The following is a 56058-nucleotide window of genomic DNA, read 5'->3' as shown; positions in this document are numbered from 1 at the left end:
GTCAAGAACAACGTCCAGGTCACCTGGAGCCTGGTCAACGACGACGGCATCAGCCAGCTGCAGGCCGGCGCCGACTGGCTCACCGATCACAAGGTCCTGAGCGGAAAGATCAATATCGCCGACCATGCGGTGAAGCTATGACCACCGTCCTCGCCGAGAAGATCACCCGCCGTTACGGCGAACGCACCGTCCTGCACGAGCTCGACCTCGCCATCGAGCGCGGCGAGTTCGTCGCCCTGCTCGGCAAGAGCGGCTGCGGCAAGACCACCCTGCTGCGCGCCCTGGCCGGCCTCGACCCGGTCGACGGCGGCCGTCTGTCGGTGCCGCGGCGGCGCACGGTCGTCTTCCAGGAGCACCGGCTGCTGCCCTGGTGGAAGGTCTGGCGCAACGTGGCGATCGGCCTGCCCCGGGCCACCGCCCGGGCCAAGGCGCAGTCCGCGCTCGAGGAGGTCGGGCTGGCCAACCACGCCGACGCGTGGCCGGTCACCCTCTCCGGCGGCGAGGCGCAGCGGGTCGCGCTGGCCCGGGCGCTCGTCCGCGAGCCCGAGCTGCTGCTGCTCGACGAGCCGTTCGCGGCCCTGGACGCGCTCACCCGGATCAAGATGCACGGCCTGGTCCGCGACCTGACCAGCCGGCACCGGCCGGCCGTCCTGCTGGTCACCCACGATGTCGACGAGGCGATCCTGCTCGCCGACCGGGTGCTGACCATGCGCGAGGGGCGGATCGCGGCCGTGCACGAGGTGAGCGCCGGCGCCCGGGAGCGTGGGTCGGCGCCGTTCGCCACCTTGCGCGGCACGCTGCTGGGCGAGTTGGGAGTATCCGAGGCATGAGCGACGCCTTCCACCAGAAGCTGCACCACATCGTCGGGGCCGGGCTGTCCGGTGACACCGCGCAGACCAAGGGGATGACCCGGGTCGAGGCGATCAGCGGCAAGACCGTCGGCAGCGAGAACCTGTGGATGGGGGAGACGCACGTCTCCGCCTCGACGGCCAGCGACAACCACCACCACGGCGAGTCCGAGACGGCCATCTACGTGGTGAGCGGAAATCCGGTCTTCGTGTTCTTCGACGACGAATCGGGACAGGAGAAGCGGCACGAGACCAGGCCGGGTGACTACATCTTCGTGCCGCCCTGGGTCCCGCACCGGGAGGAGAACCCGGATCCTTCCCAGGAGGCCGTCGTCGTCATCGCGCGGACGACCCAGGAGGCCATCGTGGTCAACCTGCCGTCCTTGAAGCCTTCGGAGCAGGAGGACTGACATGCCGGTCGAATTCATCGGGCTCATCTCGACGCAGGACGGGTCGGAGAGCACGCCGGCCACCACCGCGCTGATCGATCCCGGCTACACGGCGCGGCTCGCCCGGGCGCACGAGGACTCCGGCTTCGACCAGGTGCTGATCGGCTACAGCTCGGCGTACCCCGACGGCGCCCAGGTGGCCGCGTTCGCGGCGGCCCGGACGGAGAAGCTGAAGTTCCTGGTCGCGCACCGGCCCGGCTTCGTGGCGCCGACCCTGGCCGCCCGGACCTTCGCCACGCTCGACCAGTTCACCGGCGGCCGGGTGGCCCTCAACATCATCACCGGCGGGCACGACGCCGAGCAGCGGCGCGACGGCGATTATCTGGACAAGGATGCCCGTTACGCCCGCACCGGCGAGTACCTGAGCATCCTCCGCCGGGCCTGGACCGCGGAGAAGCCGTTCTCCCACCGGGGCGACATCTACGAGTTCGAGGACTTCGTCTCCCAAGTCAAGCCAGTAAATCCGACAATCCCGATTTACTTCGGCGGGAGCTCTCCGGCGGCCTACCGCATCGGGGCCGAGCACGCTGACGTCTACATGTTCTGGGGCGAGCCGCTGGCCCAGATCGCGGAGCAGGTAGCGAGCGTCCGGGCCATCGCTCGACAAATCGGGCGTGAGGTTCCGCGCTTCTCGGTGTCCTTCCGGCCCATCCTCGGCCCGACCGAGGAGCTGGCCTGGGCGCGCGCCGAGGCGATCCTGGGCCGGATCGGCACCACGACCGCCCAGCGCTTCTTCCGCAACCGCGACCGCGACAACCCGGCCAACGTCGGTTCCCAGCGCCTGCTGGCCGCGGCCGCGTCGGGCGACCGGCACGACCGGGCCCTCTGGACGGCCACCGCCAAGGCCAGCGGCGCGGCCGGCAACTCCACCGCGCTGGTGGGCACGCCGGAGACCGTCGCGCAGGCCCTGCTCGACTACTACGACCTGGGTGTGACCACGTTCCTGATCCGCGGTTACGACCCGCTGGACGACGCCATCGACTACGGCCGCGAGTTGATCCCCGCGGTCCGCGCCGAAATCGCAAACCGGGATTCCGCCCGGCTCGTCGCCGCCTGATTCCGGCCCGCGTCATTTAACCTATCGAACATATGGGAAATGTATTGTCAGCCGTCGCCGGAACCCGGCGCCGGCCGGCCGACACCCTGGGAGGACCCATGTCCGCGCTAGCCGTCGCCCACCCCCGCCGCGTGCACCTGCGACCCGTACCGGCCCTGGCGCCGGAACCACCGGTGACCGTGACCATCAGCATCGCCGGTGGCGCGGCCGAAGGTCGCAGCCGTGTCCTCGCCGCGCTGCGTGACCTGGTCGACGCGGCCGGGGCGGGCGTCGAGGTGGCGGTCGAACCGGACAGCACGAACCCCATCCACCTCGACCCGCGGGCCCGCACCGCGCTGCGCGAGGGCATCCAGCTCGACCTGAGCCGCCTCGAGTACGACCTGCTGCTGTTCCTGGCCCGCCACCCCCGGCAGGTGTTCAGCCGCACCCAGCTGCTCGCCCAGGTGTGGGGCCACACGCACACCACCAACCGCACCGTGGACGTGCACGTCAGCCGGTTGCGCACCAAGCTCGACGACCCCGAGGTCGTCACCACCGTTTACGGACTCGGATACCGGCTGGCCGACGACGCGGCCATCACCGTCGAAGCTTAGGGAGATGTGATGGCGGGACGCACCGTGGCGGTGGTCGGCGGCGGCTGTTCGGGCGTGCTGGCCACCCGGGAACTGCTGCGCGGCGGTGACCGGGTCGCACTGATCGAGCCGGGCGAGCCCGGCGGCGGGCTCGCCTACGGCACGGCCCGCCCGTGGCACCTGCTGAACTCGCGAGCCGGCGCGATGAGCGCCGACCCCGACGACCCCGGCCACTTCGCCCGCTGGGCCGGCTGCTCGCCCGACGAGTTCCGGCCGCGCGCCGAGTACGGGCGCTACCTGCGCGACGTCTTCGGCGGCCTGTCCGGCGTCGACGTGATCCAGGCGCGCGCCACCGGCCTGACCGCGAGCGGCGTGGCCCTCGAGGGCGGCCGCGAGGTGCGCGCCGACGAGGTCGTGGTGGCGACCGGCAACCCGGCGGCGGCCGAGCCCGCCGCCCGCCGCGACCACCCCGACTACATCCCCGACCCCTGGCGGCCGGGGGTGCTCGACGCGATCGGCTCCGACGTGCCGGTGCTGCTCGTCGGGGCCGGGCTGACCGCGATCGACGTGGTGCTCACGCTCACCGCCGACGGCCGCCGGGACGCCCCGATCACCGCGGTCTCGCGGCGTGGCCAGTTGCCGCTGGCGCACACGCCGGTGGCGGCCCCACCGCTGCCGCTGCGCGAGACCCCGGGCAACCTGCGGGACCTCGTCCGGATCGTTCGCGCGGAGGCCGATCGGGCCGGCGACTGGCGCGCCGTCGTCGACGGACTCCGGCCGATCATCGACCAGCTCTGGGGCAGCTTCACCCACGAGGAGCAGGAGCAGTTCCTGCGTCACCTGGCCCGCCCCTGGGAGTGTCACCGGCACCGGATGGCCCCGCCGGTCGGCGCCACCATCGACGGGCTGCGCGAGGAGGGCCGCTTCGAGGTGCGCTCCGGCGGCATCCGCTCGATGACCGCCCCGCCGGCCGGCGGCCTGCTGGTCGAGCTGGAGGCCGGAGTGCAGTGGTTCGGCGCGGTCGTCAACTGCGCCGGCCCCGGGCGACTGCCGGCCGCGGCCGGATCATTCGCCGGCAGTCTGCTCGACGCCGGGCACGCCCGGGTCGGCCCGCACGGCCTCGGTCTGGACATCGACGCGGACGGCCGGCTGATCGGCGCCGACGGCAAGGTGCGCGACGGCCGGTGGGTGATCGGCCCGCTGCGCCGCGGCGCCCAGTGGGAGACCACCGCGGTGCCGGAGATCCGTTCCCAGGCACGCGCATTGATTGACCAGCGTAAATAACTCCATCCCGGTTCGGTCATAGTCTGACGGTATGTAGGGCGTGTTTCCGCAGGTCAGTACTGAATTGATGGCCATCGTGGCAACAATTGCCATGGGTTGTACGCACATTGAAAACTCTCAATACTCGGGTGGACGGTACGCCCCACGGCGTACCCCCACCCCCCTGGGAGGAACCAAGTGCTCAACCGGAAGCTGCGCCGACCGATCGTCGGCCTCGCTGCTTGCGTGCTGGCCGGCTCCGCATTCGCCGCCGCGTCACCCGCGTCGGCAGCCGTCGGCGGTATCGACCCGTCGTTCGCCCCGTCCGCCCTCGCCTCCAAGATCGACACTCAGTTCGGCACGAAGACCGCCGGATCGTATGTCGACGTGGCCGGCAAGGTCGTCGTCAACGTCACCGACGCCGCCACGGCCGCTCAGGTCACGGCGTCCGGGGCAACCGCCCGCTACGTGGCGAACAGCGGGGCCGCTCTGGCCGCCGCCAACGACACGCTGACGGCCACCCTGAAGCAGCCCGGCACGGCGTTCGCCGTCGACCCGATCAGCAACAAGGTCTCGGTCACCTACGACAGCACCGTCACCGGCGCCAAGCTCGACGCGGTCAAGGCCATCGTCGCCAAGCTCGGCGACAAGGCCAGCCTCGAGGCCACCGCGGGCACGCTCGGCACCAGGATCTCCGGCGGCGATGCCATCTACACCGGCAGCGCCCGCTGCTCGCTCGGCTTCAACGTGAAGACCAGCGCGAACGTCTACTACTTCCTGACCGCCGGGCACTGCACCAACGCCGGCTCGACCTGGACCAACGGCTCCGCCACGCTGGGCACGCGGGCCGGCACGAGTTTCCCGGGCAACGACTACGGCATCGTGAAGTACTCGACCAGCAGCACCGTGACCAAGAGCGGCGCCGTCGGCTCCCAGGACATCACCTCGGCCGGCACCCCGGCCGTCAACGCCACGGTCTACCGCCGCGGCTCCACCACCGGCATCCACTCGGGGCGCGTCACCGCGCTCAATGCGACGGTGAACTATTCCGAAGGCTCGGTCTCCGGCCTCATCCGCACCACGGTCTGCGCCGAGCCCGGCGACAGCGGCGGCTCGCTCTACTCCGGCACGACGGCCCTGGGCCTGACCTCCGGCGGCAGCGGCAACTGCTCCTCCGGCGGCGTTACCTACTTCCAGCCTGTCGTTGAGCCGCTCAGCGTTTACGGCGTGAGCGTCTTCTAAGTCCTTCCGCTAGGCGGAAAACGGCCTCGTCGCTTGCGGCGGGGTCGTTTTCTTGCGCTTCTTTTTTGATACGGCGTTGATTGGTTCCGTGGGGTGCGGTTTCGCCAGGACTTTGGTTGCGCTCCGTGCGCCCGCTGCGGGTGGGCCCTCTTTGGCGAGTGGCTGTTTCTGCCTTTTCTTGCGGTTGACGGTTCGGGGCGGGGTGACCCAAGACGAACGGTGGGGCATCTATTGTTTGTCTTGGGTCACCCCGCCCCGAACCTTGCCTGGCTGGGCTCTGGTACCTGCGCTTTTCTCGGGGCTTTCTTCTTTGTGGCCCAGCGGGTATTTCCGGTCTTCCTGGTTTCGCTGGTCGGCCCAGCGGGCGTTGCTCTCGGTGGCCCAGGGAGTGTCGCTTCGCCTTTTTCCTGCGCCTTCTGCGACTCGGTACTTGTCATGATCTTTGGCGCCGTCTGGAGGCTCGCCCCTCGGCGCGGGGCGTGGGGCCGTAACGCGAGCATGCTGGCCGGGTGCGCGCGGTTTCGCGCTTCTGCTGATCATGGGGCAGGCGCGTGTCGGCTGGCCTTCGGCTCGCCTGCCGGGTCGGCGCCGGGTCGGGTCGGCTGCCGGGTTGGGGGTAGGCCGGCTTTTTTGGCTCACGTGCTCCGACTTGGCCGAAGAGCGCTGCCTTAGGTCTTTTGGTGTTTTTGGCGTTGTCAGGCACCGCTATTTAGGGAGGCCAGTAGCGTTTCTACCCGGGTTTTGATTTCGTTTCGGATTGGGCGGATGGTCTCGAGGGTTTTGCCAGCTGGGTCTTCTAGCTTCCAGTCTTCGTGGCGTTTTCCGGGGAAGACCGGGCAGGCGTCGCCGCAACCCATGGTGATGATTACGTCGGAGTGTTCGGCTGTTTCGTAGTTGAGGAGTTTTGGGGTCTGGGTGGTTAGGTCTATGCCTACCTCGGCCATTGCTTCTACTACGGCGGGATTAATTGCGGTGGCTGGGGCGGAGCCGGCTGAGCGGACCTCGATGGCGTCGCCGGCCAGGTGGCGTAGCCAGGCGGAGGCCATCTGGGAGCGGCCGGCGTTGTGGACGCAGACGAACAGGACGCTGGGCTTTTCGCTCATCGGGTGGGCCTTTCGGCAGTTTGTCGGGGGTTCGGATAGAGGGCGAGGATCAGGCCGGCTCCCACTAGCAGGCCTGCGATCTGCGCTCCGACGAAGCCCGGCACTGACGCGGGTGCGATGCCGGCGAATGTGTTGGTGAATGCGCGCCCGATCGTGACTGCGGGGTTGGCGAAGCTGGTGCTGCTCGTGAACCAGTAGGCGGCGCCGATGTAGGCGCCTATCGCGGCGGGGGCGGCCGTCGACCGGTTGGAGCGGGTTAGCGCGGAGATCAGGAGAAGTAGGCCGGTGGTGGCCACTACCTCGCCCAGCCACAGGTGTGGGGCGGATCGCTGTCTGGTGGAGAAAGTCACCGGAGGTAGGGCGAACATCAGGTTGGCCAGGACCGAGCCGGTGATTGCTCCGGTGGTCTGTGCGGCGGTGTAGCCGGCGAGTTGTGTTGCGGTCAGGCCCGAACCGGTGCGCCGGGACAGGAGCCAGTCTGCGGCGGAGACCATCGGGTTGAAGTGGGCGCCGGAGATTGGGCCGAAGGTCAGGATCAGGGTGCCGAGGGCCAGCGCGGTGGCGATCGAGTTCTCCAGCAGCTGCAGGCCGACGTCGTGTGGGGACAGCGTGGCCGCCATGATGCCGGAGCCGACGACTGCGGTGACCAGGAGCGCGGTGCCCAGGAACTCGGCCAGCAGGCGTCGCCAGGTGGGTGTGGGTGGGCTCATTCGGCGCGTGGGGCGATGCGGGCGATGCGCGCTTCGAGGTCGGCGTAGGTGGCCTCGAAGGCGGCGTCGGTGTCGATCGGGGCCGGGTCGGGGACGGACCAGTGCAGCCGGGGGCGTACTGGAGAGGTGCGGTCTTCGTGGGCGTTGTCGCAGACTGCGATCACCAGGTCGTCGTCGTGCACGACGTCGGCGACGGTTGCGGTGGCGGTGGGGTCGAGGTCGAGGCCGTGCCGGTGGGCGACCTTGATCGCGCGTGGGTGGACGCGAGCGGCCGGCTTCGTGCCGGCTGACGCCACCGTGCCGCCGGTCCGGTCGCGCCACAGCGCGGCGGCCAGCTGCGAGCGGGCGGAGTTGTGGGTGCAGACGAACACCACGCGCTCCGCGTCCGGCAGTGGTGGCGGCGCCAGTGCGGCCAAGGCGTCCGGCTGCAGGCGCAGGTAGGTGCGGCGCCGGTCGCCCTCGGAACGGGTGCGGACGAGGAGGCCGGCCTCCTGCAGGACCTTGAGGTGGTGCGCGACCAGGTTGGTCGGCATCCCGAGCGCCTGGCCGATCTCCCCGGGCGAGGCGTCGCCCAGGGTGAGCGCGTCGACGATCGCCAGCCGTGCCGGGTCACCCAGCGCGGCGTGAGTGCGCGCTCGCGCCAGCAGGGAAGAAGCTTCGACGTTCATTGACTCAGTTTCTACTGAGCCTTATTGGGACGTCAAATCGCGCCGGGATCGAGCAGCGCGGAGAGCCGGCGCATCAGGTCCGGCCGGGCGCGGTAATAGACCCAGCTGGCCCGTCGCTCGGCGGTGACCAGGCCGGACTCCTTCAGCACCTTCAGGTGGTGCGAGATCGTCGTGCCGGAGATCTCGAACGCCGGCGTCAGGTCGCAGACGCAGATCTCGCCGCCGTCGGCGGAGGCGATCATCGACATCAGCTGCAGGCGGATCGGGTCGCCGAGCGCCTTGAAGGCCTGCGAAAGGTTGCCCGCCGCCTCGCGGGGCAGCCGGCTCTGCGCCAGCGGCGCGCAGCATTCCGGCGCGAGCGGCTCCGCTGATTTCGACATGCGTCGAGGTTGACAGATGTCGAAACCGCGTGCAAGTGTCGGCTTCGACAAACATCGAGTTCGACACTTTTCGAAATCAGTCGCTTCGAGGGGGACCTATGAACGATCAGCTGCCCGTTGCGGTCATCGGCGCCGGCCCGGTCGGGCTGGCCGCCGCCGCGCATCTCGCCGAGCGTGGGATCGCCTTCGTCGTGCTGGAGGCCGGGGACGAACCCGCCGCGGCCATCCGGCAGTGGGGTCACGTTCGGCTGTTCTCGCCGTGGCGTTACGACCTCGATGCCGCGGCTGCCCGGCTGCTCGCCGAGGCCGGATGGGTGCGCCCCGACGACGCCAAGCTGCCCACCGGCGCCCAGCTGGCCGCCGACTACCTGCAGCCGCTCGCCGACCTGCCGGCGATCAAGCCGCACGTCCGCTACCTCGCCCCGGTTGCCGCCGTGACCCGGCTCGGCCTCGACCGCATGCGCAGCGCCGGTCGGGCCGACGCCCCGTTCCTCCTCCGGCTCGCCGACGGCACGGACCTGCTCGCCCGCGCGGTGATCGACGCCTCCGGCACCTGGGGCACCCCCAACGTGCTCGGCGCCGCCGGCATCCCGGCGCATGGCGAGAGCGCTGCCACGGCGTACGTCGACCATGCTCTTCCTGATGTTCTTGGCCGTGACCGGGACCGGTTCGCCGGGCGCCGGGTCCTCGTGGTCGGCGCCGGGCACTCCGCCGCCAACACGCTGCTGTCCCTCACCGAGCTGCCCGGAATCGCCGTGACCTGGGCGATCCGAGCCGCCTCGCCGGCCCGGACCTACGGCGGAGAGTCCGCCGACGCGCTGCCCGCCCGCGGGGCGCTGGGCACCCGGCTGCGCGAGCGGGCCGAGTCCGGCGCGATCACCCTGCTCACCGGCTTCGACGTGCGGGCGATCACGCCCGGTCCGGAGGGAGTCGAGGTCTCCGACGGCGAACGCGCCGTCACCGTCGACCGGATCGTCGCGGCCACCGGCTTCCGACCCGACCACACCATCGTCGCCGAGCTGCGCCTCGACCTCGACCCGATCATGGGCTCGACCCGGGCCCTCGCCCCGCTGATCGACCCGAACGAGCACTCCTGCGGCACCGTCCCACCGCACGGCGTCGACGAGCTCACCCACCCTGAGGCCGGCTATTACGCGATCGGCGTCAAGTCCTACGGCCGGGCGCCGACGTTCCTGCTCGCCACCGGCTACGAACAGGCCCGCTCGGTCGTCGCCGCCCTGGCCGGCGACTGGGCGGCAGCCCGCGACGTGCAGCTCGACCTGCCCGAGACCGGCGTCTGCAGCAGCAGCCAGGACCTCGGCAACGACACCATCGACGCGGGCGGCGGCGGCTGCTGCGGCGCACCGGCCGCCGAAACCGTGCCGGCCCGCGGCCTGCTGACCATGGTCGAGGTCCCGGCCGGACCGAGCGGCTGCTGCAGCTGAGCACGCCCGAGCGCCGGGCGCGGGCGATCGTCGCGGCGCTCGCGATCACCCAGACCGTCGGCTACGGCACGCTCTACTACGCGTTCGCCGTCTTCCTGACCCCGCTGGCCGCCGACCTGCACGCTTCGACCACCGCGGTCACCGGCAGCTTCACCGCATCGGTGCTCGCCTCCGCCGCCCTCGCCGTGCCGGTCGGGCGATGGCTCGACCGGCACGGCGGCCGCCTGCTGATGACCGCGGGCTCCGCCGCCGGCGCGTTGTTGCTGGTCGCCTGGTCGGAGGTGGGCAGTCTGGGGCAGCTCTACGCCGTGCAGGTCGGCATCGGCGTCGCCTCCGCCGCCTGCCTGTACGAGGCCGCGTTCGCCGTCATCATCGCCTGGCACAGTGCGAAGCAACGGTCGTCGGCGCTGCTCGCCCTCACCGTGGTCGCCGGCTTCGCCAGCTCTGTCTTCCTGCCGCTCACCGGCTGGCTCGTCGACCGGCACGGCTGGCGCACGGCCCTGCTCGTGCTCGCCGCGATCCAGGCCGTACTCACGATTCCGTTGCACGCCCTGGTGCTGCGGGCACCGCCTGGCAATCCCACTTCGTCCGATCAAGAGCGAGGCCAGCCCGTACGGCTGCGGGCCGTGCTCGCCGACCGGGGCTTCTGGCTGTTCGCCCTCGCCTTCACCGCCAACACGGCAGCGGTCGCGACCGTTGGCGTACACCTGATTGCCGCGCTCATCGCCTGAGGGCACTCGCCCCCGTTCGCCGCCGCCATCGCGGGGTTGTTCGGGGTCCTGTCGGTGACCGGCCGCCTGGTCACCACCGGTCTGCGGCGTCGTTTCCGCACCGCCACCGTCGTCACCGTGATCTTCGCCGGCCAAGGGCTCGCGGCGGCCGCCCTGCCATGGGCCGGTCGCAGCGCCGTGCCGGCCATGGCCGCCGTCGTCGGCTTCGGGCTCGGCTTCGGCGTCGGCAGCATCGCCAAGCCGCTGCTGCTGGCCGACCGCTTCGACACCCGCCGCTATGCCACCATCGCGGGCGTCCTCGTCGTCCCGATGACCGTCGCCAAGGCCGTCGCGCCACTGGCCGCCGCCGGCTTGCACACGGCCACCCACGGGTACGGCAGCGTGTTCCTGGCCGTCGCCGCGATCTGTCTCGTCTCCGCGGTCGCCCTGGCCGCCGTGCCCGGCTGAGCCGCCGTCATTGCATCGGGGCCGGCTCCGCGGACGCCCAAACCACCTCGAAGTGACTCGTGAAATGCGTGCCCAGCTTGCCATCGGCCGGCAGCTGGATGAACACGCGCTCGTCGAAGCGCACCGGCATCGGCCCGGACTGCAGATCCACGAAGCCGGCCGAGATCACCCGGTCGGCCCGGATCAGGTGCGGCCCCGGGGGCGTGCGGTAGCGGCGGTAGCCGAGTCGGCGCTGGGCCGCCGCCGGCCACGTCTTGACGTGGATGGCGATGCGCCGCTCGGCTTCGAGCAGCTGTGGGCGCAACTGCTCCGGCTGGTAGACGGCCGCCGCCGGCATGACGGTGGCGCCGTGACTCAGCACCTCGTCCGTGGCCTCGACCGAGAGCGCCAGCATCCGGATCTCGACGCCGCGTTCCGCCGCGTCCCGCAACGCCGCGAGGACCGGCGCCGTGGCGATGGTGATCGGCCGGTACATCAGAACGTCGATGGCCTGCCGCGCGCCGGCCACTACCTCGGCCAGAAACTCGGAGGTGAAGTAACCCTCCTCCTTGAGCTCTACGGCGCCGGTGGCGGACGCTGCCCGGCCATCGGAGTCGAGGGCCCGGCTGACTCCCTCGATCTGGCCGCTGAAGAGGATGAGGTCCTGCGCCAGCTCCCGCGCCTTGGCGTCGCGGCTGCGGGCGAGATGGCTGGCGGCCGCGCGGATCCGGGTGGCCGCCGCGTCGGTGCCGTACAGGGTGCGGATCAGCGTGCGCTCGTCGCGCTGGGCCCGGCGCACGGCTCGGACGCGAGTCAGGGTGAGCGCCGTCAACGCCAGGCCGAGCAGTCCCGCCACGGTGTTCACCAGATCGACGACCATAGGTCCCACGTTCGCACATCGGCGCACCGCCGGGGCGGATCGTAGGGTCGGTCGCATGAGCGACCTCTTCCCGGAACTCCGGTCGGACGAGCGGACCACCCTCGAGCAATTCGTCGAGCAGCACCGCGGCGGGGTGCGGCGGGCGCTCGACGGGCTGGCCGACGCCGATTCGGCTGCACGGCTGCTGCCGCACACCCAGATGACCATCGGAGGGATCGTGAAGCATCTCGCGCAGATGGAGGACCTCTGGTTCACCGTCAAGTTCGCCGGGGACGGCTGGCCGGCGGCCTGGCCGGACGGTGCGCGGGAGGAGTGGGCCTGGGCGTCGGCGGCGGATGACCCGGTCGCCGAGCTGGCGGCGCTCTACGACGCGGCCTGTGCGCGGAGCCGAGCCGTCGCCGCGAAACAGGTTGACCTCGACGCCCTGGCTGCCCGGCCCTCGTTCGGGAAAGGGCCGGTCAACCTGCGCTGGGTGTTCGTGCACCTGATCGGGGAGACGGCCCAGCACCGCGGCCACCTCGACCTCATGCTCGACGTGGTGCGCGGGCGCGGTTAGTCGCCCTGGTCGACCTTCTCCTCGCCCCGGCGGCGGAGCATGCGCAGGCCGGGGATGCCGGCGATGGCCAGGTGCAGGTCTTCGGTCACGGCCAGGAGCTTGTGCAGATCGGGGCCGACCTGGTCGAGTTTCGACAGCAGCGGCATCACGTCCTCGACCAGGTGGGCCTGCAGGCGGGGGAGCTGGTCGACCATGCGGATCGCCGCGGTCACCTCGTCGGTGGACAGCTCGTCGACGAAGCGCCGGGCCAGGGGAGCGCCCTTGCGCAGCGTCTCGGCGTACGCCTCGAGCAGCTCGGTCGCGTCGGTCGCGGCCGACTGCGCCTGCCGGACCACCGCCGAAGCGTCGGCGCTGATCGTCGTCGCCTGGGTGACCACCCCGGCCGCGGCATCCGTGATGCCCGCCGCCTCGCCGACGATGGCCGAGGCCGCGTGCGTGATGCCGCCTGCCTGGCCGACCACCGCCGAGGCCGCGTCGGTGATCTGGGTGGCGCTCGCGGTGATCACCCGGGCCTCCACCACCGTCGTCTCGGCCTCGCCGACGATCACCGAGACCCGCTGGATCAGCTCCTCGGCCTGGTCGGCCAGCACGGTTATCCGGCTGATCAGCAGCTCGGTCTGGCCCAGCGCGCCCAGCACGCGCACCGGGAGCGTCGCGGCCGCGGCCGCCGTCTCCAGCACCTGGCCGATCGCGGTTCGGGTCAGGTCGGCGAGCGCGGCGGGTGACACCAACGGGAAGCGCATGCACCCATGATGCGCCCGGCAGTCCCGCCTCGCCGTTTGGTAACCGAAGGTGAGCGTGGCAGTTCCGTGGGTGGAAAGTCTCTGTCAATCTCGTAGGTAGCGGTGGTTGGGTGGCCCAAAATCGGCGCGAACACGGCACTATGGCTCAGTGCGTACGCGAATCTGGGTTCTGGCGGTGGCGGCTGTAGGGATCCTCGGGGGTGCCGGTTTGGTCGGCATGGGCATGAACAACGACGCCAACGGCGGCACCTCGCTGGCCGGCGCGTTCCTCGACTCGCCGGCCAAGGCATCACCCACGCCCACCGGGCCCACCCCGGAGGAACTCGCCGCTCAGGAGCGCGCGAAACAGGCAAAGGCGCTGGACGCGGCCCTGAAGAAGTACGCCGCGACGGTGCCCGAGTTTTCGGTGGCGGTGCTCGACCGGAAAACCGGGCAGACGTATTCGTACCGCGGCACCGAGAAGTACGAGACGGCCAGCGTGGTGAAGGTCCAGGTCCTCGCGTGCCTGCTGCTCACCGCCCAGGACAAGCAGCGCGACCTCTCCTCGACCGAGCTGGCCCTGGCCAAGCGCATGATCCGGCTGAGCGACAACGACGCCACGACGTCGCTGTTCACCCGGCTCGGCAAGCAGACCGCCATCGCGAAGTGCAACAACCGGCTCGGCCTCACCCAGACCACCGTCAACAGCGCGTGGGGCCTGACCAGGACGACCGTCGACGACCAGGTGAAACTCCTCGGCGAGCTGGTCGACACGAAGGGCCCGCTGGACGCCGACTCCCGCAAGCTGGCCGAAACGCTGATGAGCACGGTCGACGCCGCCCAGGACTGGGGCGTGCCGGCCGCGGCCACGACCGGCGAGAAGTTCACGGTCAAGAACGGCTGGCTGCCCCGCTCGACCGAGGGCAACCGCTGGATCATCAACACCGTCGGCCGCATCACCGGCGACGACACGGACGTCTCGATCGCGGTGCTCTCGCACAACCACGCATCGATGTCCGGTGGCATCGCCGTGGTGGAAAAAGTCGCAAAGATGACCAGGCAGTACTTGAAGTACTAGATATCGCCCGTTTGGTGGTCGTCGGCACGCTGCGCTTCAGTGCAGTGTGGGTGCCGTGCCCCGGATCTTCGTCTCCCATGCCGGCCGCGACCGGGCGTGGGCGGAGTGGGCGCGCTGGCACTTGGAGGCGGCCGGCTTCGAAACGGAGCTGGACAGCGTCGACTGGTCCCCGGGCGACAACTTCATGGAGGCCATGCACCGGGCTCTGAACCGCGACAACCCGATGCTGATCCTGCTGTCGTCTGCCTACCTCGAGCTGGATCGCTATACGGCCGACGAGTGGACGGCCCGGCTGGCCCAGCGCCGGAAGGACTCGAACGCGAAGCTGATTCCGTTCCGGATCGATGATGTTGATCTTCATGAGGGGCTGTGGGCGCCGATCTTCGTGCCCGACCTGTTCGGCCTGTCGTCGGAGCGGGCGGTCGAGATCATGTTGGACGGCGTCCAGAAGGTGGCAAGATCGCCGGCTGCCGCCCCGGTTGCCGCCGGAGCGCCGCCATATCCGGTCGCGGCGGGGTCGCTGCCCTATCCGGGCGCCCCGGCGCCGGCGGTGGCTACTGATCCGCGGCCGCCCGGCTCATTGCCGGCCGTGTGGAACCTGGCTCGGCGGAATCCGGCCTTCACCGGCCGGGTGAGCATGCTGAACCGGCTCCACGACACGTTGGGCGATGATCGGCGGGCGGCGATCCAGGCGCTCTACGGACTGGGCGGGGTCGGCAAGACGCAGTTGGCGCTGGAATATGCTCACCGGTTCGCCGGTGAATACGACCTGGTCTGGTGGGTTCCGTCCGAGCAGCCGGAGCTGATCGGTGATCATCTCGCCACCCTCGCCGCCGATATGGGGCTGGTCCCGGTGGGATCCGCGACACCGAATGCCGTGAAGCAGCTGCACAGCCGTCTGCGTGGAAGCGCGCGGTGGTTGTTGATCTTCGACAATGCGGAGAAGCGCGAGGACCTCGCTCCGTGGCTGCCGGACGGCCGCGGTCATTTGATCATCACCAGCCGCAGCCCGGCCTGGGCCGGTGTGGCGGAGCCGCTCGATGTGGATGTGTTCAGCCGTGCCGAGTCGGTCGCGCTTCTGCGCATCCGGCTGCCTCACCTGGCGGATGCGGATGCGGTACGGCTGGCCGAGGCCCTCGGGGACCTGCCGCTGGCGATCGGGCAGGCGGCGGATCTGCTCGCCGAGACCCGGATCAGTGTCGACCATTACCTCGCCGAACTCGGGGAGCACGCGGCCGAACTGCTGCGGGATGGGCAGCCTCCGGCCGGGTACCCGACGTCGTTGGGCGCCGCGGTCACGTTTGCCGCCGGCCGCCTCGCCGGCGACGATCCGGTAGCCGCACAATTGCTGGCCTTGTGCGCGCGCCTGGGCGCGGGACCGATTCCGGCGGATCTGTTCACCGCGCATCCGGAGCTGTTACCGCAGCCCCTGGCCGGGGTCGCCGGGCGTCCAGTGGCGCTGGCCCGGACGGTCGCTCAGCTCGGTCGTTACGGGCTGGCCCGGGTCACCGAAGGCGGGCCGTCACTGCATCGCTTGACCCAGGCAATCCTCCGGGACGCCGATCCCGATGCGGCCGGCCATCAGCGCACGGTCGAACAGCTTCTGGTTGCCGCGGAGCCCGACGACGGCACGTCACCGATCTGGTGGTCACGATGGGGAAAGCTGCTGCCTCACATATTGGCGTGCGACCCGACCACCACCGAGAACTCCCACCTGCGCTCGACCACTATTTACGCGGTATGGCATCTGATCGCGCGTGGCGACGCCCGGGCCGCGCTGCCCCTGGCCGAGCAACTGCACGCCGCCTGGACCCGCAGGCTGGGCTCCGACGACCCGATCATTTACGACATCTCCAATGCCCTCGCCTACGCATACAGCCAGCTCGGCCACTACCAGCAGGCCCGCCGCATCGACGAGGACACCCTGACCCGGCGCCGGCGGGTGCGTGGTGACGACGACCCGATGACCCTTATATCGGCCAATGATCTGGCTAACGATCTGCGCATGCTGGGGGAGGTCGAGCGGGCGCGGGAGCTGCACGAGGACACCTTGGCGCGCCGGCGGCGGGTGCTGGGTGATGAACATCCCGCCACCCTCAGTTCGGCCAACCAGCTTGCTATCGATCTGCGCATGCTGGGGGAGTACGAGCGGGCGCGAGAGCTGGGCGAGGACACCTTGTCCCGTAGGCGGCGGGTGCTGGGTGACGATGATCCCCACACCCTCGTCTCGGTCAACAACCTGGCCATCGACCTGCGCCTGCTGGGCGAGGTCGAGCGGGCGCGGGAGCTGCACGAGGACACCTTGGCGCGCAGGCGGCGGGTGCTGGGTGACGAGCACCCGCACACCCTCAGCTCGGCTTGGAGCCTCGCCGTCGACCTGCGCCTGTTAGGGGAGGTCGAGCGGGCGCGGGAGTTGCATGAGGACACTCTGGTCCGCCGGCGGCGGGTACTGGGCGATGACCACCCCGACACCCTCAACTCGGTCGACCACCTCGCCGAGATCTTTGATGAGGTCGGCGAACACGCTGAGGCTGAGCGGCTCCGGCGGGAGTTCGGCTAGGCCTCTGATGGCGCGGCGCGGGCCTCTCGGCGTTTTTGCCACCACGAGATGGACTGGTTGACGACCAGGATCAGGATCACCGCCGCGACCACGCCCTCCCATGGCTTCGGGAAGATGGAGCCGCCGGCCACGCCGACGGCCGCGTAGACCGTCGCCCACAGGCCGCAGGCCGGCAGGTTGGCCATCACGAAGGTGCGCCAGGACAGGCCCAGGAAGGCGGCCGCCAGCAGCACCGGCACCCGGCCGCCCGGGATCAGGCGGGAGACCAGCAGGACCGGGACCGGGTTTTTCTCCAGGCGGGTCTTCACCGAGGCCAAATGTTCCTCGTCGCGCAGCCAGCGGAGGCGGCGGGCGAGTTTTTCGCCGCCGAGGCGGCACATCGCGTACATGACCAGGTCGCCCAGGTAGGCGCCGGCGGCGCCGAAGGCGATCACCAGCAGGATGGTCAGCGGGTGGTGCTCGTGGAAGGCCAGGGTTGCGGCGCCGCTCACGGCGGCGCCGGTCGGCACGATCGGGATGATGGCGCCGAAGCAGACCACCGCGAACAACCAGGCCAGTGCGCCGAGGTAGCCGATCACTCGCCGCGCCCCACGGTCAGGGTCTCGCCCTGGGCCAGCACTCGCACATGCACGTCAGGGGTCTGCTCGGCCGCCAGCGAAGCGAAGCGGGGGCCGGGCTCGTGGAACATGTGCGCGCGGACCCGGCCCAGGCCGATCGGCCACAGCGTGCCGTAGTGCACCGGCACCGCCCAGCCGGCTTTCACCCGGCGGATCGCCTCGACCGCGTCGGCGGCGTCGAGGTGGCCGTGCGAGCCGAGGGTCGGGCCCCACCCGCCGACCGGGATCAGGGCCACGTCGATCGGGCCGATCGAGGTCATCTCGTCGAACAGGCCGGTGTCGCCGGCGTGCCAGGTGCGCATCGAGCCCTCGACGACGAAGCCGATCGCGAGGGCGCGTTCGCGTGACCACGGGCCGCGGCCGCCGTCGTGGGCGGCCGGCACCGCGCGCACCCGCACCGCGCCGACCGTGGTGTCCTCGCCGGGGGCCAGCTCGATGCAGCGGCGGGCGAACGCCGGGCCCATCGTCTTGGCGACGAAGGCGGCGGCGCCGCGCGGGACGATCAGGGGTGGCGAGCCGGGAAGGGCGCGCAACGAGGCCAGGTGGAAGTGGTCGGCGTGCAGGTGGGAGAGGAGCACGGCGTCGGGCGGGGCGGGCAGGCGCGGGATCGGGCCGGCCATCCGGCGCAGGTGGGCGACGCGGCCGCTGAGGACCGGGTCGGTGAGCAGGGTGGTGCCGGAGTCGGCGAGCCACACGGTGCTGTGCCCCCACCAGGTGACCGACGTCGTGCTCACGCGTTCACCGTACAGAGGCGTTTCAGCGCGCGGCCGCACAGCCGGGCGTAGATGTGCTGGAAACCGACCGCGACCGGGCCGGCGAGCTTCATCGGCAGACGGGCCGGCCGGCTGTACGCGACCACCGAGAACCAGACGCGACCGGCATCATCCAGCTCCACGAAGAACGCTTCCTCACCCGAGGCTTGGTGGCCGGGCAATGTCCCGTACCCCCAGCCGGTCCTTTTGGATGATTTTTCGGTCCAAATCACCTCGCAGGGTACGCGGAGCGGGCCGGCGCCGACCGTCAGCCGCACGCCGGGAGCGGCCGACGGCGCGGAAGCGACGATGCGCGCGCCCGTCGCCCGGTGCATCCGGAAGGACAGAACATGCGCACCGGCCCGCTCATATAGATCGGCGCCGGTGCCGAGGGGCATGCGGAAGAGCAGGTGCCGGAAGCCGGGCGGGAAGACGCCGGTCTCGGTGCCACCAACGGGGGAGTACGTCACATCACTCACCCCTGCATGATTCCCGAGTCGCCGCCGACTCAAGCTTCCGGCACACTGTCGGCGTGACTGGTCCTCGCAGCGCGGTCGTGGTCAATCCGACGAAGGTTCCCGATCTCGACCAACTTCGCCGCCTCATCGAGCAGGGCCTGTCGGAAAAAGGCTGGCCGACCCCCAAGTGGTACGAGACGACCGCCGAAGATCCTGGCCGCGGCCAGACGAAGAAGGCGATCGGTGAGGGCGCCGAGCTGATCTTCGCCTGTGGTGGCGACGGCACGGTGATGGCCGTGGTGACCGCGCTGGCCGGCTCCGATGTAGCGATGGCGGTGCTGCCGGCCGGCACCGGCAACCTGCTCGCCGCCAACCTCGGCCTGGCCGGCGACATGGCCACCGGGGTGCAGGTGGCGCTGGACGGTGGCCGCCGCCGCATCGACGTCGGGGTGGTCGGCGAGCACTGTTTCGCGGTCATGGCCGGCATGGGCTTCGACGCGCAGATGCTGGCCGGCACGTCGGAGAAGGCGAAGAAGCGGATCGGCTGGCTGGCGTACGTCATCGGCGGTTTCCGGCATCTGCGCGACCGGCCGATGCGGGCCCGGATCGTGCTGGACGGCGAGCGTTCGCTGCCGCGCCGGCCGCGCTCGGTCATCGTCGGCAACGTCGGCCGGCTGCAGGGCGGGGTGCGGCTGCTGCAACGCGCCGACCCGGCCGACGGCAAGCTCGACGTGGCCATCCTCAGCCCGAACAATCTCGGTCACTGGGCCAGCCTGGCCTGGGCGGTGCTGCGCCGCCGCGACCGGGTGCCGCTGATGGAGACGTTCACCGCCGAGCGGATCGAGATCTACACCAAGCGCACCGAACCCCGGCAGCTCGACGGCGATCTCATCGAGCCCGGGCGCAGCTTGAAGATCAACATCAAGCCCCGGGCGCTCCTGCTCTGCGTGCCCCTTCCGGACAGCGATCCCGATTTGGCGTACGACGTGACGGCCGCGGCCCGGCAAGCCGAAAGCCTCCGCGAGAAGACCAAGTGAGCTCGACGGAGCCGGTTCCGGAAACCCGGGACATGAGCGGTGACGAGCTCTCCGCCGACGACGCGTGGCTGGCTCTGCGCCGCTACGGCCGCTGGCCGCTCGTCCGTGACGCGTTCATCCGGTTCCGCTACGGCGACGGCTTCAGCCACGCTCGCGCGTTCGGGTTCCAGCTCTGCCTCGCCGCCGTCCCGTTCATGATCGCCGTGGTCGGGCTGGCGGCCGACCTCGGCGCGGAGACGCCGGGTCAGGTCGTGGCCGACACGATCGCCTCGATCACCCCCGGCCAGAGCGAGTCGATCGTGCGCGAGCTGCTCTCCGACACCGAGCGCAGCCGCGACGCCGGCGAGGTCGCCCTGTTCCTCGGTCTGCTCACCGGCCTGGTCGCGCTGACCACCGCGATGGCCCAGATCGAACGGGGCGCCAACCGGATCTACGGGGTCGAGCGCGACCGCCCGGCCCTCGCCAAATACCTGCGCGCCGCGATCCTCGCCCTGCTGGCCGGCCTGCCGGCGCTGCTCGGCTTCGTGCTGCTGGTGGCCGGCCGCCCGTTCGGTGAGTCGGCCGAACGGCATTGGGGCTGGGGCGGCCACATACGGGTGGCGTGGGACGTGGTGCGCTGGCCGGTCAGCCTCGTCCTGATCGTGATCGCGGTCGGCCTGCTCTTCCGGCACGCCCCGCGCCGCCACCAGCCGGGTCTGTCCTGGCTGCTGTTCGGTGCGGTGGTGTCGACCGTCCTGTGGTGGGTGGTCAGCCTGCTCCTGGCCGGTTACGTGCGGCTCAGCGGTGGCTTCGGCGCGACCTACGGCCCGCTCACCGGCGTGATGGCCCTGCTGCTGTGGGCCAACCTGACCGGCATCGCGCTCTTCCTCGGCGTGGCGTTCGCCGCCCAGCTCGAGGCCCAGCGGGTGGGCGTGCGCCGGCCGGCCAAACAGGACAGCTGGAAGCCCGGTCTGACCGGCGAGATCCCTCGCGCGCGCGGCCGTGGGTCCAGGGCGAAGAACCGCTCCGTGTAGCGGCCCGCAGTGGCGGGTACCCCCTGCCCCATGACCGACGACGACAACCGGGTGGTGGAACGGGCCGGCTGGGCGCCGATCCGGCACTTCGCCGAGCGCAGCGTCCTCGGCCTGCTCGCCGTGGTGGCGGCCGGCCTCGGCTTCGGCCTGCTGCTGTTGCTGGTGCGCTCGCAGTGGACGCCGATGCTGCGGCTCGACCAATCGATCGCCGACCGGCTGAACGGTCTGGTCGCGCCGCGTCCGTGGGCGGTCGCGGCGCTCAAGGGCGTATCGACGGCGGGCGGCCCGAGCTGGCTGACCCCGCTGGTCGTCGTGGTGTCCGTGCTGCTGCTGATCCGCCGCCTGCCCCGTCTCGCGATCTATCTCGCGGTCACCGGGCTTGGTGCGGCGCTGCTCGACTCGTCGCTCAAGGCCCTGGTCGGGCGGGTGCGGCCGGTGGTGGCCGACCCGATCGCCTACGGCCACGGCAACAGCTTCCCGAGCGGGCACACGCTCGGCTCGACCGTCGTCTACGGCAGCCTCACCCTGGTGCTCCTGTCACTCGCGGCCGGCCGCTGGAAGAAGGCGCTGATCGGGATCGCGGCGGTGCTCATCGTGGCGATCGGGCTCAGTCGCATCGCGCTCGGCGTGCACTTCCTCTCCGACGTACTCGGTGGGTGGTTGCTCGGTCTGGCCTGGATCAGCATCACCGCGTACGCCTTCCGGGTCTGGCGCCGCGAAGCGGGTCATGAAACGCCGCCGCTGGCGGAGGGTCTCGAACCGGAAGCCGCCGGTGACCTCGCCCCCGCCCCGGCCGAAGGGCCGCTGCTGCCGCACCCGTGGGCCAAGGGCGCCGAGATCCTGGTCGGCTGGGTGCTCACGTTCGGCCTGCTCTGGGCGTTCGGCACGCTCGTCACCAACTGGAACCCGCCGTTCGACGACGGGGTGCCCCGCTGGCTGCAGACCTTCCGGACGGCCGATCTCGATCACTGGAGCTGGGTCTGGAGCAAGGCCGGGGACACCCACGCGATCCTGCTGATCTCGCTCGTCTTCTGCCCGATCGCGCTGGCGCTCTGGCGGCAGTGGCGGCCGGTGCTGTTCCTGGTGCTCGCCATGTTCGGTGAGCTCACCCTGTTCCTGACCGCCGCGGCGGCGGTCGGCCGGCCGCGGCCGGGCGTCGAGCACCTGGACGGCACGCTGCCCACCTCGTCGTTCCCGTCCGGGCACATCGCGGCGACCATGTGCCTGTGGGCCACGATTGCGATCGTGGTGCTGGCCCGGGTCCACCAGTGGTGGCGCTGGGTGTTCGTCGGCCTCGCGGTGATCATGCCGATCGGGGTGGCGGTGTCGCGGATGTACCGCGGCATGCACCACCCGACCGACGTGCTCGGCGCGGCCCTGCTGACCGCCTGCTGGCTGACCGTGCTGTGGTTCACGGTCCGCCCGAACGCGCACGCCGAGACCTCCGCCGAGGCCCGCGACGAGGCCCGCGCCCTGGTCGTCACGGCATGACCGTGCGCCTGCTCACTTGGAACATTCGCACCGGTGGCGGGAAGCGGCTGCCCGCCATCGAGGCGGTGCTGCGGCGCGAGCAGCCCGACCTGGTCTGCCTGCAGGAACTGCGCGGCTTCGACCAGGGCCGGATCGATCGGCTCGCCCGCGAGCTCGGCCTCCAAGGTCACCTCGCGCGGTCGGTGTTCGGGCAGCCGGTCGCGGTCCTGGCCCGCGGCATCTCCCGGCGGCGGTCGGTGACCTCGCGGCTGCACCACGCCGCCGCGGCCGTCACCACCGGCGACCTCACGCTGGTCAGCACGCATCTCAACCCGTTCTCGCCGGAGCGGCGGCGGCGCGAGGCGACCTGGCTGGCGGCCCGGTTCCACGCGGCGAGCCGGCTGGTGCTGCTGGCCGGTGACCTCAACGGTCTCCACCCGGGCGAGGAGCACACGCTGGCGGGCCTCGACCCGCGTTATCACCGGCGGCACCTGGCCGCGGACGGCACGGTGGACACCCGGGGGCTGGCCGCGTTCGAGCGGGGCGGGCTGAGCGACCTGTGGCCCGGGACCGGCGACGGGCACACGGTGCCGACCACCCAGGGTGGGGGCGCCGAGTTCGGCGCGATGCGCCTCGACTACGTCCTCGGCAACCCCGCGGCGGCCGGTCTGGTGCGGGAGATGCGGGTCCTGCGCGGCGGCGAGACGGAGTACGCGTCGGACCACTACCCGCTGCTGGCCGAGCTCGACCTATAGCGCGACCACGCGGTCCCGGCCGGAGCGCTTCGCCGCGTACAGATTGCGGTCGGCCTGCGAGAGCAGGGCCGCCACGGTGGTCCGGCCGTCCACGCTGGTCGCCACGCCGATGCTGGTGGTCACCGGCATCGCCCCGGTGATCGGCTGCCAGCCGTGCGTGCGGATGCGCAGGCGCAGCAGCTCACACCGCTTCTGCGCCTCGGCGCCGTCGACGCCCGGGAAGATCAGCAGGAACTCCTCGCCGCCCATCCGGGCCGCGATCGCCGGCCCGGCGGCGGCCTCCTTCAGCAGCGTGCCGATGTGCTGCAGGACGGCGTCGCCGGTGGCGTGCGACAACGTGTCGTTGATCCGCTTGAAGTGGTCGAGGTCGGCGATCGCCACCGAGACCGGCTCGCGCCGGGCCGCCGCCTCGGTCAGCACGGCGGGCAGCCGCTCGTTGACGTACCGGCGGTTGTGCAGGCCGGTCAGCGCGTCCCGGTGGGCCATCTCGCGGAAGTGCTCGCTGGCCCGGCGGGCCTCGTTCGCCTCGAAGACCGCCTGCAACGCGCGGGCGCGGGCCTCCCGCTGGGTGGAGTGCAGCGCGGTGGAATCGGTGTGGAAGAGCAGATGCTCCTCGTACGCCTGCCGGTAGTCGCCGCGCGCCGCATGCAGCGCCGACTGCTCCTGCCGCACCCGGGCGCGCAGACCGCCCAGCCCGTTCGCGTCGCACTCGGCGATCGCCCCGTTCAGCGCGTCCTGCGCCTCGGCGAAACGACCGGCCAGCCGGCGGGCCTCGGCCAGGGTCAGCATGCACTCGCCGACCGCGTCACCCTCGTTGACCGGGATGCTGCCGTCGAGCACACCGGCCAGCTTGTCCTCGACCGACTCGTAGCGACCACTCATCAACTCGACCCGGGCCACCGTGTCCAGCTCGTTGCCGGCGAGCGGCCGGCCGCAGCGGACCGACGCCACCTCCATCGCGCGGGCCAGGGCGCGGGCGGCCGGCTCGTCGCCGTTCTCGTACGCCGTGTAGGTCATGTTGTTGAGCACCACCACGGCGAGCTGATGGTCGCCGATCTCCTCGGCGATCCGCAGCGCCTCCGTGGCCCGGCGGTGGCCCTCCTCGAGGGAGCGGTTGTCGTCGAGCGCCACCGCGAGGGTCATCAGATGCCGGGCCCGGATGCCCGGCGGCACGTCGTCGGTCAGGTTCGCCAGGCACTGCACGCCGTGGGTGAGCGCGTCCGAGAAGTCACCCACCAGCCGATAGAAGATCGACAGCTCGCGGTGCGCGCGGGCCAGCACGTACGGGCTGTCGTGCAACTCGGCCCAGGCCTGTGCCTGATGGGCGACCCGGCCGCCCTCGCCGACCCGGCCCTCGCGCAGCAGCACGTCGGCGCGCAGCACCGCGGCTCGCTGCGCGGTCTCCTCGTCGCCGGCCTCGCGGGCCGCGTTCTCCACCTCGGCGGCCGGCACCCGCACACTGCGGAACTCGGTGACGCCGCGCAGCTCCAGCTCGGTCAGGGTGGTCGCAAACGCCGCACGGACGTCGTCACGCGTCGCCGCCTTCGTCGTCACGTTGTCTGCTTCCTGCCGGGGGATGCCGTGACTACCCATGGTGCTGGGCCACAGGAGCAGACCCGGAGTCATCCGGTTGCCGGCCGGTTGCAGTCAGCCTGCCCTCGGCACGACCGTGTCGCTGGCCCAGATCGGGTTGCCGTGGCCGTCGTATCGGACCAGGTTGCCGGCGCGTTCCGGTCCACGGTGCCGTAGTGGCACTCCGAGTCGACCGGGTCGGCGCACCCGTCCTGATGCTGGTAGAGGAAGAGCGGCCCGAGATAGGGACGCTCCCGCCAGAGGTGCACGCCCTCGACGTCGAAGTCGCGGATGCTGTCCAGCGACGGATGCGCGGCTCCCAGGTACGAGGCGGTGGGGTAACCCCACTCCGTTCCCCAGATCTTCTTGTCCGCGTCGCCGTTGTCGACCAGCACCGCCCGTAGCGCCCCCAGTTGCCCGCACTGCTGCTGGTACGGCCGGCCGGCCAGATAATCCGCGCCGAAGAGCACCAGACTGGGCCGGCCGCAGTAGTTATCGGCCGGGACCGGGCATTCCTTGCGGGTCCCGATCGGGTAGGGGTGAGTGGCGACCGCGTCGAAGTCGTCGCCACAGCCGTGCCGGTAGGCCCAGTCCAGCCAGGCCGCGGGGGAGTTCGGGTTGGGTTGCCCGCTCGCCACCGGCGGATTGCCGCCCTCCGGCCCGCCCGCCACCACCAGGCACGATCCGCATGCCGACGTGATCGTGGTGTGGCTGAGCCGCACCAGATCCCAGTAGCGCTGCCTGCGCTCCTCGTCGGTGTTGCTGCCGTAGTTGCCGAAGTGGAGGTCGTTCGGCTCGTTCCAGATCTCGTACACCTGCACCCGGCCGGCGTACCGCCGGGTCATCGCGTCGACGAACGCGGCCCATCCGGAGTCGTACTCCGGCAGCGGGAGCCACTTGTCGTCATGGGTCGCGTCGTGTCCGTTGGACCACGGTGGCGCGTACGCGATCAGCACCAGGATCTGCTGGCCGGCGGCGGTCGCCCGGTCGATGGCCGCGTCCGGTTTCGACCAGTCGTACGCCCAGTCGGGCCGGTCCTGCACGGCCCACCAGGCGATCTCGATCCGCGTGACTGTATCGATGGTCAGCGGCTGGTGCAGACCGGCGCCGACGCGGCGATGCGGTCGGTCGCGTAGGCCACCGCGACGGTGAAGCAGTAGTTTTGCGTCGGGTTCAGGCCGTAGACCATGTAATCCGACGTGCCCGCCGGGAGTTGCTGGAAGGCGCGCACCGGCTGCCCGGCCCGGCCGCCGGAGACCAGCACCGGGCCCTCGGCGTTCTTCGGGTAACTCCAGGTCAGGGCGACGCTGTCGCGGTTGTCGGTCAGCTTCACGCCGGTCGGCGCGCCGGGGTCGCCGACCGGGGCCGCGGTCGCCGGGCCGCCCGAGGCGGTGGTCGTGGTCACGGCCGACGGCAGGGTGGCGGCCGGGGCCGCGGTGGTCGGTTGCGGGCTGACCGCGCTGTTCGCGTCGGGCAGGGTCAGTGCGACGATCGCGATCGCCACCGCGATGCCCGCGATCAGCACGGCCACCAGCAGGAACGGCTGCCGGCGGCGCTCGGTCACCGGCCGCTCGGTGCGCACCGGGAGAAGCCGCTCCGAGTTCGGCGGGGTCTCCAGGGTGCTGGCCGGCGCGCTGCCGATCGGCTGCCGGCGCCCGTCGGGGCCGTAGTCGGGGGCGCGATGGCCGGGCAACGGCGGCGGGGTGTCGGCGCGCTCGTGCCGGCCGGCCAGGTCTTCCGGCGCCTGGTGCACGTCGGCGAGGTAGAGCGGTTGCTGGTAGACGGTGCCGTTCGGGTCGGTGGGCCGGTTGTCGGGCGGCGGCCGCAGCGGGTCGTGATCGGGCGGGAAGCCCTCGCCGCCCGGGTCGGGCACGCTCGGCCGGCGCGGGAACGGCACCTGGCGGATCGTCGGCGGATCCTGTGGGCCGCTGGACTGCTCGACCCGCCCACACACGTGCCGGCCGGTCGACGACCCCGCGGCCAGCGACGCCACCTGCCGGACCAGCGGATGATCGGCCGGAAGGTAACGTGCGCACAGCTCCTGGGCCAGCGCCAGGTGCTCACGGGACTCGGCGTCGCGGGCACACTCGCGCTCCATCGCGCCCAGCCGGGCCAGCATCTTGATGCCCGCCGGGGCGGCGTCGCCGTGCAGCTCACGGTGCCGGGACCAGGCGTCGGTCAGTCGCCGGCGGGCCTGCTGGCACTGGCCGGCCGCGTGCTCGGCGGTGGCCAGGTCGGCCTCGGCGGCCAGCACCCGCGGCGAGTCGGCGCCCTCCCGCGCGGTCAGCTCCTCGACCAGCTCCTGGTAGACCTGCGCGGCCTTGCCGTAGTGACCGACCCGTTGCAGCACCGCCGCGTGGGTCGCGGCCGCGCTCATCGTGCGGTCGTCGTGCGGCCCGTGCAGGCGCTCCTCGGCCTCGTGCGCGTAGGCCGCCCACTGCCGGGCGCCGTGCGGGTCGCCGAGCGCGATCAGGATGCGGGCGTGCAGCGCGGCGGCCACCGCCAGCTCGGCGTCGGCCTGCTGCGGGTCGGCCGCGTCGGCCGGATCGAGCGCGGAGGCCAGCACCCGTTGGGCACCGACGAGGTCGCCCGCGGACGTCAATGTCTGCGCGCGCTGCGTGAGGTCGGCAATCGGGGCCGATGGCATGTGTCCCATAGTGCTCGTCTGAACACCCTAGGTACAACCCTGACCGTCGCGCAGCCCATTCTGGACGATTAACCGACAATGTAGAGCGTGACTGCGACGGTGAAGCGAGAACTGCTGGTCCGGCATCTGGAAGCGTGGGCGCCGGCTGCCCTGCACCGCGGCCGGCGGGTGGTCTACACGCACGGCTTCGCCGATGCGGACGGCGGGGAGTCGGCCGAGGCGGCGGCGCGGGTGCTGGTCGACCAGACCGATTTTGTACGCGGTCGCGAGCTGTCCATGCTGCTGGTGGGGGAGCAGGTCGAACCGGTTCGGGAACGGGTGGCCGCCGTGGTCGGCGACGCCGCCCTGGTCGTGCACGCGGTGTCCGGCGGAACCGACGCGCGGCTCGCGGTTGCTCTGAAGGCGGGCGGTGCTCATCGCGTACCGCTGCTGGGATTTTTGGATGCGAGCGCGAGTGAGCCGCCGGCCGTGCCCACCGTGGCCGCGCTGACCGCGGGGAAGCCCGCGGAGGTCCTGCTGGTGCTGCCGCCCGGAGTGTCGCCGGCGCCCTATCGCGAGGGATGGCCGCTCTCCACGTCGGTCGAGCTGGCGACGGGGGAGGATCCCGGCGAGTTGCTGGTTTTCGGCACTACCTCCGGCAAAAGCCTCGAAAGCTTCAAGGAGGCACTGTGGGCGGTCGACGAGTTCGCCGGTGTGCGCTACCGCGACCCCGGTGATCCGGACCGGCACCTGATCGACATCTCGCTCTCGCCGCATCCCGGGCCGTTGCGGCGCGAGCTGCTCGCCCACCTGTCCCGGGTGGGCTCGGCGACGGTGACGGAGCTGCGGACCTTCGCTCTGACGTCCACCATCTACCGGGCGGCCGACGTCACCCGGGTGCTGCATACGTTGATCGACTCGGACGCCGTCACCCGCCAGCCACCGGCGGGGCGGCTGGGCGGGGACGTGGTGATCGCGCTCGGCTAGTTCTTGTCCTGCTTCCAGGACAGCGGCCCGGGCAGGTCAACGCGGTGTGCGCGGGTCTTGGAGTTCCAGGACCAGCGGCCGATCTTGAAGCTCCAGGACGAGAAGCCGTTCTGGGTGAAGTTCAGGATCAGCGGCCCGAACTTCTTGCGGCTACGGAAGAGGACGGCCATCGCTAGTCACTCCCTGCGTTACGGGGTTAGGTGACCTGCCGATGCCCGATTTTCCGATTTTGCAAACTAGCGGGGCTGCCACGCGTCCGGGCGGGTCGTGAGTTTCCGGACGTGGGCCGGCATCCGGCCGCTGATCAGCTCGGCCAGGCTCACCTCGTCGACCACCTCGCGGACCGCGGCACGCACCGCGACCCACAGGTTCGGAAGGTTTTCCGCGGAGCCGGTGTAGCGAGTCTCTTCTGGACGGAGGCCCCGGACGCCGGCCAGCGGTCCATCGACGGCTCGCAATATCAGGCCGATTGTTACGTCGCGCGGAGGCTGTGACAGCGTGTAGCCACCCTCGGCGCCTCGCTGGGCCCGGACCACACCCGCGCGGCGTAGATCGGCAAGCACCGCCTCGAGGAACTTCCGGGGCATGTCCTGGTCCTGAGCGATCGCCTGGGCCGACATCAGGGACGGGTAGGCCTGCGCCAAACTGAGAGCGGCGCGGACCGCGTAATCACCACGCGCGGAGATCTGCACCCACCCATCATGCCCCCTCATTGTCAACGAGCCGCACATACCCCATGGATAAATGGGAATTACGCTCAGTCAGGGGGACGTCGCTGCTCCGGGATTCCGGTGTGGTGGTTCGCGCCGGCCTCGCCGCGGAACTGGCCCGGGCTCATCCCGACCTCGCGGTGGAAGAACCGGCCGAAGTTCGTCGGCTCCGGGAACCCGAGGTCGCGGCCCACCTCGGCCACCGACATCGGGGTGCAGGCGAGCAGCCGGCGCGCCTCCAGCGCGACCCGGTCGTCGACCACCTGCTTCGCGGTGCGGCCGGTCACCGCGAGGCTCGCCCGGGTGAGGGTGCGCACCGAGCAGCCCATCTCCTCGGCGTAGTCCTCGACCCGGCGGCTGCGCGGATGACCCGATTCGAGCCGGCGTCGAAACCGGGCGAACGTTCGTGCCTCGGCGCCGTGCACGGCGACCGGGCGGGTCAGCAGGGCGATGCGCAACAGCAGCACGGTCAGCTGATGGCGCAGCAGGTCGGCGGCGAGCGGGCCGGCCCGGTGCCGCTCGCAGTCCACCGCCAGCTGAGCGAACTCGCTGATCACCGCGTCCTCGTCCTCGCCGGCCAGCTGCCAGAGGCTCGGGGATTCCGGTTGGTCGGGCCAGTGGTCGCCGGCCAGCCGGCTGTCGAACGTGACGACCGAGGCGGCCAGGCCGTTCGAGCCGAGGCGCAGCGCCTGCCCCGGGCGGACCCAGAGCAGGGTGCCCGGCCGGCAGATCTGGGCCGAAAAATCGATCTCCATGGTGCCGTGCCCGGCCGTCGCCAGCAGCAATGCGTGGAACGGCGGGCGCCATGGCGGTATCGGCTGGATCTCGCGGAGAACGCAGGTGCCCACGCCTGCCCACCCCGGCGGGGAGAGTGGCGCCGCGTGCGTTCTAGTTGAGGTCATCGCGCCGACGGTAACTGTCGATGACCAACGATGCACGTGCTAAAAGGCTGGTTGACGGGAATCTGCTCGATAACCCGGACGATTGTCCCTTTCTCGGGCTTTTTGTCCGGGTTGCTATTCAAGGCCGGGCAGAAAAGAACGACCCGCGCGGATCGGCAGAGTCCGCGCGGGTCGTTTATCTACTTGCGCTCTATCTACCCGCGTTACCTTCCGGCGAGCAGGCGGTTGACCGCGGCGTCCACATCCAGATGCTCGGATTCCCGGCCGCGCGGCACCACGACATAGGTGCGACGGAGGAATCGGACGAGGACACTACGGGGCACTTCGAACAGCGCGTTGCCGTCCGGAGACGACAGCGCCAGGGCGACGAAATCCCCCCGCGGCGTGGCCCAGGGCCACACCCTTACATCGCCGATACCCGCGGGCTCATCAAGCCCGGTCACGAGCAGTTCACGCGCGAAGGACCAGCTCACGGCTTCCCCACCGGCTGATTCCGCGTGGAACAACACATGGACCGCATACGGGTCCGCTGGGTCGTAACGGAGACTGGCGCGCACGGGCAGAGCCGTGGCGTCAGGCGCTACGAGCCGCAGCGAGGTCTCGACCTCGACGGTCGTTGGACGAATGGTACTCATGGACGAACTCCCCCCGGCACCGCTGCGAGGCTGGTGAACCCCGCGTTTCCCATACTCAGGTGATCCCTGTCATTACGCTCCGCCATACGCTGATCTCACCCAGTAGTGGGAAGACGGTTCCGAAAACCCTTTCGCACAAGACGTAAAGCGATATCTTGTACTGTTCTGCCCCAAGTACTCGGTTCCGCCCGGCGTCGGGTGGTCCAGCAGTTGACTTACTCCGGTAACGTCCATTCCTCCCGGGTAGTGACGGGGACCCGGGACACTGGGGGATGAAATGAGCACGAAAGCGGACGAAGATCGGGCGCGGATGGGCGTTTTGGACAGGATCCGGGCGAACCCGACCGGCCGTCTCGCCCTCAAGATCGGAATTGGCGTTCTGGGCGCCCTCGTGGTTGCCCTCGGCATAGTGTTGATCCCGTTCCCCGGCCCTGGCTGGGCGATCGTGATTCTCGGCCTGGCCATCTGGGCCCTCGAGTTCGCCTGGGCCAAACGTCTGCTCGAGTTCACCAAGCGCCATGTAAAGGCGTGGACGAGCTGGATCGGCCGGCAGAGCCTGCCCATGCGCGCGGTGATCGGCGTGGTCGGCATGATCTTCGTGGCCGCCATCGTCTGGGTCTCGGTGAAGGTCAGCTTCGGCGTCGACCTGATCCAAGAAGCACGCGACTGGCTGAGCTGACCCCGGATTCGCCTCGCGGTAGCGCCGTCTAGTACAGTCTGTCTGCAGTTGAGGGCGATTAGCTCAGCGGGAGAGCGCTCCGTTCACACCGGAGAGGTCACTGGTTCGATCCCAGTATCGCCCACCCTATTTATTCCGGGGCCGAGCCCCGGAGGCCCCACGTTGCGATGGCCGCTCCCTCGGGGGCGGTCATTGTCTTTGGTGGGTTGCGGTGGTTATGCGTGGCCCCGTTTGGTGGGTTTGTTCATGGCCGTGCCTGGAGATCTTTGGTAGCCGGATAGCCGGCACCGCGCCTCGCGCTGTTTGGCTGGGCGGTCGGCCGGGGGAGTGACCAGGGCCCGGGCCATTTACGACGTGGTGGACGGCCCGGTTGAGGTGTCAGCTCTTGGCGCCGTAGTTCATGGTGTCGGGGTTGGCGCCGGTGCGTCCCTTGTCGCCGCGGTCGAGGGCGGTGATGCTGCCCATCGCAGCGCCGTCGAGTTCGAAGTCGAAGATCTCGAAGTTCTCGCGGACCCGCTCGGGCGTCTTCGACTTCGGGAAGATGATGTCGCCGCGCTGGATGTGCCGGCGTAGGACGACCTGCGCCGGGCTCTTGCCCAGATCGGTCGCCAGGATCCGGGAACGATTCTTGTGTTTCGGCATTGTTTCTGCCATCGTTCAGCATCAATGGGAGCGCTCCCAGGCCGGTCCTCCACGAGGCATCTCATGGGCTCCGCCCGGACGCCCCTCCGGTGGTCCGCCCTGCTCGAAAGGGAGAATCGGAATGCCTATCCCTCGCAAGCTCGGCGGCACCCTCCTCGCCGCCGTCGCCACTCTCGCCGTCGCCGCGGGCGCCATGCTCGCGAATGCCCCCGCCGCGCAGGCCGCCGCCGGCTGCCGGGTCACCTACGCCGTGCAGAGCCAGTGGAGTGGCGGCTTCGTCGCGAACGTTGACGTCGCCAACCTCGGCGCTCCCCTCACCGGCTGGCAGCTGACCTGGTCGTTCAGCGCCGGGCAGCAGGTCACCCAGCTGTGGAACGGCGCCGTGAGCCAATCGGGTGCGCTCGTCACCGTGACCAACGCGAGCTGGAACGGCGGCATCGCCACCGGAGCCACCACGTCGTTCGGCTTCGGCGCCTCCATGAACGGCACGTCGAACCCGGTGCCCACCGCCTTCACGCTCAACGGCGTCGCCTGCACCGGCAGCGTGGATCCCACCCCGTCCGGCTCGAGCGCCGGCCCGACGGCATCGACCACCCCGACCCCGGTGGCAAGCGTCCTGGACCAGGTCCACACGGTGGGCCGGCTCAAGACGACCGATGTGGGCGTGCAGTACACCTGGCCGGGCACGTACTTCGAGGGCCGGTTCCGCGGCACCGGCGTCGGCCTGGTCCTCAACGACTCCAACAACGACTACGTCGTCGAGGTCGACGGCGTCACGGTCGCCACCCTGGTGACGCCGGGGCAAGTCACCCACTGGGTCAAGGATCTGGCGAACGGCGACCACACCGTACGGCTGGCGAAGCGCACTGAAAGCCCCTGGGCCGCCGGGGAGTTCGGCGGCCTCGTCCCGGCCGCCGGGGGCACGATCCTGGCCAAGCCGGCCGCGCGCAGCCGGCAGATCGAGTTCATCGGCGACTCCTGGACCGCGGGGTACGGCGACATGTCCACGTCGCGGGATTGCGCCGGCACCGGCGGGGTCACCCGGAACAGCAACGCCGATGTCGCGTTCGGCGCGCTCACCGCGCGGGGTCTGAACGCCGACTACCAGATCAATGCCTGGTCCGGCATGGGCATGGTGCGCAACTACAACGGCCAGACTCCCGAGACCACGTTCCGCACCTACTACGACACGGACCTGCAGGCGCTGTGGAACAGTACGGTGTGGCCGGTGCCGAGCACCTGGAGGCCGCAGGTCGTGGTGATCGGCCTCGGCATCAACGACTTCTCCACCGCGCCCAACGCCGGCGAGAAATGGTCGAACTTCGACGAGTTGGCCGTCGACTACCAGGCCGCCTACCTGGCGTTCATCGACAAACTGCGGACCCGGTACGGCGCCGCTACCGAGATCGTGCTCACCTACCCCGACCTGTCGTACCTCACCACCGCCTTCGCTGACTCGGTCAAGCAGATCGTCAAGACGCGCAACGACGGTGGTGACGCGCGGGTGTCGTCGCTGTACTACGACAACAACGCCCTCGGCATGGACCTCCTTGGCTGTGACTGGCACCCGTCGCAGCATGACCACCAGATTCTCGCGACCACGTTGACCCGGCACATCTCGACCCTGCCGATCGCCTGGTAGGTAACTCCACGTTGGACTCCGATCGAGGGGAGGGTGCCCGGTTACACTCGCCGGAATCCATCGATCGGAGGTGTCATGCCGCGTGGGGGCGACGGCGCCGCGCCTACCCGCCGGGCCACGATCCGTGACGTCGCGTCGGCGGCCGGTGTTTCGATCGCGACGGTCTCGCGCATCCTGGGCGGCACCTATCCGAGCGCTCCCGCCACCCGCAGCCGGGTGCTACGAGCCGTTCGTGAGCTGGACTACGTGGCCAACGCGCACGCCCGTGCCCTGTCCGGATCCGCCAGCAAGACGATCGCCATCATTCTCAACTCGGTGATCTCGCCGTACTACGCCCACGTCGCGCAGGGCGTGCAGGCGCAGGCGGCTGAACACGGCCGGCTCTGCCTGATCGGCACCACGGGTGGCGACCCGGACCGCGAGTCGGCCACCATGCGGCTGATGCGCGAGGAGCACGCCGACGCGGTGATCCTGGTCGGTAACGTGGTCGCCGACCAGAGCTACCGTGACCGCCTCGCCGAGTACGCGCGCGCCCTGCACGCCGCCGGCTCCCAGCTCGTCCTCTGCGCCCGGCCCCCGCTCGACGCCGGCGTGCCGACGACCGCGGTCGAGTTCGACAACGCCGGCGGCGCGCACGCGATCACCAGCCATCTGCTGTCGCATGGCCATGAGCGGATCCTCTACCTGGGACACAAGCCGGGCTTCACCACCTCCGAGGGGCGCATCGCCGGCTACCGGGCGGCGCTGGCCGCGTTCGGCGTCCGGCCGGATCCCGGGCTGGAGGTGCACGGGACCCTGGTGCGGTCCGAGGGTTACCGCATGATGCTCGAGCGGCTGGACGCCGGACCGGCTGACTTCACCGCGGTCTTCGCCGCGAACGACCAGGTCGCGGCGGGCGCGTGGCAGGCCCTGCGGGAGCGCGGCCGGCGGGTGCCGGACGACATCTCCCTGGTGGGGTACGACGATCTGCCGCCCGCCGAGGATATCGGGCTGACCACCGTGCACGTGCCCCACGAGGAGTTGGGTCGCGCCGCCGTGCGGCTGGCGCTCGAACGGGAGAACGGCGCCGCGGGGCCAGGTCACCTCATGCTCGGCACCCACATCGTGGTTCGCGATTCGGTGCGCCCGGCCAAGCGCCGGCATTGATCCTCGCTACGGTCGGCGTTGACATAGAAGTCCCTCGATGCTTTGGTGTAAACGTTTTAACTCACCATCGATGAGGAGGCCGCTGTGGCAACGGAGCAGTCAGGCGTTCGGCGGCGGACGCTGCTCCTCGGGGCGGTCGCCGGAGCGGGTGCGGTGGCGGCCGGAGCGGCACCCCTGCTTACCGCCGACGCGGCGGCGGCCACCGCGAGCAGTCGGCAGGTCTACGACCTCAACCTGGACTGGAAGTTCATCCGGCAGGACGTCGCGGGTGCCCATGCGGTCGACTTCGACGACTCCGGCTGGGTCACGGTGAGTGTGCCGCACACCTACAACGACGTTGACTCCTTCGACAACTGGATCACCAGCTCCGGTGAGTCGGCCGTGGCCATGCAGATCACCTGGTACCGGAAAAGGTTTTCTATGCCGGCCGCCCAGCAGGGTCAGAAGGTACTGCTTGCGTTCGAGGGGGTGCGGCAGGCCGCCACCGTCTACGTCAACGGCACCAAGGTGGGCGTATGCGAGAACGGCGTGGCACCGTTCGGCTTCGACATCAGCGGCCAGATCAAGTTCGGCGCGGAGAACGTCATCGCGGTCAAGGCGGACAACACCAAATGGCGCCCGGAGGAGTCGACCGGGACGCCGTTCCAATGGGACACCCGCGACTTCAATCCGGAATACGGCGGCCTCACCCACAACATCCGGATGTACGCGCTGCCCCGCACCTACTTCACGCTGCCGCTTTACACCAACCTCAAGACCACCGGCACGTACGTCTACCCGAGCGCCGTCAATGTGGCCGGAGCCACCGCCACGATCAACGCGCAGGCGCAGGTCCGCAACGAGCAGAGCACCGCCCGTACGGTCACCGTGTCGGCCACCGTCCTCAACGCGGACGGGTCGGTGCGGGCCACCATCGCCGGCGCCACGGTCACCATCGCCGCCGGCGCGACCCAGGACGTCACGGTCTCGCAGCGGGTCAGCTCGCTGCGTTTCTGGTCGCCCGAGTCGCCGTACCTCTACACCGTCGAGGTGGTGCTGACCGAGAACGGCGCCGTTCTCGACGCGTACCCGATCACCACCGGCTTCCGGAAGACATCCTTCAACGGCGGGACCAGCACCGGCGGGGTCTACGTCAACGACAAGTACTACTTCCTCACCGGGTACGCGATCCGGGCCACCAACGAGTGGGCGGTGATCGGCGGCGCCGTTCCGGAGTGGATGACCGACCTCGACGGGCAGATGATCCGCGACAGCAACGCCAACCTGATCCGCTGGATGCACGTGGCTGCCTCACCGCAGAACATCCGGATGACCGACAGGCACGGGATCATCTGCATCCAGCCCGCCGGGGACAAGGAGGCCGACGCCGTCGACCGGCAATGGGACCAACGGGTCGAGCTGATGCGCGACGTGCTCATCTTCTTCCGCAACAACCCGAGCATCCTGTTCTGGGAGGCCGGCAACAACTGGGTCACCGCGGCCCACCTGACCCAGATGGTCAACCTGCGCAAGCAGTACGACCCCAGCGGCGGCCGGGCGATGGGCTGCCGGGCCATCTCGGACGACCCGGCTTACGGCGGCACCGCCGCGGTTGACGCGGCCGAGTACGTCGGCACGATGCTCAACCGGCACTACTCCGTCTACGCCCGCGACCGCAAACCGATCATCGAGTGCGAGTACACCCGGGACGAGGCGCCGCGCCGCGTCTGGGACGACTACTCCCCGCCGGATTTCCGCTACGTCGTCGGTCCGGACGTCACCTACACCTGGAACAGCGAACAGTTCGCCGGCGTCCTGGCGGCGAGCACCCGGTACGAGTTCTGGAGCCAGCGCATCCAGGGCCCGGGCGACCGCCGCTACTCCGGTGCGGCCGCGCTGGTGTGGGCCGACTCCAACCAGCACGGTCGGCAGTACAACTGGGAATGCGCCCGGCTCTCCGGCCGGGTCGACGCGGTGCGCATCCCCAAGGAGTCCCTGCACACCTACCGGGTCATCCAGAACACCCTGGCCGACCTGCACCTCATCGGCCACTGGACCTATCCGGCCGGCACCCGCAAGGCCATCTACGTGATGGCGTCGGGTGTAGTCAAGCGCGTGCAGTTGCTCGTCAACGGCACCCAGGTCGGCAACAGCACCACGCCGGTCAACGACTTCCTGCACACCTTCCCGGACGTGCCGTGGACGGCCGGCACCATCACCGCGGTCGGGTACGACGCCGGCGGCGTCGAGGTGGTCCGCCAGAACAAGGTCACCGCCGGCGCCGCCACCGCGTTGCGCCTGACATCGCGTACCGGCCCGGGCGGACTTCGCGCCGACGGCAGTGACATCGCCTTCTTCGACGTCGAAGCCGTCGACAACCAGGGCCGCCGGATGCCGACCCACCAGGCGACCGTGAACTTCACGCTCACCGGCCCCGGCAAGCTGCTCGGCGGGTTCAATTCGCACATCCCCGGAAGCGTCCATAAGGCGTCCGTGCAAACCGAGGCCGGCGTCAACCGCGTCTTCGTCCGCGCCACCCGCGCCGCCGGCATCCTCACCCTGACCGCCACCGCGACGGGACTGACCGCGGCCACGACCACCGTCACGTCAGTCCCGATCAGCGCTGCCGGCGGCCTTCTCGTCCGATAGGAGAACGACCTCCGGCGGGCGAACGGCAGGATTGCGCGAACGCGCACGCCGTCCGAGTCGCCGACAGAACCGTGGTCGCGGCCGGGTAGCCACTACTACCTGAGTAGCCTGCTCACGGTGCGGTCCAGCCACTGGCGATGCGACCGATCCGGACACGCTGGGGGTGGTGGCCGACCCCGACCGAGGCGACCTTCCGGCCGGTGGCGAAGTCGATCGCCGTCACCTGGTCAGCACCGGACTCGGAGATCACGCACTCCTTGCCGTCGCCACTGACCGTGGCCCAGTACGGCTTGCTCGCCGCAACCGGCGTGCGAGGCGTGAGGGTGGCCCGGTCCACGACCATCGCCAGGTTGTCCATCGTCCCGGCCACACAGAGCTTCGTTCCGTCCGGGTTCATCGACAGGCCGTGGTGCCGGGAGTCGTTGACCCAGGTGGTCCGGTCGGGGTCGGTGTCCGGGCTGGTCGGCATGTCGGCCACCCGGGTGACCTTGTCAGTGGCCACGTCGTACTCGACCACCCCGGCGAAGAACGAGACCTGGAAGTAGAGCTTGGACTCGTCCGGCGAGAAGACCGCCGGCCGGACGGCGTTGGAGAGGTCGGAGCGGCCGAACGCGTCCAGTCGCGACCGCATGTCGATGGTCTTCACGACCTGCCACGTGCGGGTGTCGATGATCGTGATGTGCCGGTCACCCTTGGTCCAGTCCCACGCCGGGTCGTCGAGCGACGTGTTCACCTCGCCGATCGACATGTTCCACAGGTACCGGCCGTCCTTGGTGAAGATGTTCTCGTGTGGTTTGTCCCCGGCGTCGAGGGCGGCGATCTGCGCACCGGTACGAATGTTCAGCACGTGCACCTTGTTCGACGTGGAGGCGGAGACCGCCACCATGGTGCCGTCCGGCGAGACCGCCATGTGGTCGGCGCGGTAGCCGGACACCGGGAACCGCCACTTCAGCGCGCCGGTCGCCAGATCGATCGAGACCACGTCGGCGAAGCTCGGCCGAGAGACGACGAGCGCGTCCCCCTCAGGCGTGGTGTACATGTCGTCGACCAGTTGGTCGTGCCCTTCGCCCGGTCCCTGCTGGATACCGAGATAGAAGCCGAGCGCGACCGGATTCAAGTAGATCTCCCAGAGCCGCTGTTGCTTGTCCGGCACCACGTCGATCCGTCCGATGCGGGCGAGGTCGCCGGTTGAGTGGATCACGTCGACGGTGCCGTCCCAGTTGTTTCCCACGAACATGACCTGCTGCAGCGAGGCAGCCGCAGCGGCCGGCGACGCCGCACCGAGCGGCAGAAGCAGCAGCATGACGCCGAGAAAACCGACGGCTGCCTTACGTACGCGGGCACGCGAACTCGACGCTGATCGTGCGGTCATCGGCCACCTCCGGGGATGAAAAATGATCCGCTGCGGGCCCGCGCCTGCCGCGCAGCAACACCATCTGACCAGCACCAGGTCTCGTGCCGATAGAGAGCGGCCGCCAATGCCTCGGCAGCCCGTTGTCCCTCGCCGACAAGCCAACCGGGACGGCACCGGACCGGTTACCCGGCGGCGGCGCGGTGGAGGTCGCAGACGCCGAGTTGAAGCGGCGAATCGGCGGCAAACGGTCGACGCGTCCAGTCGCCGAAGCGCTCGACGAGATGCAGCAGAAAATTGGCCATGATGAACACGAAGTCGACGGTGCGGCCCAGATCGAAGGCCCGCATGTCGCCCGGTATCCATTCCACCGCAAGGCCGCGCGCTTCCGCCTTACGCTGAGCCTCAGCCAGCATGTCCGACGAAAAATTCGGACCGACGCACGACCGCCCGTCGGCCGCGATGGGATCAGCTTGTGCCCCGTGCCGCACCCGAGCTCCAACACGCTTCCGCCTTGCCGATCGAGCGCCCCTCCTTTCCGTTGCTGCCCCGACCATGCGCGATGAGGTTGGCCCATCCTGGCTGGCACCAACGACTTCGCACCATCGGTTATCACTCGGGTGGCGGGGCGAGGTGCGGACAGGTCCGGGGTCGCCGGAGACGTGTGGACCGGCCGTCCGATCCGGCGGCCGGTCCACAGCGAGGCGCGAGGTCAGTAGTGGTCGTGCGAACCGCGAGTAGCTACTGCGTAAGCGTGCCGGTGCTTAATAACGGCCCACGTAGTGGTAGTTCGCGTTCAGGCTGGCGGGTGCGGCGTGCACCGGGGCCAGCGCGTCGAACGGCGCCACGTCCAGGTCGCGGATCAGCTGGTAGCCGGGGTCGAATGTGGGGACGTTCAATACCCCGGGTGCCACGCCCTGCTCGACCCAGTCGATCAGGGGCTGGAGCAGTTCCGGTACGCCGATCTCGGACGGGTTTTCGGATGCCTCCGGGCCGAAGAGGCAGTGGTAGCCGGCCGGGATCATGTACAGCCGCGAGTACGACTGGCTGCCGCCCCGCCTCTGCACCGCCGCGTAGTAGTCGACGGTGGAGAACGGCGGGATCGAGGGGTCGGCCCAGCCGTGGTAGAGGATGATCTTGCCGCCGTGGGACCGGAACGCGGACAGGTCGGGGTTGTTGGCGTTGTAGATCGCGTCGCCGAGCACGTTGAGCCGGTCGAACGTGGCCTTGGTGAACTGCACGTCGGTCAGGCTGAAGGTGGCCGGGTTACGCGGGTAGGCGAGGTAGCGGAACCAGTTCAGAGCGATCTGGCCGGCAAACCCGTTGAGCGGTGAGCCGGAGGAGACCACGAACTGGTCCTGCCAGCCCAGCTCCGAGCCGTACGGCATTCCGCCGTTGTAGAGGCCGTGCGGGCCGCGGTAGAAGTCGGTCACCGCCCGGACCTGCGCCGGGGTGAGGCACGACGGGGTGTCCACGCCGGCCGGGCAGGCCAGCGACGACGGCTGGAAGCCGCACCGCCGCGGGTCCTGGATCACCTCGCCACATGCCTTCTGGACGGCCGCGTGCAGCGCCGGCAGCTTGGCCGGGCCGAGGATCTGCCCGCCCGCGGCGTCCGTGTTGCGGGTCGCCACCCAAGTGTTGAGCAGCGCGAGCGGCGCCAGGTTGTTCGCCGGGGCGCCGGCCAGGATGCCGTCGAAGTCGGCCGGGAACCGCTGGGCCAGGTTCAGCCCCTGCCGGCCGCCGGTCGAGCAGCCGTCGAAGTAACGGTGGGATGGCCCGTGCCCGTAATAGGCGGTCATCACCGCGTCGGCGACGTGCCGCAGCCGATGCTCGGACAGCAGCCCGAACTCGATCCGGGCCCGCGGATCGGCGCCCCAGGTGGCCGGGTCGGAGCGCTCCGGGTCGCCGGTGTGCCCGGTGTCGTCGGCGGCCAGCACCAGCTTGCCGGTGAGCGCGGCCGCGCAGCTGAAGCCGAACAGCGGCAGGTCGAGCCCGGGCACCTCCCCGCACAGGCCGCCGCAACCCTGTTGAACGTATTGACCGGTCCAGCCGCTGACCGGCAGCCGGACGGTGAAGTGCGTCGCCGGCTGGATCACGCCCTTCACCTCGCAGAACGGCAGTTGCTGCTCGGCGATGGTCACGGTGATCAGCGTCGCCGACGTCACCGTCGCCTCCGGCGGCCGGGCCGAGACCAGCTTGCTGCAACTCGCCGCGGGCGGGTCACTCCGGGCCGTCGTCGAAAGACCGAGCATCATCGGTACGGCGGTCAGGATCGCCATCATTGATCGGATCATCAGTTGTCCCTCCGTTGTGGAGGAACGCTAGGGGCTCGGCGGGTGGCGGCGGATCGGTCCAGGGACCGGGATCCGGGTCATCCCTGGGGCGGAGCCGTGCCGGGCCGCACCAGCCCGCACTCGTACGCGAGGACGGCGGCCTGGACCCGGTCGCGCAGGCCGAGCTTGGACAGGATCGCCGACAGGTGCGTCTTGACGGTGGCCCGGCTCAGCGTCAGCCGCTCGGCGATCTCGTCGTTGGACAGTGCCCGCGCGACCAGCGTCAGCACCTCGACCTCGCGGTCGCTGAGCGGGTCGAGCGCGGGTGGGGCGGCGCCGCCGGGCAGCTCGCCGGCGAACCGGTCGAGCAGCCGCCGGGTGACCGTCGGCGCGAGCAGCGCCTCCCCGCGCGCCACCACCCGGATCGCGGCGGCCAGGTCGTCGGGCCGGGTGTCCTTGAGCAGGAAACCGCTGGCCCCGGCCCGGAGCGCGGCGAACACCGGCTCGTCCAGGTCGAAGGTGGTCAGGATGACGACCCGGGCCGGGTTGCCGAGGGCGGCGAGCTGCCGGGTCGCCTCGATGCCGTCCATCCGGGGCATCCGCACGTCCATCAGCACCACGTCGGGTCGCAGGCTCTTGGCCAGCGCGACCGCCTCGACACCGTCGCCGGCCTCGCCGACCACCTCCAGATCGGGCCGGCTGTCGATGATCATGCTGAAGCCGGCCCGGACAAGTTCCTGGTCGTCGGCGATGAGAACCCGAATGCTCACCCGACGGACCTTAGTGGCAGATCGGCCCGCACCCGGAACCCACCGTCCGGCGACGGCCCGGCCTCCAGCGTGCCGCCGAGCAGGCGGGCGCGTTCGCGCATCCCGACGATGCCGCGCCGCGCGGACCCGTCGACCCGGCCGGTCGGTCGCGGCGGCCCGTCGTCGCTGATCTCCAGCCGCACCGAGCCCGGCTCGTGGCGCAGGATCACCCGCGCCCGGGTGGCCTGGCTGTGCCGCAGCGTGTTGGTCAGCGACTCCTGCACGATCCGGTACGCCGACAGGTCGACCGCCGCGGGCAGGGCCGGCGCCGCGCCGGGCGGCTGGTCGAGCTCCACCCGCAACCCGGTCGCCCGCAGGCTCTCGGCGAGGGCGCCGAGCTGACCGAGGCCGGGCTGCGGCGCATCCGGCTCGGGCTCCGGGCCGGCGCTCATCGTCTGCAGCAGCACCCGCAGCTCGGCCAGTGTGGACCGGGCCGCCACGTCGATCGCGCCGAGCGCCTTGCGGGCCAGATCGGGCCGGGTCTCGAAGACGTCGGCGGCCGCGCCGGCCTGCACCACGATCACCGACACCGTGTGGGTGAGCACGTCGTGCAGCTCGCGGGCGATCCGCGCGCGTTCCTGGGTGAGGATGCGGCGCTCGGTGTCGGCCCGGCGCAGCCCGCGGGTGCGGCCCAGCTCACCCAGCGCCCAGCCCAGCGCCGGCCCGGCGACGGCCAGCAGCAGGTTGCGCCAGTCGCCCCCGGCCAGCTTCCACGGGGTGCCGGCCACCAGCAGCGCGAGCACCCACAGCGACTGCCGGGGCGGCCGGAGCCGCGCGTAGCAGGCCAGGACCGCCGCCACCTGGCCGAGCCAGCCCACCTCCGGCGCGAGCGCCTCGATGCCGACGCCGGCCACGACCGCGGCCGCCATCGCCGCCTCCGGCCACCGGCGGATCCACACCACGCTGCCCGCCTGCACGGCCGCCAGCGCCAAGGCAGCCGCGAGGCCGGTGGGGGAGCCGGGACCGCCCGGGGTGACCACGATCAGCGACCCGACGACCACGAACAACCCGGCGGCGACGGCGCTGGCGGTGCGGCGCTCGCCGCTGATCCGGGACCGATTGTGCACGCCGCGATCGTAGGCAGCCCGGCCCACGGCGGTCATCGGTCCCAGGACCGATCGGCCACTCATCCCCGGGGCGGACCGGAGGCCCGGTCAGGATTGTTGGGGTCTCGGCTTCAGAGGGCCGGGGCCGGCTGAGCCGATCAGGGTGGGTTCCAGCAAGGTGACCAGCGTCTGCTGCTGTTCCGGGGTCAGGGCCTGAGTGGCGGGCGCCAAGGCGTTGCGGGTCTCGGCGTAGATGCGCTGGGTCAGATCCAGGCCGGTCGGAGTCAGGAAGACGTCCATCGCGCGGCGGTCCGCAGGATTCTGGTCGCGCCCGATCAGGCCGCGGCGCTCGGCGCGGTCGATCAGGCCGGACATCGACGACTTGTCCACGCCCAGGAAGAGCGCCAGGTCGGTCACCCGGGCGCGGCGATCGCGCAGGATGCCGAGCACCCGCAGCTGCGTCAGCGACAGGTCGTTCTCAGCGCCGATCCTGGTCAGCACTCCCATCACCTGAAAACTGCTGCGACGGCACGCACTACAGCAGCACCGGCACCTTCCCGATCGTCCCCGGCGCCGACGCGGTGGTCCGTGACCCGCAGGGCAACCTGCGTTACGCCGCGCTCGACGACACGAGCTTCGGTACCTTCGCCGACCGTACGGGCCGCCGACGCCGACGTCGTGCTCGACTACGCGTGGGGTGACCCGTCGGCGCAGGCCATGCTTCCCCTTCTCACTGCCCGTGCGGACCGTGACGTCCCGTTGACCTGGATCCGGATCGGGTCGATCGCCGGTGAGCTCGCGGCCATCCCGTCCGTCGCCCTGCGCGCGGCCCGGCTGCAGATCGTCGGCAGCGGCATCGGCTCCGTCACCCCGCGTGATTTCATGGCCGAGCTGCCGGAACCCGCCGCGACGCCGGCGGCCGGCACTCTGCAGGTGCGGGCCGGTGCCGTACCTCTCGCCGCCATCGGCCAGGAGTGGAGCAGCGAGACCGGCGACCGCCTGGTTTTCGTCCCCTGAGCCGAGGTGCTGACGGCCCCCGGGAACCGGGGGCCGTCGTCGACGATCAGTTCATGGTGGCGCCGATGGTGCTGCTTCCCGTCGTCAGGAACGTCGTGGCGGGCAGGGTGCCGCTGGACGAGCGGGCGTTGTAGCAGGTGGTGGCGTCCGTCGAGAGGAACGACGGGGTGCTGATCCCGCTGTCCCAGTTGTTGCCGGACGAGGTGACCGAGGAGCCCTTGGTCACCGAGCCGCTGCCGTTGCTCACGGCGAGGTTCTTACCGAGCTTCGCCGAGCTGGTGGCGAAGTAGTAGCCGTAGTTGCCGTTGGCGTAGGCGGTGGTGCGGTTGATGACGATCGCGCCCTTGTTGGAGTTCTCGGTGAAGCCGTTGCCCGCGTCGTCCCACGCCGCCGAGTTGTTCACGACGTGCGCCACGGTCTCGCCGTCGCCGCCGAGCTTGTAGCCGTTGCCGTCGCCGGCGAAGGCGGAGTCGCTCCAGCGGTTCTTGCCGTTGCCGAAGGACCAGGTGTGCTCGATGGTGACCGGCGAGGAGAACGACCACAGGTCGATGCCGTCGTCGGAGTTGTTGTAGAGCCGGGCACCGGTGACCAGGTTGCCGGTGCCGGAGCCGAACTTGATAGCGACACCGTCGGCGTTCTCACCGTGCTCGGCGGCGTCGTAATTGCCGTACGAGTCGATGTTCTTGACCGTGTTGTTCGAGGTGCCGTCGCCGGTGAGGGTGAAGCCGGAGTCGCCGCCGTTGATGGTCTTGATGTTGTTCCAGTTGGTGCCGATGCAGGACGTGCAGACGACCGCGCTGTCCGGCGAGTTCTGGAAGGTGATGTTGGAGACGTTCCAGTAGTCGGCGGTGAGCTTGAAGATCCAGGAGCCACTGGGGAGGCTGGTACCGCTGATCTTGACAACCTCCGAGCCGTACGCGGTGAGCGTGACCGGCGAGGAGGAGGTGCCGTTGGCCGTCGACTGCAGCGTGGCCGTCGGGTAGTACGTGCCGGCGCGGACCTGGATGACGGTGCCGGCGGTGGCGTTCTTGATGGCGTTGGACAGGTCGGTCACATTGCTGACGACGACCGTGGCCGCGTACGCCGGGGCGGAGAGCAGGACGAGGCCGATGGCGGCGGCGGCCGATGCGGCGAGGACGGTCCGCATGGTTCTCATGGTGCGGGTTCCTTTCGGGGGGCTGGACTGACCCCTCCCCGCTGCGGCAGGACAAACCGGCTGGCACGCATCGGGGCGTGGCCATCCGGCAGCTTCGGTGGGGAGCCGATCCTGCCCGCCGTCGAGAACGAACATCGGCTTGGGAGCGACGATGTGCGCCACGTCGGGGAGGTCGTTACATTGACTTACGTCAATGACGAAGCGTACCGCACGGCGCCGCCCTCTCGGCTGATTGTGGACAGGGGCTCAGCGGGCGGCGCCGGACCGGATGGTGGTGTTTCGGACGACCTGGGCCCGGCCTCGCCGGGTGAACCCGGGCGTGGGCGGCCTGGTGGTGGGTTCCCGGTCCGGGGCGGAGTCCGGCCTGGTGCGGTTCACCGTGCGGCGCAGGCTCGGGTGCTGAGTCTCCCAGGCCTCGCGGACGCGGGAGGGCAGGTGCAGGTCGCGCCACACGCGCCGCAGCGTGGCCGGGTTGATCAGATCCTCGACCTCGCGGCAGCCGGCCGCCTCGCACAGGACCTGTTCGTAGGCGTGCCGTAGTTGCGCTGGGTCCTCCAGGTCGTAGCGGCGGCGGCTGGCGTGGCCGCAGCTCATGTGGTGTGGCACCTCGAGGACGCCGAGGCCGTTGCCATGCAGTTTGTCGATCCGGTCGGGGACGGCGGGAGTTCGGCGTGCGGCGCTGCGATTCCGGCGGCCGTCACGGCTGGCGACGTACGACATGTCCCCAGGTTAGGGCGCTTGGGGGCGGCTGTTTCCCAACTCCCGGCCACGGGTGACGGCGTACTGCCGGAGTGTTTGATGCTGTCATCTGGCTACTCTGCGAGCGGGTGGTGGTCACTGGGAGCGGAGGCTGTAGGGCTGCTGCACGCCGGTGAAGCCGTTCGCCGTCCAGCCGACGGCCCACAGGCGGCCGCCGCCCGGTTCGGCCGCGATGCCGCTGAGCGCCGAGCCGATGTGTTCGTTGCCCGACGTGCCGGGGTTGATCGAGTCGGGGGCCAGGGCGCCGCCGTGCCACTCCTCGATGTTCGTGCTCTCCGCGCCCGAGACGAGCCGGTAGCTGGCGAAGACCACCTCCCGCGGCGCGGTCACGACGACGCCGGTGAACTCGGTGGCCGTCGGCTGCGAGGAGCGCAGCACCCGCCACGCTCCGCCGGCGCGGTAGAGGGCCACGGCGTGCAGCAACTCGTCCGGGTCCGGGTCGTCGGTCACGGTGTCGAGGGTGTAGCCGACCGCCCACAGCTCGCCCGGGCCGGCGGCGTCCACCGCGAGCAAGGTGGTGCGGACGGCGCCGGGGTCGGGACTGTCCACCTGGCTCCACATCGAACCGTCCCAGTGCAGCAGGAGCGATCTCGCGACCACCGCGTCGCCGGTGTTCCGGACCTCGCCGACCGCCCACGCGTCGTCGTCGGCGACCGCGGTCACGGCGGTCAGCCGGCTGCTCAGCGTGCCGGGGCTCGGGCTCGGCACCTGCTGCCAGCCGGTGCCGTCCCAGTGCGCGATCAGTGTCCGGGCCGGTTCGCCTTCGACCAGCGAACCGGACACGCCCACGGCCCAGCCGTCGGTGGCGGATCGCAGGTCGATGCCCTGCCACGCGCCGCCCTCGGCCGGAATCGGGCCGGGGAGCACCCGGGCCACGCCGCCGCCGGCGGCGTACTCCTGGATCAGCGGGGTGGTCCGGAGGCCGGACGTTTCGCTGCCCACCGCAATGGCCTCCCCGGACGGCAGGGTGGCGACCCCGGTGAGCCGTACCAGAACTTCCGAGGCGACCTCGGGCGCCGTCTGCCAGACCGTGCCGTTCCAGTGGTGGACGACCGCATGCGACTCGTCGTCGCCCAGGTGTCCCGCGCCCACCGCCCACACGTCGGTGGCCGACCGGGCGGTGACGGCCGTCAGCTCACCGGACGTCTTCGTCGCCGGGGACGCGGCGTCCCACCAGATCCGGGGGAGCGATGCGCCGTAGGCGGGCGCCACGGCGAGCAGCGATCCGAGAGCGAGCAGCCCGGTCAGAGCGGCGGCACGGCGGCGGAACCGGGTTCGGGCCGAATTCACGGGTGACCTCCAAAGGCCGATTGGTCGGCATGCCGGGCCAGGGCTACCCGGTCGGGCAGGCCGGTCTTGGCGAGCAGCCGGGCGACGTGTGTCTCGACGGTGCGGGGCGACACGAACAATTTCTGGCTGATCTCCTGATTGGTCAGCCGTTCGGCGACCAGCTCGAACACCTGATATTCGCGGGCGGTGACACCGACCCGGCGCAGCGCGGCCGGGATCTCGCCCACGCCGTCCCGCCGCTGCGGCACGGTCTCGCCGGTGCGGCGAAGCAACGCGCGGCAGGCGTCCGCCACCCGAGGGCTGCCGGCCGCGTGGAAATGCTGCTCAGCGGTCCTCAGCCACGGCGCCGGGCGGCCCCAGCCGTCGATCACGGCGGCCTCCGCCGCCAGACGCAAACCAAGATGACGACCGAGTGGGTACGGCGTGGACACCTGCTCGAACTCGGTCATCATCCGCTCGGCCAGCGCGCCGTCGCCGTCCCGCCCGGCCAGGACCGCGCCGGCGACGAGCATGAAGAGCCGGTTCCAGCCGGCCTGGCCACGGGCGGACAGGGCCATCGCGTCGTACTCGGCCCAGCCTGCGGCGCCGGCGATGGCGGTGAGCGCGAGGTGGAGCCCGTGGACGAGCGAGAGGTATTCGGGTGGCCGGTGCAACTCCTCGGCCGCGGCCGAGGTGATCTCCGCGTACGCCCGGGGGTGGTCCTCCTCCAACAGCGAGCAGAGCGCCAGGCCGAAGCCGGTCAGCGCCGGGGTGAATCCGCAGTGCCGGCCGCCCAGCCGTTCATACTCGGCGTGGAGGTCGGTGACCTCGGACCGGCGGCCCTGATGGGCGGCCGCGCAGATGCGCAGGCCGAGGGCGATCAGCCGGAGGTCGGCCAGGCCCAGCCGGTGCGCGGTCAGTTCGCACCGGCGCGCGTACCGGCTCGCGGTCTCGTAGTCGCCGCGGCTGACGTAGAGCACGGACAGCTCGGCGTCGCCGTTCAGCGCGGTGATCAGCGCGCCGGCCCGCAGCGCCGTGTCCCGGGCCGCGATCAGGCCGCCCGGGTCCGCGTGCCGGATCGCCGCGTTGGCGCCCAGCTGGAACAGGAACCGGATCCGCCACAGGGTCAGTCCGTGCTGTTCGGACAGGGTGAGCGCGCGGTCGAACAGCTCGTCGGAGAGGCCGAGGTCGTGCACCCGGGCGCAGGAGCCGAGCACCGCCAGGGCCTCGCAGGCGATCTCCGGCAGCGGGAGCCGCTCGGCGGTCCGCAGTGCACGCTCCGCCAGCCGCTGTGCGCGCGACAACCGGTCGGCGTCGCTGTCGGTGACCGCGATCCGGGCCGCGACCACGTCGACCGCCGCCTCCTGAGCGTCGCCCTGCCGGTGCTCGATCAGCGACCGCACCCGGGCGAGATCCCGGCGGCTCTCCTCCCGGTGGCCGCCGGTGAGGGCGGCCCGGGCCAGCCGCAGCCGCACGGCGGCCTGTTCCTCGGGCGTGGCGTGCCGGTCCAGGCGGGCGGCGAACTCGCGGGCCCGGGACACCTCGCCGGCCACCACGAGCATCTCCAGCAGGGCCTCGACGATGCGGGACGTCGGACCGGCGGCGGCCGGATCGCCGTCGGCCAGCTCCAGCCCGCGTTCGAGCAGGGCGATCGCGGTGCGGACGCCGCCCTGCTCGGCCGCGCGCCGGGCGGCCCGATGGAACAACTCGGCGGCCCGGCCGTTGTCGCCGGCCCGCTGCCACAGCCGCCCGGCCAGGACACACCACTCGTCGGCCCGATCGGGAAAGGTCGCCTCGATCGCGGCCGCGGCCAGCCGGGACAGCGCGGCGAGGTCCTCCGGCAGCGTCGCCGCGCGCAGCGCCTCGCCGACCAGGGCGTGCTGGACCGTGTAGTGGCCCGAGGCGCCGTCGACCGCCAGCAGCTGGGCCTCGACGGCGGTTCGCAGGCCGTCCATCAGGGTGGTCTCGTCGAGGCCGGCCGCCGCGCCGAGCAACGCGCCGGGGCAGGGCTGCTCGTAGACCGATGCGATCAGCAGGAGCCGGCGCGTGTGTGCCGGCAGCCGCCGCGTGCGCTCGATCACGCCGGCCCGGACGGCCGCCGGCACCGGCGTGGCCGCGGTGGTCGCGGCGGACCACCCGTCGCCATTGCGGACCAGCGTGCCGTCGTCGACCATGGCGGTGAGCAGCTCCTCGACGAAGTACGGGACGCCGCCCGCGGAGTTGACGATCCGGTCCAGCGCCGCGACCGGGATCATCGCGGGTGGCACGCCCAGGCACGCCGCGCCCATCTCGTGGACGACGCTGTCGTCGAGGGGCGCCATCCGCCGTACGACCGCGGCGTGTCGCTGTTCCGCGGCGTACGCCATGGTCATGATTTCCGTCTCCGGCCGCATCGTGGCCAGCACCATCACCGGCTCGCTGCCGACGTTGTCGGCGAGGTAGTCGACGATCATCAGGGTGTCGGCGTCGGCGTCGTGCAGGTCCTCGAGGATCAGCAGGCAGCCCCGGCCCGCGGCGAGGCCGCTCAGCAGCCGCAGGACCGCCTCGGCGAGCAGAATCGGATGATCGTCGGCCACCTCCGGCCGATCCGCACCCCAGCCCGGCACCAGCCGGGACAGCGCCGCCCGGTACGGGGCGAGCTCCGCCGGCTCGGCCGCACCGACCTGCCGCTGGAGGCCGAGCAGTGCTTCGGTCAGCGGCCGGTACTGCACCGAGGGCGCCGCGCGGCCGCGGATGACGATCATGCCGAGGCCGGTCGCGTGCGACTGGGCCTCGCGGGTGAGCCGGGATTTGCCGACGCCGGCCGGGGCCGTCAGGAACACGGTGCTCCCGCTGCCCGCCACGGTCGCGGCGAGCAGACCGGTGAGCAGGTCCTGCTCCGGGCCGCGCCCGACCACGGTGGGACACAGCAGTCGCATCGTCGTCCCCCCAACGTCGCCTCGACTGTCGAAAAGGGACGCTACCGGCGCGATTTCGCACGTCCGGTCGGCAAAGTGACTGCCGCCGAACCGGAATCGGATAGGCGCGGGCCGATGTCCCTGGTGTCCGGGTGTGCTACGGACCCGCCCCCGAGAACGTCCGTACCGGGCACGGATGTGGGCCCGGCACCCCCGGCGGCACGGTGTCCGGAGTCCACCGGGGGGAGAACGCCATGGCCGATGTCGCGGGGCCGGGCCGGGAATGGCCGTTGGCCGGCCGGGCGGGTGAGATCGCCGCGATCGAGGCCGGCTATCGGCGCCCGCGGCAGTACGGCGTGCTGCTCACCGGCGCGTGGGGAGTGGGGAAGAGCCGGGTGGCGTACGAGGCGGCTGCTCGGCTCGAGCGCAGCGGATGCCGGGTTGCGCAGGTCAGCGCTCGCCGGGCGTGGCGGGGGGTCCCGTTCGGGGCGCTCACCCACCTGGCGCCCGGGGCCGGTGACGGCCCCGCCCTGTGGTCGCGGTTGATCGCGGAGCTGCGCGGACCGGGACGCACCGTGCTCGTCGTGGACGATGTGCAGTTCCTCGACGACGCGTCGGACGCGATGCTCGCTCAGCTGGTGACCTCGTGCCCGGTGTTCGTGATCGGCACCGTGGGCTCGCGGGGTGGCGGCGTGCCCGAGGCGCTGGCCGCCCTCTGGAACGACGGCCGGATCGCCGGCCTGCCTGTCCGACCGCTGCCCGCCGATGAGATGGCCGGGCTGGTCGATCGGTTGTCCGGCGCCGACGCGATCGGCCGGCACCGGCTCGCGCGCCTGGCCGGCGGCAATCCGCTGGCGCTTCGCGCGCTCTTGGACGTCGACGCGACGGGGGAGGAGGCAGGAGCGGCACGGGAGGACGGCGACGCGGCACGGGAGGACGCCGACGCGGCACGGGAGGACGGCGACGCGGCGCGGGACGGCGGACCGTACGAGCGGTGGCTCGACGAGGCCGGGCCCGCTGCGCGATCGGCGGTGGAGTTCGTTGCCTGCGCCGAGCCGGTTCCGATGTCGCTGCTGGAGACGCTGGTCGGGCCGGCCGCGGTGGAAGCCGCCGAACGAGCCGGACTCGTGCGGGTCGACGACGGCCCGGCGGCTCGGCTCGCGCCGCCGCTGTCCGGGCCGGTGGTGCGGCGCCTGCTGCCGGCCAGCACTATCCGGCGCGTCTACGGCATGCTGGCGCCGGCGCTCCTAGCCGGCCCGGTCATCGGCGGCGATCAGGTGCTGCGCGCCGGGGAATGGCAGGTCCGGGCCGGCACCGTCACCGCGCCCGAACATCTCCTGCCGGCGGCTCGGCTGGCGCTGGCCGGCCACGACCTGGGCCTCGCGGTGATCCTCGCCGAGGCAGCGCGCGAGCATCAACCCGGACCGGCCCCGGACCTGGTCCTCGCCGAGGCCCTGTTCCGGCAAGGGCATGGCCGCCGCGCCGCGGCCGTCCTTCCGCCTCGGCCGCCGAACGACCCCGAGCAGGCCGCGGCCTGGGCCGTGACGTCAGCACAGATCCGGCATTTCGGACCAAGCGCACCCACCGAGCGGGCCGGCGACCACGCCGAGCCGGCGGCCGCGCTGATCGGTCGCGGCTCGCCGGGTGAGCACGGCTACGGCGCCTGTCTGGCGCGCCTGCTGCGCGGTGACCTTCGCGGCGCACAGGAACTGGCCGACCGGGGCTATCGCGATGCGGTCGCAGCCGAAGTTCGCTCGATAGCCGGCATCTGGGCCGGGCTGCGTGGCCTGACCGCTGTGACGCAGGGCCGCGTGCAGACGGCCGCCGCCGCCCTGCGCGAGGCCGTGACCCTGTCCACAGGCGCGTACTGCCTGCGCTGCGAGTGGATGACCGAGCTGGCAACCGCCACCGCGATCGCCGGCGACAGCACGGCGGCTCGCCGATGGCTGGCCCGCGCGGACGACCCCGAGCACCGCCACACCGCCATTCTGGAGGCACGGATCGAGCTGAGCCGGGCGTGGTCACAGGCCGCGAACGGCGAGCCGGCGGTCGAGTCCTGCCTGCGCGCGGCCGAGACGGCGGCCCGGTCAGGCATCCACGCGGTAGAGGCGACGGCCCTCTACGACGCCGCCCGGCTGGGCGCCCCCGGCCCGGTGCACACCAGGCTGGCGGATCTGGCCCGCAAAGTCGACAGCGAGGTGGTGGCCGTGATGGCGATGGCCGCCCGGGCCCTGGCCCGGCACGACGCGGGCGCCCTGGGCCGGGCCACCGACGCCTTCGAACGCAGCGGCCACGTGTTGCTGGCAGCGGAGACCGCCACCGCCGCGTCCCACGCCCGCCGCCGTGCCGGCCAGCACAAACCCGCCGCCCTCTTCCAGGAACGGGCCGAGGCGCTGGCCCAGCGGTGCGAGGGCGCGCGCACCCCGCTGCTCGACCAGGGCCGGCTGCCGCCCCAGCTCACCTCACGCGAGCGCGAGGTGGTGCTGCTGGCCCGGTCGCTGACGAGCCCGCAGATCGCCGCGCGCCTGGGACTGTCGCCGCGAACCGTCTCCAACTACCTACAGAACGCCTACGACAAGCTCGGCCTGGCCGGACGAGCCGAGCTCCGCGTCCTGCTCGGCACCTGAGAGTGTGCCGAGCTGGTGGTAGCGGCGCCCGTGGTAGACCAGCGGCCCGCCGATCCCGCGCGGCCCCTGCCGCACGTCGTCGACCTGGCCGATCACGATGGTGTGGTCGCCGGCCTCGACCAGGCGGGACCGGCCGCACAGCAGCCAGCAGGCCGCGCCGCTGACAGCCGGGATGCCCCCGATCGGCACGATGCCGGTCGCGAATCGGCCGGTCGCGGCCCCGGCGAACTGCTCGGCCGCCGCGCGCTGCCCCGCGCCGAGGATGCTGATGCAGAACCGTTCGCTGCCGCACAACGGCCGGTGCACGCGAGTGCCGCGGCCGACGGCGAACATCACCAGCGGCGGGTCGAGGGACAGCGAGACGACCGACCCGAGCGTGGCGCCGTGCCACCCGCCGTCCGCGTCCACCATGCTGACCACCGCGACCGGCATGGCCAGGCAGGCCATGGCGTCGCGGAACTCCCGCGCACCGACCGTCATGTCAGACCCCCGCCAGCAGTTCGTCGATCTCCGGGATCCGGGCGCCCAGCCGCCGGCATTCGCGCAGGTCCGGCTCGGCCCTATCCCGGTCACCGGCGTCGATCAGGCAGAGCGCGCGGCGGTAGAGCAGCTCCGGGCGATCGGCGTCCGGGAGCGCGAGCGCGGCTTCGAAGTCGGCCAGCGCCGCCGCGGTGTCCGCGCGGGCGGTGTGCGCGATGCCGCGGTTGAGCAGCAGGTCCGCGTTGGCCCCGGTGAGTTCCAGGGCCCGGGTCAGGTCGGCGGCCGACCGGCCGGGCTCGGCCAGCTCGAACAGGGCGACCGCCCGGTTGATCAGCGCGGCCGGGTAGTCGGGATCCTGCTCCAGCGCGGCGTCCAGGCTCGACCGGGCCGCGGCGGCGTCGCCGGCCGCGAGTTGGATCATGCCGCGCAGGCAGTGCAGCCTCGGGTCGTGCGGGAACACGGTCAGCGCGCGTTCGGTGTCCGCCGCCGCGGCGTCCAGCTCGCCCTCGCCGAGCAGCAGCTCGGCCCGGCTCAACAGGGTGTCCGCCTCGTCCGGTTCCATGTCGAGGACGAAGTCGAAGTCGGCGCGGGCCTGATCGACGAGGCCGAGCTCGGCGTAGGCCGACCCCCGGTTGTGGAACAGCTCGACGAACGGCGGCCCGAGCTCGTCGGCGCGGTCGTAGTCACGGATGGCGGACGCAAGGTCTCCCCGCTTCCGGGAGATCTTGGCGCGCTCGGAGAGGTAGTCGGTGTAGTGCGGGTCGAGCTCGGCCAACGTGGTGAAGGTCGCGTACGCCTCGTCGTCGTGCCCGGTCGCGCCGAGCAGGCGGCCGCGGTTGTAGAGCAACTGGGACCGGTGCAGCACCCACTCGTCCGCGCCGAGCTTGGCGTCCACCCGGGCCATCGCGTCGTCGACCAGCGTCAGCGCGCGGGCCAGATTGCCCCGGTGCATCTCGATCAGGGCCAGCCCGTTGTCGTGGAAGCCGCTGTAGACCAGCCGTTGCCGCTCGTCGGCCAGGCCGTTCGCGATGACGACGGCGTTGTTCTGGAAGTCGATGGCCTTCTCGTGGTCGCGGGGCACGGCGAACCGGGTGTAGATCATCGCCAGGAAGTAGCTGGTGGTCATGTGGGCGAACGGCTGGGCGTAGCGCTGCCGCACCTCGCTGCAGAGCGCCTCGGCCTCGTCCAGTCGGCCCAGCCCGAGCACCTGGGCGATCAGGATGTTGGTGAACTTGCGGTAGGTCTCCGGTTCCCGGTCGGGGTCGGTGAGCGCCCGCCCCCGCTCGCTCATCGCCGCGGCCGCCTCCTGGAACCCCATGAACGTGAGGTACTCCGCCGCGGCCTGCAGGGCTTCGACGCCCTTACCGTGCGGGTCGGTGCCGCGCTCCAGGTGGTGGACGAGCGCGGCGACCCGCACGCCCCAGGACGCGTCCGGCTCGAGTTCGGCGGCGCGCCGGTCGTGCATGGCCGCGCGCTCGGCGGCACCGAGTTTCAGGTAGGCCGCATGAGCCGCCGGGTCGTCGCTGGTCCCGTCCGACCGCACGTATTCGGCCGCCAGCTCGGTGGCGTTCCAGGCCCGGGAGTCCGGGCGCGGCACGGCGTCGACGCGGTCGGCGAAGTCGGCCAGGGCGGCCCGCAGTTCGGGCTCGACGGCGCCGTCGCTGCCGATCACCGCCGGCCACAGCTCCGCACCGACTCGGCGGACGAAGAGCGCGACGAACTGCTGGGTCGCCGACTCGGCCCGGTGGACGTCGTCGAAGACCAGGGTCGGCGGCACCCCGCCGGCCGCGCGCAGGCGCAGCGCGTAGTCGCGCAGGAGGGTGACGATGCCCTGCGAGAAGCACCGGGTCATGATGCGGCCGTACCACCGGGTCCGCTCGGCGAACGGCGCGTCCTTGGCCAGGGTGCTCGCCGGCGGGCCGATCAGCGCGCTCAGCTCCGGGATCGCCTCCAGCAGCTCGAAGCGGTGGGCATCGACCAGATCCGGCCACCGGCGCACGACGTCGGGCAGGACGGCCTCGAGGACCGTGTCCACCCCGGTGAAAGGTCCCCGCAAACCCTGGTGGCAGCGGGCGACGACCGCCCGCGCGGGCATTTCGATCATGGCGAGCCGGTCCCGGCCCCGGGCCCCGACGACGTGCGGATAGCGCGACATCCGGTATCAGTCTCCTTCAGCTGGCGCGCAGCCTCGGCTGGCGTGCCCGGTTGTGCCGTCGCTTGCGCCACGCCAGCACGGCGGGCAGGAGGAACTGGACGGCGAGAATGGCGAGCGAGATCAGCGAGTCCCAGAAATGCCACGTCCCGGTTCCGGCCAGGACCCCTTGGAACGCGCGGACGGCGTAGGTCACCGCGATCGGGCCGGTGAAGACGACGGCCAGCACGACGGTGCCCGCGAACCCGAGGGCGATGAACCAGCCGTACCAACTGCCGACTCTTCGGTCGCGGTCGGTCCACTGGGTCTCGTCGACCAGGCCGGCGGTCCGGCCGGCGAGCCGGCGAAACCGGTTGGCCAGGATCGATCGGCTCGCGTCGTGCAGGTCGTAGCAGTTCAGGGCGGTGCTCAGGACGTAGTACAGGTCGGTGCGCAGATGCAGCAGCAGCTGCCAGGCGAGCCGGGCGACGATCGAGAACGAAAGAGCAAGACAGAGGCGGCCGGTGTACGCCGCGGCAGCGCCGCCACCCACGAGTGGAGCCGCCGCGAGGGTCAGGGCGGACGCCAGCACGACGTCGATCAGCATCCCGGCGACGAACGGCAGGTAACGCTGCCCACGCCGTACGCTCAGCAGGCCGTTGTTCTTGGTCTCGAAGACCACGAAGTTGTAGCGGTTGCTGATGCCCAGCCGGCTGTGCAGCCCGAGGCGCTGACCGGCCAGAACGTGGTATGCCTCGTGCAGGAAGCTGAGCGGGATCGTGCCGAACAGCAGCACGACCTGGACCGTGACCAGCGATGCGGTGAAATACACGTGCGAGGCGGCGGGCCGCAGGTCCGGCCGCCCGGCGAGCTCGATCAGCGCGAGCGCGACGACCGCCGCGTACACGATCCACGCGGGCGCGGAGAACAACGCCCGCCCCAGCCACTGGAACCGGGGCGCGGCGACGGCGCCGATGACCGCGCTGCCGGGCGACGTGACGAAGCCCAGGTCGGCCAGTGAGCCCAGGAAGTCGTCGACGTCCACGGCTTCGCCGAAGTTCCGCTCGTACCAGGTGGCGGCCTCGGCAGCGGTCGAACCGCCGATGAGCCGCCGCAGCAGTTCGGCCCCGTCGTGCGGCAGCACCGCGTAGGTTCCGGTGTCGCCCCGGCCGACGACCACGTCGGCCCCTTCGGGCACGAAGCTCAGCGGGTGGAACGTGATACGCCCGTCAGTCATCAGTAACCCCCGCGTCGGTACGGACGGCCCGGGGCAAACTTTCGG

Annotated in this window: 54 protein-coding genes and 1 tRNA gene (1 of these 55 only partly in view); 25 read left to right on the top strand and 30 right to left on the bottom strand. The window is 71.1% G+C overall.

Annotation, left to right across the window (positions count from 1 at the left end):
• The 7 genes from AB0E90_RS29050 to AB0E90_RS29020 form a co-directional block, all read left to right on the top strand.
• On the top strand, positions 1-141 hold the end of the coding sequence (locus AB0E90_RS29050; protein ID WP_360412491.1) for an NrtA/SsuA/CpmA family ABC transporter substrate-binding protein. Its footprint begins 837 nt before the window's first position; only the last 141 of its 978 coding nucleotides appear in the window; its start codon lies off the left edge, out of view; its stop codon occupies positions 139-141.
• Entirely contained in the window at positions 138-830 is a 693-nt protein-coding gene (locus tag AB0E90_RS29045) for an ABC transporter ATP-binding protein (RefSeq protein WP_360412488.1), read from the top strand. The genes AB0E90_RS29050 and AB0E90_RS29045 overlap by 4 nt, the downstream gene beginning before the upstream one ends.
• On the top strand, positions 827-1258 hold the full coding sequence (locus AB0E90_RS29040; RefSeq protein ID WP_360412485.1) for a cupin domain-containing protein: 432 nt from the start codon (positions 827-829) through the stop codon (positions 1256-1258). The genes AB0E90_RS29045 and AB0E90_RS29040 overlap by 4 nt, the downstream gene beginning before the upstream one ends.
• A 1-nt stretch (position 1259) precedes the next feature.
• Positions 1260-2354, top strand: a complete 1095-nt coding sequence (locus tag AB0E90_RS29035; RefSeq protein WP_360412482.1) for an LLM class flavin-dependent oxidoreductase — start codon at positions 1260-1262, stop codon at positions 2352-2354.
• Between the two features lie 98 nt (positions 2355-2452).
• A complete protein-coding gene (locus AB0E90_RS29030; RefSeq protein WP_360412479.1) occupies positions 2453-2947 on the top strand; it encodes a winged helix-turn-helix domain-containing protein in 495 nt (164 codons plus the stop codon).
• Between the two features lie 9 nt (positions 2948-2956).
• Entirely contained in the window at positions 2957-4210 is a 1254-nt protein-coding gene (locus tag AB0E90_RS29025; protein ID WP_360412476.1) for an FAD/NAD(P)-binding protein, read from the top strand.
• A gap of 177 nt (positions 4211-4387) precedes the next feature.
• Positions 4388-5431, top strand: a complete 1044-nt coding sequence (locus AB0E90_RS29020) for a S1 family peptidase (RefSeq protein ID WP_360412473.1) — start codon at positions 4388-4390, stop codon at positions 5429-5431.
• A gap of 695 nt (positions 5432-6126) precedes the next feature.
• On the opposite strand, the gene AB0E90_RS29015 is transcribed toward AB0E90_RS29020, so the two are convergent.
• From AB0E90_RS29015 to AB0E90_RS29000, 4 genes are read right to left on the bottom strand one after another with little or no spacing between them, the layout of a single operon-like run.
• Positions 6127-6534, bottom strand: a complete 408-nt coding sequence (locus tag AB0E90_RS29015) for an arsenate reductase ArsC (RefSeq protein ID WP_360412470.1) — start codon at positions 6532-6534, stop codon at positions 6127-6129.
• The gene (locus tag AB0E90_RS29010; RefSeq protein ID WP_360412467.1) at positions 6531-7244 is read right to left on the bottom strand and encodes an MIP/aquaporin family protein; all 714 of its coding nucleotides are present in this window, start codon (positions 7242-7244) and stop codon (positions 6531-6533) included. Before AB0E90_RS29010 ends, AB0E90_RS29015 begins: the two co-directional genes overlap by 4 nt.
• Entirely contained in the window at positions 7241-7912 is a 672-nt protein-coding gene (locus AB0E90_RS29005; RefSeq protein ID WP_360412464.1) for a helix-turn-helix domain-containing protein, read from the bottom strand. The genes AB0E90_RS29010 and AB0E90_RS29005 overlap by 4 nt, the downstream gene beginning before the upstream one ends.
• A 32-nt stretch (positions 7913-7944) precedes the next feature.
• Positions 7945-8292 carry a metalloregulator ArsR/SmtB family transcription factor gene (locus tag AB0E90_RS29000; protein WP_360412461.1) on the bottom strand — a complete coding sequence of 116 codons (348 nt, stop codon included), beginning with the start codon at positions 8290-8292 and terminating at the stop codon, positions 7945-7947.
• 98 nt (positions 8293-8390) lie between these two features.
• Between AB0E90_RS29000 and AB0E90_RS28995 the strand changes: the two genes are divergently transcribed.
• The 3 genes from AB0E90_RS28995 to AB0E90_RS28985 are packed head-to-tail and all read left to right on the top strand — an operon-like array spanning position 8391 to position 10915.
• Positions 8391-9737 (top strand): FAD-dependent oxidoreductase, encoded by a 1347-nt coding sequence (locus AB0E90_RS28995; RefSeq protein ID WP_360412458.1) that lies wholly within the window; start codon positions 8391-8393, stop codon positions 9735-9737.
• Positions 9644-10468, top strand: a complete 825-nt coding sequence (locus AB0E90_RS28990) for an MFS transporter (RefSeq protein WP_360412573.1) — start codon at positions 9644-9646, stop codon at positions 10466-10468. The genes AB0E90_RS28995 and AB0E90_RS28990 overlap by 94 nt, the downstream gene beginning before the upstream one ends.
• A gap of 36 nt (positions 10469-10504) precedes the next feature.
• The gene (locus AB0E90_RS28985; RefSeq protein ID WP_360412455.1) at positions 10505-10915 is read left to right on the top strand and encodes a hypothetical protein; all 411 of its coding nucleotides are present in this window, start codon (positions 10505-10507) and stop codon (positions 10913-10915) included.
• A gap of 7 nt (positions 10916-10922) precedes the next feature.
• On the opposite strand, the gene AB0E90_RS28980 is transcribed toward AB0E90_RS28985, so the two are convergent.
• Positions 10923-11774, bottom strand: a complete 852-nt coding sequence (locus tag AB0E90_RS28980) for a hypothetical protein (protein WP_360412452.1) — start codon at positions 11772-11774, stop codon at positions 10923-10925.
• Between the two features lie 55 nt (positions 11775-11829).
• Here AB0E90_RS28980 and AB0E90_RS28975 point away from each other — a divergent pair, with 55 nt between their 5' ends.
• On the top strand, positions 11830-12330 hold the full coding sequence (locus tag AB0E90_RS28975; protein WP_360412449.1) for a DinB family protein: 501 nt from the start codon (positions 11830-11832) through the stop codon (positions 12328-12330).
• On the opposite strand, the gene AB0E90_RS28970 is transcribed toward AB0E90_RS28975, so the two are convergent.
• Entirely contained in the window at positions 12327-13073 is a 747-nt protein-coding gene (locus tag AB0E90_RS28970; RefSeq protein ID WP_360412446.1) for a hypothetical protein, read from the bottom strand. The two genes, AB0E90_RS28975 and AB0E90_RS28970, sit on opposite strands and share 4 nt — an antisense overlap.
• A 217-nt stretch (positions 13074-13290) precedes the next feature.
• Between AB0E90_RS28970 and AB0E90_RS28965 the strand changes: the two genes are divergently transcribed.
• Together AB0E90_RS28965 and fxsT are read left to right on the top strand one after the other, a co-directional pair.
• Positions 13291-14130 carry a serine hydrolase gene (locus tag AB0E90_RS28965; RefSeq protein WP_360412570.1) on the top strand — a complete coding sequence of 280 codons (840 nt, stop codon included), beginning with the start codon at positions 13291-13293 and terminating at the stop codon, positions 14128-14130.
• 55 nt (positions 14131-14185) lie between these two features.
• Complete coding sequence (gene fxsT, locus AB0E90_RS28960) at positions 14186-16690, top strand: FxSxx-COOH system tetratricopeptide repeat protein (RefSeq protein WP_360412443.1); 2505 nt, start codon at positions 14186-14188, stop codon at positions 16688-16690.
• Here fxsT and AB0E90_RS28955 read toward each other — a convergent pair.
• The 3 genes from AB0E90_RS28955 to AB0E90_RS28945 are packed head-to-tail and all read right to left on the bottom strand — an operon-like array spanning position 16687 to position 18538.
• The gene (locus AB0E90_RS28955; protein WP_360412440.1) at positions 16687-17268 is read right to left on the bottom strand and encodes a DedA family protein; all 582 of its coding nucleotides are present in this window, start codon (positions 17266-17268) and stop codon (positions 16687-16689) included. The genes fxsT and AB0E90_RS28955 overlap by 4 nt on opposite strands.
• Positions 17265-18041, bottom strand: a complete 777-nt coding sequence (locus AB0E90_RS28950) for an MBL fold metallo-hydrolase (protein ID WP_360412437.1) — start codon at positions 18039-18041, stop codon at positions 17265-17267. Before AB0E90_RS28950 ends, AB0E90_RS28955 begins: the two co-directional genes overlap by 4 nt.
• Positions 18038-18538 carry a DUF1990 domain-containing protein gene (locus tag AB0E90_RS28945; protein ID WP_360412434.1) on the bottom strand — a complete coding sequence of 167 codons (501 nt, stop codon included), beginning with the start codon at positions 18536-18538 and terminating at the stop codon, positions 18038-18040. Before AB0E90_RS28945 ends, AB0E90_RS28950 begins: the two co-directional genes overlap by 4 nt.
• A gap of 53 nt (positions 18539-18591) precedes the next feature.
• On the opposite strand from AB0E90_RS28945, the gene AB0E90_RS28940 reads away from it, so the two are divergent.
• From AB0E90_RS28940 to AB0E90_RS28925, 4 genes are read left to right on the top strand one after another with little or no spacing between them, the layout of a single operon-like run.
• Positions 18592-19554, top strand: a complete 963-nt coding sequence (locus tag AB0E90_RS28940; RefSeq protein ID WP_360412431.1) for a diacylglycerol kinase family protein — start codon at positions 18592-18594, stop codon at positions 19552-19554.
• On the top strand, positions 19551-20567 hold the full coding sequence (locus AB0E90_RS28935) for a YihY/virulence factor BrkB family protein (protein WP_360412428.1): 1017 nt from the start codon (positions 19551-19553) through the stop codon (positions 20565-20567). Before AB0E90_RS28940 ends, AB0E90_RS28935 begins: the two co-directional genes overlap by 4 nt.
• 30 nt (positions 20568-20597) lie before the next feature.
• Positions 20598-22058 carry a phosphatase PAP2 family protein gene (locus AB0E90_RS28930; protein WP_360412425.1) on the top strand — a complete coding sequence of 487 codons (1461 nt, stop codon included), beginning with the start codon at positions 20598-20600 and terminating at the stop codon, positions 22056-22058.
• Positions 22055-22792 (top strand): endonuclease/exonuclease/phosphatase family protein, encoded by a 738-nt coding sequence (locus AB0E90_RS28925; protein ID WP_360412422.1) that lies wholly within the window; start codon positions 22055-22057, stop codon positions 22790-22792. The genes AB0E90_RS28930 and AB0E90_RS28925 overlap by 4 nt, the downstream gene beginning before the upstream one ends.
• On the opposite strand, the gene AB0E90_RS28920 is transcribed toward AB0E90_RS28925, so the two are convergent.
• From AB0E90_RS28920 to AB0E90_RS28910, 3 genes are all read right to left on the bottom strand, one after another.
• Positions 22787-24346 carry a GGDEF domain-containing protein gene (locus AB0E90_RS28920; RefSeq protein ID WP_360412419.1) on the bottom strand — a complete coding sequence of 520 codons (1560 nt, stop codon included), beginning with the start codon at positions 24344-24346 and terminating at the stop codon, positions 22787-22789. The two genes, AB0E90_RS28925 and AB0E90_RS28920, sit on opposite strands and share 6 nt — an antisense overlap.
• Before the next feature lie 68 nt (positions 24347-24414).
• The gene (locus AB0E90_RS28915) at positions 24415-25407 is read right to left on the bottom strand and encodes a hypothetical protein (RefSeq protein ID WP_360412416.1); all 993 of its coding nucleotides are present in this window, start codon (positions 25405-25407) and stop codon (positions 24415-24417) included.
• A 41-nt stretch (positions 25408-25448) separates the two neighbouring features.
• Entirely contained in the window at positions 25449-27011 is a 1563-nt protein-coding gene (locus AB0E90_RS28910) for a fibronectin type III domain-containing protein (protein WP_360412413.1), read from the bottom strand.
• An 87-nt stretch (positions 27012-27098) separates the two neighbouring features.
• Between AB0E90_RS28910 and AB0E90_RS28905 the strand changes: the two genes are divergently transcribed.
• A complete protein-coding gene (locus AB0E90_RS28905) occupies positions 27099-27977 on the top strand; it encodes a hypothetical protein (protein WP_360412410.1) in 879 nt (292 codons plus the stop codon).
• On the opposite strand, the gene AB0E90_RS28900 is transcribed toward AB0E90_RS28905, so the two are convergent.
• The 4 genes from AB0E90_RS28900 to AB0E90_RS28885 all read right to left on the bottom strand — a co-directional run bounded on the left by AB0E90_RS28900 (position 27974) and on the right by AB0E90_RS28885 (position 30224).
• Complete coding sequence (locus AB0E90_RS28900) at positions 27974-28147, bottom strand: DUF4236 domain-containing protein (protein ID WP_360412407.1); 174 nt, start codon at positions 28145-28147, stop codon at positions 27974-27976. The genes AB0E90_RS28905 and AB0E90_RS28900 overlap by 4 nt on opposite strands.
• 66 nt (positions 28148-28213) lie before the next feature.
• On the bottom strand, positions 28214-28669 hold the full coding sequence (locus AB0E90_RS28895) for an Rrf2 family transcriptional regulator (RefSeq protein ID WP_360412404.1): 456 nt from the start codon (positions 28667-28669) through the stop codon (positions 28214-28216).
• A 65-nt stretch (positions 28670-28734) separates the two neighbouring features.
• Positions 28735-29589: a helix-turn-helix transcriptional regulator gene (locus AB0E90_RS28890; RefSeq protein ID WP_360412401.1), complete on the bottom strand. Its 855-nt coding sequence runs from the start codon at positions 29587-29589 to the stop codon at positions 28735-28737.
• Between the two features lie 203 nt (positions 29590-29792).
• The gene (locus AB0E90_RS28885; RefSeq protein WP_020514863.1) at positions 29793-30224 is read right to left on the bottom strand and encodes an SsgA family sporulation/cell division regulator; all 432 of its coding nucleotides are present in this window, start codon (positions 30222-30224) and stop codon (positions 29793-29795) included.
• Positions 30225-30501: 277 nt separating this feature from the next.
• Between AB0E90_RS28885 and AB0E90_RS28880 the strand changes: the two genes are divergently transcribed.
• Positions 30502-30903, top strand: a complete 402-nt coding sequence (locus tag AB0E90_RS28880) for a TIGR02611 family protein (RefSeq protein WP_360412398.1) — start codon at positions 30502-30504, stop codon at positions 30901-30903.
• Between the two features lie 52 nt (positions 30904-30955).
• A tRNA-Val gene (locus tag AB0E90_RS28875) sits at positions 30956-31027 on the top strand.
• A 254-nt stretch (positions 31028-31281) separates the two neighbouring features.
• Here AB0E90_RS28875 and AB0E90_RS28870 read toward each other — a convergent pair.
• Positions 31282-31545: an aldo/keto reductase gene (locus tag AB0E90_RS28870; RefSeq protein WP_360412395.1), complete on the bottom strand. Its 264-nt coding sequence runs from the start codon at positions 31543-31545 to the stop codon at positions 31282-31284.
• Between the two features lie 121 nt (positions 31546-31666).
• On the opposite strand from AB0E90_RS28870, the gene AB0E90_RS28865 reads away from it, so the two are divergent.
• The 3 genes from AB0E90_RS28865 to AB0E90_RS28855 all read left to right on the top strand — a co-directional run bounded on the left by AB0E90_RS28865 (position 31667) and on the right by AB0E90_RS28855 (position 36961).
• A complete protein-coding gene (locus AB0E90_RS28865; RefSeq protein WP_360412392.1) occupies positions 31667-33187 on the top strand; it encodes a cellulose binding domain-containing protein in 1521 nt (506 codons plus the stop codon).
• A gap of 75 nt (positions 33188-33262) precedes the next feature.
• On the top strand, positions 33263-34333 hold the full coding sequence (locus tag AB0E90_RS28860; protein ID WP_360412389.1) for a LacI family DNA-binding transcriptional regulator: 1071 nt from the start codon (positions 33263-33265) through the stop codon (positions 34331-34333).
• 84 nt (positions 34334-34417) lie between these two features.
• Positions 34418-36961: a sugar-binding domain-containing protein gene (locus tag AB0E90_RS28855; protein ID WP_360412386.1), complete on the top strand. Its 2544-nt coding sequence runs from the start codon at positions 34418-34420 to the stop codon at positions 36959-36961.
• A 112-nt stretch (positions 36962-37073) separates the two neighbouring features.
• Here AB0E90_RS28855 and AB0E90_RS28850 read toward each other — a convergent pair whose 3' ends face one another.
• The 6 genes from AB0E90_RS28850 to AB0E90_RS28825 form a co-directional block, all read right to left on the bottom strand.
• Positions 37074-38264, bottom strand: coding sequence for a YncE family protein (locus AB0E90_RS28850; RefSeq protein ID WP_360412567.1), 1191 nt, complete (start codon positions 38262-38264; stop codon positions 37074-37076).
• Between the two features lie 233 nt (positions 38265-38497).
• Complete coding sequence (locus tag AB0E90_RS28845) at positions 38498-38803, bottom strand: class I SAM-dependent methyltransferase (RefSeq protein WP_360412381.1); 306 nt, start codon at positions 38801-38803, stop codon at positions 38498-38500.
• A 273-nt stretch (positions 38804-39076) separates the two neighbouring features.
• Positions 39077-40606, bottom strand: coding sequence for a tannase/feruloyl esterase family alpha/beta hydrolase (locus AB0E90_RS28840; RefSeq protein WP_360412378.1), 1530 nt, complete (start codon positions 40604-40606; stop codon positions 39077-39079).
• A 77-nt stretch (positions 40607-40683) separates the two neighbouring features.
• On the bottom strand, positions 40684-41355 hold the full coding sequence (locus AB0E90_RS28835) for a response regulator transcription factor (RefSeq protein WP_360412375.1): 672 nt from the start codon (positions 41353-41355) through the stop codon (positions 40684-40686).
• Positions 41352-42461 carry a histidine kinase gene (locus AB0E90_RS28830; protein WP_360412372.1) on the bottom strand — a complete coding sequence of 370 codons (1110 nt, stop codon included), beginning with the start codon at positions 42459-42461 and terminating at the stop codon, positions 41352-41354. The genes AB0E90_RS28835 and AB0E90_RS28830 overlap by 4 nt, the downstream gene beginning before the upstream one ends.
• Positions 42462-42548: 87 nt before the next feature.
• Positions 42549-42947 (bottom strand): MarR family transcriptional regulator, encoded by a 399-nt coding sequence (locus AB0E90_RS28825; protein WP_360412369.1) that lies wholly within the window; start codon positions 42945-42947, stop codon positions 42549-42551.
• An 81-nt stretch (positions 42948-43028) separates the two neighbouring features.
• On the opposite strand from AB0E90_RS28825, the gene AB0E90_RS28820 reads away from it, so the two are divergent.
• The gene (locus AB0E90_RS28820; protein ID WP_360412366.1) at positions 43029-43457 is read left to right on the top strand and encodes a hypothetical protein; all 429 of its coding nucleotides are present in this window, start codon (positions 43029-43031) and stop codon (positions 43455-43457) included.
• Positions 43458-43503: 46 nt separating this feature from the next.
• On the opposite strand, the gene AB0E90_RS28815 is transcribed toward AB0E90_RS28820, so the two are convergent.
• From AB0E90_RS28815 to AB0E90_RS28800, 4 genes are all read right to left on the bottom strand, one after another.
• Positions 43504-44613 (bottom strand): chondroitinase-B domain-containing protein, encoded by a 1110-nt coding sequence (locus AB0E90_RS28815; protein ID WP_360412363.1) that lies wholly within the window; start codon positions 44611-44613, stop codon positions 43504-43506.
• A gap of 246 nt (positions 44614-44859) precedes the next feature.
• Entirely contained in the window at positions 44860-45333 is a 474-nt protein-coding gene (locus AB0E90_RS28810) for a hypothetical protein (RefSeq protein ID WP_360412360.1), read from the bottom strand.
• 114 nt (positions 45334-45447) lie between these two features.
• A complete protein-coding gene (locus AB0E90_RS28805) occupies positions 45448-46662 on the bottom strand; it encodes a hypothetical protein (RefSeq protein ID WP_360412357.1) in 1215 nt (404 codons plus the stop codon).
• Positions 46659-49559, bottom strand: a complete 2901-nt coding sequence (locus tag AB0E90_RS28800; protein WP_360412354.1) for an AAA family ATPase — start codon at positions 49557-49559, stop codon at positions 46659-46661. Before AB0E90_RS28800 ends, AB0E90_RS28805 begins: the two co-directional genes overlap by 4 nt.
• A 233-nt stretch (positions 49560-49792) precedes the next feature.
• Here AB0E90_RS28800 and AB0E90_RS28795 point away from each other — a divergent pair, with 233 nt between their 5' ends.
• On the top strand, positions 49793-52165 hold the full coding sequence (locus AB0E90_RS28795) for a LuxR C-terminal-related transcriptional regulator (protein ID WP_360412351.1): 2373 nt from the start codon (positions 49793-49795) through the stop codon (positions 52163-52165).
• Here AB0E90_RS28795 and AB0E90_RS28790 read toward each other — a convergent pair.
• The 3 genes from AB0E90_RS28790 to AB0E90_RS28780 are packed head-to-tail and all read right to left on the bottom strand — an operon-like array spanning position 52097 to position 56013.
• The gene (locus tag AB0E90_RS28790) at positions 52097-52645 is read right to left on the bottom strand and encodes a flavin reductase family protein (protein WP_360412348.1); all 549 of its coding nucleotides are present in this window, start codon (positions 52643-52645) and stop codon (positions 52097-52099) included. The genes AB0E90_RS28795 and AB0E90_RS28790 overlap by 69 nt on opposite strands.
• 1 nt (position 52646) lies before the next feature.
• Entirely contained in the window at positions 52647-54800 is a 2154-nt protein-coding gene (locus tag AB0E90_RS28785) for a tetratricopeptide repeat protein (protein WP_360412345.1), read from the bottom strand.
• 16 nt (positions 54801-54816) lie between these two features.
• The gene (locus tag AB0E90_RS28780; RefSeq protein WP_360412342.1) at positions 54817-56013 is read right to left on the bottom strand and encodes a hypothetical protein; all 1197 of its coding nucleotides are present in this window, start codon (positions 56011-56013) and stop codon (positions 54817-54819) included.
• Between the last annotated feature and the right edge of the window lie 45 nt (positions 56014-56058).

The sequence above is a fragment of the Actinoplanes sp. NPDC026619 genome, assembly GCF_040638295.1.
GTDB lineage: Bacteria > Actinomycetota > Actinomycetes > Mycobacteriales > Micromonosporaceae > Actinoplanes.
This window is presented reverse-complemented; position numbering and strand designations above follow the sequence as displayed.

What these genes read in the sequence shown, in the direction of transcription:
- AB0E90_RS29045 (WP_360412488.1), top strand. Translation starts at nt 138, where the DNA reads ATGACCACCGTCCTCGCCGAGAAGATCACCCGCCGTTACGGCGAACGC.
- AB0E90_RS29040 (WP_360412485.1), top strand. Translation starts at nt 827, where the DNA reads ATGAGCGACGCCTTCCACCAGAAGCTGCACCACATCGTCGGGGCCGGG.
- AB0E90_RS29035 (WP_360412482.1), top strand. Translation starts at nt 1,260, where the DNA reads ATGCCGGTCGAATTCATCGGGCTCATCTCGACGCAGGACGGGTCGGAG.
- AB0E90_RS29030 (WP_360412479.1), top strand. Translation starts at nt 2,453, where the DNA reads ATGTCCGCGCTAGCCGTCGCCCACCCCCGCCGCGTGCACCTGCGACCC.
- AB0E90_RS29025 (WP_360412476.1), top strand. Translation starts at nt 2,957, where the DNA reads ATGGCGGGACGCACCGTGGCGGTGGTCGGCGGCGGCTGTTCGGGCGTG.
- AB0E90_RS29015 (WP_360412470.1), bottom strand. Translation starts at nt 6,534, where the DNA reads ATGAGCGAAAAGCCCAGCGTCCTGTTCGTCTGCGTCCACAACGCCGGC.
- AB0E90_RS29010 (WP_360412467.1), bottom strand. Translation starts at nt 7,244, where the DNA reads ATGAGCCCACCCACACCCACCTGGCGACGCCTGCTGGCCGAGTTCCTG.
- AB0E90_RS29005 (WP_360412464.1), bottom strand. Translation starts at nt 7,912, where the DNA reads ATGAACGTCGAAGCTTCTTCCCTGCTGGCGCGAGCGCGCACTCACGCC.
- AB0E90_RS29000 (WP_360412461.1), bottom strand. Translation starts at nt 8,292, where the DNA reads ATGTCGAAATCAGCGGAGCCGCTCGCGCCGGAATGCTGCGCGCCGCTG.
- AB0E90_RS28995 (WP_360412458.1), top strand. Translation starts at nt 8,391, where the DNA reads ATGAACGATCAGCTGCCCGTTGCGGTCATCGGCGCCGGCCCGGTCGGG.
- AB0E90_RS28980 (WP_360412452.1), bottom strand. Translation starts at nt 11,774, where the DNA reads ATGGTCGTCGATCTGGTGAACACCGTGGCGGGACTGCTCGGCCTGGCG.
- AB0E90_RS28975 (WP_360412449.1), top strand. Translation starts at nt 11,830, where the DNA reads ATGAGCGACCTCTTCCCGGAACTCCGGTCGGACGAGCGGACCACCCTC.
- AB0E90_RS28970 (WP_360412446.1), bottom strand. Translation starts at nt 13,073, where the DNA reads ATGCGCTTCCCGTTGGTGTCACCCGCCGCGCTCGCCGACCTGACCCGA.
- AB0E90_RS28965 (WP_360412570.1), top strand. Translation starts at nt 13,291, where the DNA reads ATGGGCATGAACAACGACGCCAACGGCGGCACCTCGCTGGCCGGCGCG.
- AB0E90_RS28930 (WP_360412425.1), top strand. Translation starts at nt 20,598, where the DNA reads ATGACCGACGACGACAACCGGGTGGTGGAACGGGCCGGCTGGGCGCCG.
- AB0E90_RS28925 (WP_360412422.1), top strand. Translation starts at nt 22,055, where the DNA reads ATGACCGTGCGCCTGCTCACTTGGAACATTCGCACCGGTGGCGGGAAG.
- AB0E90_RS28910 (WP_360412413.1), bottom strand. Translation starts at nt 27,011, where the DNA reads ATGCCATCGGCCCCGATTGCCGACCTCACGCAGCGCGCGCAGACATTG.
- AB0E90_RS28900 (WP_360412407.1), bottom strand. Translation starts at nt 28,147, where the DNA reads ATGGCCGTCCTCTTCCGTAGCCGCAAGAAGTTCGGGCCGCTGATCCTG.
- AB0E90_RS28890 (WP_360412401.1), bottom strand. Translation starts at nt 29,589, where the DNA reads ATGACCTCAACTAGAACGCACGCGGCGCCACTCTCCCCGCCGGGGTGG.
- AB0E90_RS28885 (WP_020514863.1), bottom strand. Translation starts at nt 30,224, where the DNA reads ATGAGTACCATTCGTCCAACGACCGTCGAGGTCGAGACCTCGCTGCGG.
- AB0E90_RS28880 (WP_360412398.1), top strand. Translation starts at nt 30,502, where the DNA reads ATGAGCACGAAAGCGGACGAAGATCGGGCGCGGATGGGCGTTTTGGAC.
- AB0E90_RS28870 (WP_360412395.1), bottom strand. Translation starts at nt 31,545, where the DNA reads ATGCCGAAACACAAGAATCGTTCCCGGATCCTGGCGACCGATCTGGGC.
- AB0E90_RS28865 (WP_360412392.1), top strand. Translation starts at nt 31,667, where the DNA reads ATGCCTATCCCTCGCAAGCTCGGCGGCACCCTCCTCGCCGCCGTCGCC.
- AB0E90_RS28860 (WP_360412389.1), top strand. Translation starts at nt 33,263, where the DNA reads ATGCCGCGTGGGGGCGACGGCGCCGCGCCTACCCGCCGGGCCACGATC.
- AB0E90_RS28850 (WP_360412567.1), bottom strand. Translation starts at nt 38,264, where the DNA reads ATGCTGCTGCTTCTGCCGCTCGGTGCGGCGTCGCCGGCCGCTGCGGCT.
- AB0E90_RS28840 (WP_360412378.1), bottom strand. Translation starts at nt 40,606, where the DNA reads ATGATCCGATCAATGATGGCGATCCTGACCGCCGTACCGATGATGCTC.
- AB0E90_RS28825 (WP_360412369.1), bottom strand. Translation starts at nt 42,947, where the DNA reads ATGGGAGTGCTGACCAGGATCGGCGCTGAGAACGACCTGTCGCTGACG.
- AB0E90_RS28815 (WP_360412363.1), bottom strand. Translation starts at nt 44,613, where the DNA reads ATGAGAACCATGCGGACCGTCCTCGCCGCATCGGCCGCCGCCGCCATC.
- AB0E90_RS28810 (WP_360412360.1), bottom strand. Translation starts at nt 45,333, where the DNA reads ATGTCGTACGTCGCCAGCCGTGACGGCCGCCGGAATCGCAGCGCCGCA.
- AB0E90_RS28800 (WP_360412354.1), bottom strand. Translation starts at nt 49,559, where the DNA reads ATGCGACTGCTGTGTCCCACCGTGGTCGGGCGCGGCCCGGAGCAGGAC.
- AB0E90_RS28795 (WP_360412351.1), top strand. Translation starts at nt 49,793, where the DNA reads ATGGCCGATGTCGCGGGGCCGGGCCGGGAATGGCCGTTGGCCGGCCGG.
- AB0E90_RS28790 (WP_360412348.1), bottom strand. Translation starts at nt 52,645, where the DNA reads ATGACGGTCGGTGCGCGGGAGTTCCGCGACGCCATGGCCTGCCTGGCC.
- AB0E90_RS28785 (WP_360412345.1), bottom strand. Translation starts at nt 54,800, where the DNA reads ATGTCGCGCTATCCGCACGTCGTCGGGGCCCGGGGCCGGGACCGGCTC.
- AB0E90_RS28780 (WP_360412342.1), bottom strand. Translation starts at nt 56,013, where the DNA reads ATGACTGACGGGCGTATCACGTTCCACCCGCTGAGCTTCGTGCCCGAA.